The sequence below is a fragment of the Crenobacter caeni genome (genome assembly GCF_010435965.1).
GTDB lineage: Bacteria > Pseudomonadota > Gammaproteobacteria > Burkholderiales > Chromobacteriaceae > Craterilacuibacter > Craterilacuibacter caeni.
Genome location: NZ_JAAGAA010000016.1, coordinates 1 through 50,154, shown reverse-complemented (window position 1 = coordinate 50,154; position 50,154 = coordinate 1). Strand labels below are relative to the sequence as shown.

Sequence of the window (50,154 nt, the reverse complement as noted above, 5' to 3'; positions counted from 1 at the left end):
TCAGGAGCGGCTCACATCATGGATCGGGCATAGCTGCCCATCAAGAATCCGGATAGATTAGAGCAAGCCTTCCCTGTCATTGTTCATCACGATTCTGTCCTTGCAAAGTTCAGGCTGACCATAGATTGCGGTTCCTTCGCTGCGCTCGGTTGCCGCTTACCTCAAACGTTAGCAGCAAGCCGTAACCCACCAGCTGCCAAGCTCCACCAAGCCGGCGGTGCGACAATTACGCCGCCAGCGGCTAACCCACCGCACTACCGCGCTTCAGTGGGTGGCGCGCAGCGCGCTCGGGGTGACGCCGAAGCGCTCGCGAAAGCGAACGGCGAAGCGCCCGGCCGACGAGTAGCCGCACGCCTCGGCGATCAGGCCGATCGGTTGGCGCCCGGTTTGCACCATCGCCAGTGCACGCTCGAACAACAGGCTTTCGCGTAACTGGCGCAGCCCCTGACCTTCCGCTGCGAGCCGCCTGCGTAGGGTCGCCTCGCTCATCGCCAGCCGGCGGGCAAGGTGACTGGCGCTTTGCGAGGCGTCAGCCGACAGTTCGGCCAACACCCGGCTGGCCAGCGGCTGCCCTGCCGCTTGCAAGGCGCTGGCGCCGCCCAGATGGCGGACCACCAACAGAAGCTCCTGCAGCCTGTGCTGGCAAACGGATTCGGGGTGGTCTGCCTCGACGCCGTCGCGCCAGTGCCGCCAGGCCTCGTCGATCAGCACATCCTGCCCCAGCAGCACCGGCTGCAAGGGTGCACGGGTGGGCGGGGCCTGCAGCCATGCGTCCGGCAGCGCCAGCACGTGCGCACGGTAGGCGCCGGCCACCGGCTCGTTAGCCACTTGCAGCAGGCTCAACGCAGGGACGACCAGCATCTGCCCCGCTTCGACCCGCCACTGGTGGGCCCCCATGCTGGCCAGCTTGCAGCCCTGTTCGACGCGCACCAGCGCGCACTGGCTGAACGGTACCGCCTTCAGTAGCTGGCACCGCTGGCTGCGAAAGGTCAGGAAGGTTGCGTCAGCGGGCATAGGTCGCCGTGATGGTGGCCTTGCCCAGCGCGTGCTGGTTCAACAGGAAGCCGGCCAGCGCAGCTTGGCTGTCCGCCTTCAGCGGCAGGCGGTCGGTATCGAGCGCCCAGACCGTGAACTGGTAGCGGTGCATGCCGTGTCCCGGCGGTGGGCAGGCGCCCCCGTAGCCCGGCTGGCCGAAATCGGTCGCGATCTCGAGCGTGCCTGCGGGCAGGCCGGCCTTGGGGCTCGCGCCTTCGGGCAGGGCGCGGGCGTTGGCGGGCAGGTTGACCACCAGCCAGTGCCACCAGCCGCTGCCGGTCGGCGCGTCAGGGTCGTAGACGGTCAGCGCGAAACTGCGGGTCCCCGCCGGCGGGTTGTCCCAGCGCAGCGCGGGCGAGCGGTTGCCGCCCTCGCAGCCCATGCCCTGGAAGACCTGGGCGCTGGACAGCGGTACGCCCTCGCCCAATTGCGGGCTGGCAAGCGTGAATGTTTTGCCGGCATGGGCAGGCAGAGTGAGGGCGCACAACAGGGCGGCACAGGCGAGCGGTTTCATGGTTTTCCCCTTGAGTGATGATGCGGCTATCGTCGCACGCCCATGTGCCGCCCGTTGTGCACAAACGCGCGCTTGCTGTGCGCAAACGCTCAAGCGTCAGCCGCTGTTGCGCAACCCGGCGGCGACGCCGTTCCGTTCAAGCCGGCATTAACCGGCTGGTTCGCCAAACCTACCCCCTGTCGTGCAGCGGCGCCTTGCCCTCGGCGGCGCGCTGCTCGTCTTCCAGGTTGTCCTCGGCGCGGTGGCCGGCCCAGTAGTCGGCATTCTTGATGCCGAGTTTCTCGGGGTGGAACACCGGGTCCAGGCCCTGTGCGCGCTGCGCCTCGTAGTCGCGCAGCACCGCGAAGGCGGGCTTTTGCAAGAGGATGATGGCGACGATGTTCAGCCACGCCATCAGGCCGACGCCGATGTCGCCCATCGCCCACGCGAGGTCCGCCGTCTTCACCGTGCCGTAGACGGTGGAGACCACCAGCGCGAGTTTCAGCACGAACATCAGCCACGGGCGGTGCACCTTGCGGTTGATGTAGGCGATATTGGTCTCGGCGATGTAGTAGTAGGCGACGATGGTAGTGAACGCGAAAAACAGCAGCGCGACGGCGACGAAGGCGGCGCCGAAGCCCGGCATGATCGACTCCATCGCGGTCTGCACGTAGCCCGGCCCCGCGGCGACGCCGGCGATGCCGGTGTAGATCGCCTCGCCGTCCGGCCCCTGCACGTTGTACTGGCCGGTGATCAGCAGCATGAAGGCGGTCGCAGAGCACACGAACAGGGTGTCGATATACACCGAGAACGCCTGCACCAGGCCCTGCTTGGCCGGGTGCGACACCGCGGCGGCGCTTGAGGCGTGCGGGCCGGTGCCCTGGCCGGCCTCGTTCGAGTAGATGCCGCGCTTGACGCCCCACTGGATGGCGAGGCCGAGGATGGCGCCGAAGCCCGCCTCCAGGCCGAACGCGCTCTTCACGATCAGCATGAACACCGCCGGCACCTGGTGGATGTTGAGCAGCAGGATCACGCAGGCGACGGTGATGTAGCCCAGCGCCATGAAGGGCACCACGGCGCCGGCGAAGGTGGCGATGCGCTTGATGCCGCCAAAGATGATGAAACCGAGCGCCATCGCCAGCACGGCAGCGGTGACGGTCGGCGCGACGCCGAACGCCTGCTCGAGGCCCGCGCCGATCGAGTTGGCCTGCACGCCCGGCAGCAGCACGCCGCAGGCGAACACGGTGACCACCGCGAACAGCCACGCGTACCACTTGATGCCCAGCCCCTTCTCGATATAGAAGGCCGGCCCGCCGCGGAACTGGCCGTCGAGCTTTTCCTTGTAGACCTGGCCGAGAGTCGACTCGACAAACGCCGAACTCGCGCCCAAAAAGGCGACCACCCACATCCAGAACACCGCGCCCGGGCCGCCGAAGGTGATCGCGGTGGCGACGCCGGCGATGTTGCCGGTGCCGACGCGGCCAGCCAGCGTCATCGACAGCGCCTGGAACGAAGACACGCCAGCGTCCGTCCCCTTGCCGTCGAAGATCAGGCGGATCATTTCGCCGAAGTGGCGCACCTGCAGGAAGCGGCCGCGCACGCTGAAGTAAAGCCCGACGCCGAGGCACAGGTAGACCAGCGCCGGGCTCCATATGATGCCGTTGACGGCGTTGACGAGTTGTTCCATGTCAGTTCTCTCTCTTGTCTGTTTTGGGTACGACCAGCCGCCCGGATGGGGAACGGACGGCGTGTGCCACGCCTTTGCACATGGCATCACGACAAAAAGATAACCTGCACTCTATCTATTTTGCAAAGAAAAATCGCGCTTACTACTCGTTTAGGATGAAAAACAGGGGGTGCGCGGAGTGTGGTGGGCTGTGGTGGGTGACGGCCTGACGGCCTAACCCACCCTACCGCCTAACCCACCCTACACCGGGCCAATTCCATGCGTGCGCATCTTGGATTGCGCGCCGCAAGGCGGATTCGGCCGCAGGCCGTATACAACAAACCGCCCCGCAAACAAAGCCTGCGGGGCGGTTCGGGGATGGCGCGCGGGGGAGCGTCAGGCCTTGAGCAGGCGGGCGGCGTCCAGCGCGAAGTAGGTGAGGATGCCGTCGGCGCCGGCGCGCTTGAACGCGAGCAGGCTCTCCATCATGCACTTGTCGCCGTCCAGCCAGCCGTTGGCGGCGGCGGCCTTGAGCATCGCGTACTCGCCCGACACCTGGTAGGCGAAGGTCGGCACGCCGAAGGTATCCTTCACGCGGCGGATCACGTCCAGGTAAGGCATGCCCGGCTTGATCATCACCAGGTCCGCGCCCTCTTCCAGGTCCATCGCCACTTCCTGCACCGCCTCGTCGACATTGGCCGGGTCCATCTGGTAGGTCTTCTTGTCGGCCTTGCCGAGGTTACCTGCACTGCCCACCGCGTCGCGGAACGGGCCGTAGAAGCTCGACGCGTATTTGGCCGAGTAGGCGAAGATCTTGGTGTGGATGAAGCCCTCTTCTTCCAGCGCCTGGCGGATCGCGCCGATGCGCCCGTCCATCATGTCGGACGGGCCGATCATGTCGGCGCCGGCGTCGGCGTGACACAGCGCCTGCCTGACCAGCACCGCGGTGGTCTCGTCGTTGAGCACGTAGCCGGCGTCGTCGATCAGGCCATCCTGGCCGTGGATGGTGTACGGGTCGAGCGCGACGTCGGTCATCAGCCCGAGTTCAGGGAAACGTGCCTTGAGCGCGCGCACCACGGTCGGCACCAGCCCGTCCGGGTTGTACGCCTCGGTCGCTTCGTTGTTCTTGCCGTTTTCGATCACCGGGAAGATCGACAGCATCGGCACGCCCAGCCGCACCGCTTCTTCCGCCGTATAGAGCAGGCGGTCGAGGCTCTGCCGCTTGACGCCCGGCATCGAGGCGACGTCCTGTTCGCGGTTGTCGCCTTCCAGCACGAACACCGGGTAGATCAGGTCGTCGACGGTCAGCGTGTGCTCGCGCATCAGCCGGCGCGAGAAGTCGTCGCGGCGCATGCGGCGCAATCGGGTGGCGGGGAAATAGCGGTTGGCAAAAATCATGGGCGCTTACCTTTCTTCTGTTGGGCCGGCAGGCGGCTCGGTTCTCTCGTCGGGCGCTACCTCGTCGCTGTAGCGGCGGTAGCTGCCCGGGCTGACACCGGGTGGCAAGTCTAGGGGCGGCTCGCGCCGGGCGAGGCGCGCCAGCGTGCCGACCGCCATCACGAAAGGTGCCGCCGCCACCACGCACCAGAACCAGGTCGAATGCAGATAATCCATGATCGCCCCCGGGAAAAGAAAAAACCGGGGCAAGGCCCCGGTCAGGACAGGGCAATTGTATGCCCATGCCAAGTTGGCGGCCAGCGCCGCCAGGATTGACGCTTACTGCTGGTGCAGCGGCTGCTGGCCGGCAGCCTGGCGCTGCTCGTCTTCCAGGTTGTCTTCGGCGCGGTGGCCAGCCCAGTAGTCGGCGTTCTTGATGCCGAGCTTTTCCGGGTGGAACACCGGGTCGAGGCCCTGCGCGCGCTGCGCCTCGTAGTCGCGCAGCGCGACGAACGCCGGCTTTTGCAGGAGCAGGATGGCGGCGATGTTCAGCCACGCCATCAGGCCGACGCCGATGTCGCCCAGGCCCCAGGCCAGGTCTGCCGTCTTCACGGTGCCGTACACGGTGGACGCCAGGATCGCCAGCTTCAGCACGAACATCAGCCACGGGCGGTGCACCTTGCGGTTGATGTAGGCGATGTTGGTCTCGGCGATGTAGTAGTACGCGACGATGGTGGTGAACGCGAAGAAGAACAGCGCGGTGGCGACGAACAGCGAACCGAAGCCCGGCATGATGTGTTCCATCGCGGTCTGCACGTAGCCCGGGCCTGCGGCGACACCGGCGATGCCGGTGTACAGCGCCTGGCCGTCCGGGCCCTGCACGTTGTACTGGCCGGTGATCAGCAGCATGAAGGCGGTGGCCGAGCACACGAACAGGGTGTCGATATACACCGAGAACGCCTGCACCAGGCCCTGCTTGGCCGGGTGCGACACGGCGGCGGCGCTCGATGCGTGCGGGCCGGTGCCCTGGCCGGCTTCGTTCGAGTACACGCCGCGCTTCACGCCCCACTGGATGGCGAGGCCCAGGATGGCGCCGAAGCCCGCTTCCATGCCGAAGGCGCTCTTGAAGATCAGCGCGAGCACGTCAGGCAGCATGTGGACGTTCAGCGCGATGATCACGCAGGCGACGATGATGTAACCCAGCGCCATGAACGGCACCACCAGTTCGGCGAACTTCGCGATGCGCTTGAGGCCGCCGAAGATGATGAAGGCGAGCAGCACGGCGAGCAGCGCGGCGGTGACGTTGGCGTCGATGCCCAGCGCGCCTTGCAGGCCGGCGGCGATCGAGTTCGCCTGCACGCCCGGCAGCAGCACTCCGCAGGCAAAGATGGTGACCACGGCGAACACCCACGCGTACCACTTCACGCCCAGGCCCTTCTCGATGTAGAAGGCCGGGCCGCCGCGATATTCGCCGTCGAGCTTTTCCTTGTAGATCTGGCCGAGGGTCGACTCGACGAACGCCGAGCTCGCGCCGAGGAAGGCGACCATCCACATCCAGAACACGGCGCCCGGGCCGCCGAAGGTGATCGCGGTGGCGACGCCGGCGATGTTGCCGGTGCCGACGCGGCCAGCCAGCGTCATCGCCAGCGCCTGGAACGAAGACACGCCGGCGTCCGAGCTTTTTCCGTCGAACATCAGGCGGATCATCTCGCCAAAGTGGCGCACCTGCAGGAAGCGGCCGCGCAGGCTGAAGTACAGCCCCACGCCCAGGCACAGGTAGATCAGCGCCGGGCTCCAGATCACGCCGTTGATGGCATTCACGATTTCATTCATCTGCTGTTTCTCTCTCAGTTTCCCGATCGCCCACGCCTGGGGTGGCGGCTCATGGCCGCGCCTGCCGGTGTGGGACCTCGCCCCGCCGGTTGTCGAATGGATATAGTCGACAAATCCGAATCGGTTTCAGGGCAGAAGATAGCGGTTTTTTAGCGTGAAATGCAAAGAAAATTTCATAGAGCAATGCATTTAACATCTTTCACGTCAAGGCAAAAAGAGAGCATACAAAAGCAAAGCGGCAGCCCGCAGGCTGCCGCTTGAAGGGGAACACCCCGTATATCAGCCGAAGAAGTCCTTCAGCTTGTCCATGAACGACTTGGTGCGCGGGCTGTGCGTCGCGACGTCGCCCTGGCTGATCGCGTCGAACTCGCGCAGCAACTCCTTCTGGCGTTCGGTCAGCTTGACCGGCGTCTCGACGACCACGTGGCACATCAGGTCGCCGACCTGGCTGCCGCGCACGGCCTTGATGCCCTTGCCGCGCAGGCGGTACACGCGGCCGGACTGCGTCTCCGGCGCGATCTTGACCTTGGCCATGCCGTCGAGCGTCGGGATCTCGATTTCGCCGCCGAGCGCCGCCGTCGCGAACGAGATCGGCATCTCGCAGTGTAGGTCGCTGCCGTCACGCTGGAACACCGGGTGCTGCTTGATGTGGGTGACCACGTACAGATCGCCGGACGGGCCGCCATTCTGGCCCGGCTCGCCCTCGCCGGAGAGGCGGATGCGGTCGCCGTCGTCGACGCCGGCTGGAATCTTCACGTTCAGCGTCTTGTGCGTCTTCACCTGCCCCGCGCCGTGGCACTTCGGACACGGGTCCTTGATTTCCTTGCCGGTGCCGTGGCAGGTCGGGCAGGTCTGCTGCACCGAGAAGAAACCCTGGCTCATCCGTACCTGGCCGTGGCCGCCGCAGGTCGAGCAGGTCTTCGCCTCGGTCCCCGGCTTGGCGCCGCTGCCGTGGCAGGTGCCGCACTCTTCGTGGGTCGGGATGCGGATCTGCTTTTCGCAGCCGCGCGCCGCCTCTTCCAGCGTCAGCTCCATGTTGTAGCGCAGGTCGGCGCCGCGGTAGACGTTGGAGCGGCCGCCACCGCCGGCACGGCCGCCGCCGAAGATGTCGCTGAAGATGTCGGCAAAGTCGCCGAAGCCGCCGAAGCCGGCCCCGCCGCCGCCGCCCATCCCCGCTTGCGGGTCGACCCCGGCGTGACCGAACTGATCGTACGCGGAACGCTTCTGGCCGTCGGACAGGATCTCGTAAGCCTCCTTGGCTTCCTTGAACTTGTCTTCGGCTTCCTTGCTGTCCGGGTTGCGGTCCGGGTGGTACTTCATCGCCAGCTTGCGATAGGCCTTCTTGATATCGTCATCGGACGCGTCGCGGTTCACGCCGAGCACGTCGTACAAATCGCGTTTGGACATTCTCACACCATTGGGCCGGCTGTCGCCGGCGCGCTTGTTAAGCCAATACGGTCGAAGGCACAGCCACCGGTCAAAACACGACCGGCACTGTGCCTTCTTACTTCAGACGAAGCGGTTTACTGCTTCTTGTCCTTCACTTCCTCGAACTCGGCGTCGACCACGTTGCCGTCGTCGGCCTTGGCCGCTTCCGGCTGTGCGCCCGGCTGGGCGTCGCCCTGGGTCTGCGCGTACATCATCTCGGCCAGCTTGTGCGACGCGGTCATCAGCGCCTCGGTCTTGGCTTCGATCGCCTCCTTGTCGTCGCCCTTGAGCGCCTCTTCGGCTTCTTTCAGGGCTTCCTCGATCTTGGCCTTCTCGTCGGCCGGCAGCTTGTCGCCGTGCTCGGAGAGTGACTTCTTCACGCTGTGGATCATGGTGTCGGCGTGGTTGCGCGCCTGCACCAGCTCGTGCAGCTTCTTGTCTTCCTCGGCGTTCGCCTCGGCGTCCTTCACCATGCGCTGGATCTCGTCCTCGGACAGGCCCGACGACGCCTGGATGGTGATCTTCGCTTCCTTGCCGGTGCCCTTGTCCTTGGCGGACACGTGCAGGATGCCGTTGGCGTCGATGTCGAAGGCGACTTCGATCTGCGGCATGCCGCGCGGTGCCGGCGGGATGTCCGACAGGTTGAACTGGCCGAGCGACTTGTTAGCGGATGCCTTCTCGCGCTCGCCCTGCAGCACGTGGATGGTCACCGCGGTCTGGTTGTCGTCGGCGGTCGAGAACACCTGCTGCGCCTTGGTCGGGATGGTGGTGTTCTTCTGGATCAGCTTGGTCATCACGCCGCCCATGGTCTCGATACCCAGCGACAGCGGGGTGACGTCGAGCAGCAGCACGTCCTTGCGGTCGCCGGAGAGTACCGAGCCCTGCAGCGCGGCGCCGACGGCGACGGCTTCGTCCGGGTTCACGTCACGGCGCGCTTCCTTGCCGAAGAACTCCTTCACCTTCTCCTGCACCTTGGGCATGCGGCTCTGGCCGCCGACCAGGATCACGTCGGCGATGTCGGCGATCGACACGCCGGCGTCCTTCAGTGCGGTGCGGCACGGCTCAATGGTGCGCTCGACCAGGTCGTCGACCAGGGCTTCGAACTTGGCGCGGGTGATCTTCATCGCCAGGTGTTTCGGGCCGGTCGCGTCCATGGTGATGTACGGCAGGTTGACTTCGGTCTGCTGCGCGGACGACAGTTCGATCTTGGCCTTCTCGGCTGCTTCTTTCAGACGCTGCAGCGCCATCACGTCGTTCTTCAGGTCGACGCCCTGTTCCTTCTTGAACTCGGTGACGATGTAGTCGATCAGGCGCTGGTCGAAGTCTTCACCGCCCAGGAAGGTGTCACCGTTGGTCGACAGCACTTCGAACTGGTGCTCGCCGTCGACGTCCGCGATCTCGATGATCGAGATGTCGAAGGTACCGCCGCCCAGGTCGTACACGGCGATCTTGCGATCACCTTCCTGCTTGGCCAGACCGAAGGCCAGTGCGGCCGCAGTCGGCTCGTTGATGATGCGCTTGACGTCGAGGCCTGCGATGCGGCCGGCGTCCTTGGTCGCCTGGCGCTGGCTGTCGTTGAAGTAAGCCGGCACGGTGATCACCGCCTCGGTCACTTCTTCGCCCAGATAGTCTTCGGCGGCCTTCTTCATCTTGCGCAGCACTTCGGCGGAAATCTGCGGCGGCGCCAGCTCCTCGTCGCGCACCTTGACCCATGCGTCGCCGTTCTTGGCCTTGACGATATCGAACGGCATCAGCTCGATATCCTTCTGCACTTCCTTGTCTTCGAAGCGGTGGCCGATCAGGCGCTTGATCGCGTACAGGGTGTTCTTCGGGTTGGTGACTGCCTGGCGCTTGGCCGGTGCGCCGACCAGAATCTCGCCGTCTTCGACGTAAGCGATGATCGACGGCGTGGTGCGCGCGCCTTCGGCGTTCTCGATCACTTTCGGGTTGCCGCCTTCGACGACCGCCACGCAGGAGTTGGTGGTGCCAAGGTCAATACCGATAATCTTTCCCATGTTCTTCGTCCTTTCTTGTCCTGTTATCCGGCCGCGGAGCAGTTCCTGACCGGTTCATGCGTTTCAAGGTATTGGCTGAAAACCAGATTTCAAGCCCGTCTTAAAAACTCAGCCGCGCGCCTTGGCGACAACGACCATCGCCGGGCGCAGCACGCGGTCGGCGACCAGGTAGCCTTTCTGCATCACGCGCACCACGGTGCCCGGCTCGGCGTCGGACTCTTCCATGCTCATCGCCTGGTGATGGTGCGGGTCGAGCTTCTCGCCCAGCGGGTTCAATTCGCGCACCTGCGCCTTTTCCAGGGCGCTGGCGAGCTGCTTGAGGGTCAGGTCGACGCCGAACTTCAGGTTGTCGAACTGGCCGCTCTGGTCCATCAGCGCCATCTCCAGGCTGTCTTTCACCGGCAGCACCTCCTGCAGGAACTTGCTGATCGCGTACTTGTGCGCGGCGGCGACGTCCTCCTGCGCACGGCGGCGCAGGTTCTCCTGCTCGGCGACGGCGCGCAGGTACTGGTCCTTGAGCGCGGCCAGTTCCTGCTCGAGCGCGTCGATGCGGGCGACGGCCTCGTCCGACAGGTTGGGCAGGCCCAGTTCCTCTTCCTGCACCTGCTGCGCGGGTGCGGCCGCTGCGGCCGTCTCCTGCTGTTCCGGATCGAGGTGGGTGGCGTTCGGGTTTTCTTGCATTTTTCTGGAACTCCTGCGGCGGAATCGCGAATGACTGAATGACCTGACGCAAGGTAGGGGTGGTCGGCTTGAATTCAACCCCCTGCCGGGCAGTTCGCGATTTGACCGGATTACTTTCGGTTTCGCTCACCGCGAGCATCAGTTTTTGCCAGCTGCGTGACCACCTTGTTAGTAACTGAAAATCATGAACTTTTTATTTGTTGCAGTGCACACCCCCTTTGGAAATTATGTTTTAATCATGCAACAGAGGCATCCGCTACCCCGCTGCGCAGACCCAAGCGTAGAACCCGGGCAGCAGGAAAACAAAAGGCGCTCACCACGCGCCCGCCCTTCGGCCACCGCCGAAAACCATTACAAAGGTTGGCCGGCTGCAACCGGCTTTTAAATCGCATCGAGCAGAGGAACCAGAGATATGAGCACTCGCGAACAACAAATCGCCGCCCTGGAAAAAGACTGGGCAGAGAATCCGCGCTGGCAAGGCGTCAAGCGCGGCTACACCGCAGCCGACGTGGTCCGTCTGCGCGGCAGCCTGCAGCCTGAGTACACCCTGGCCCAACGCGGCGCCAAGGTGCTGTGGGACAAGGTGAACGGCGGTGCCAAGAAGGGCTACGTGAACGCGTTCGGCGCGATCACCGCAGGCCAGGCGATGCAGCAGGCCAAGGCCGGCCTGGAAGCCGTCTACCTGTCCGGCTGGCAAGTCGCCGCCGACGGCAACACCTCCGAAACCATGTACCCGGACCAGTCGCTGTACGCGTACGACTCCGTGCCGACCATGGTTCGCCGCATCAACAACACCTTCAAGCGCGCCGACGAGATCCAGTGGTCGCGCGGCATCAACCCGGGCGACGAAGGCTTCATCGACTACTTCCTGCCGATCGTCGCTGACGCAGAAGCCGGTTTCGGCGGCGTGCTGAACGCCTTCGAACTGATGAAGAACATGATCGCCGCAGGTGCTGCAGGCGTTCACTTCGAAGACCAGCTCGCTGCCGCCAAGAAGTGCGGCCACATGGGTGGCAAGGTGCTGGTGCCGACCCGTGAAGCCGTCGAGAAGCTGATCTCCGCCCGCTTCGCCGCCGACGTGATGGGCGTGCCGACCCTGATCCTGGCCCGTACCGACGCGGAAGCCGCCAACCTGATCACCTCCGACTACGACGAGAACGATAAGCCGTTCCTGACCGGCGAGCGCACCCAGGAAGGCTTCTTCCGCGTGAAGAACGGCCTGGAGCAGTCGATCAGCCGTGGCGTGGCCTACGCGCCGTACGCTGATCTGGTGTGGTGTGAAACCGGCGTGCCGGATATCGGCTTCGCCCGCGAATTCGCGCAGGCCGTACACGCTGCCTGCCCGGGCAAGCTGCTCTCCTACAACTGCTCGCCTTCCTTCAACTGGAAGAAGAACCTGAACGACAGCCAGATCGCTTCGTTCCAGGAAGAGCTGTCCGCACTGGGCTACAAGTACCAGTTCATCACCCTGGCCGGCATCCACGTCAACTGGTACAACACCTTCAAGTTCGCGCACGCTTACGCCCGCGGCGAAGGCATGAAGCACTACGTTGAAATGGTGCAGGAGCCGGAATTCGCAGCACGCGAACAGGGCTACACCTTCGTGTCGCACCAGCAGGAAGTCGGCACCGGCTACTTCGACGACGTGACCACCGTGATCCAGGGTGGCTCCTCGTCGGTGAAGGCCCTGACCGGCTCGACCGAAGAAGAGCAGTTCCACTGAGACCGTGCGGGCTGACGGCCCGCACGCTCTTCCCGAACCCCCGTCCGGCTCCCGGCGGGGGTTTTCGCTTGGGTAGGTTACCGGGCCACCTGCACGCACAAAAAAAGGCGGCGCCCGCAGGCGCCGCCTTCTGTCTTGGCTGACGGGATCAGGCCGGCTGCGTGGCCTTGGACGGCGTCTCGTCAAACTGCAGCGCGACCTTGCCGTCGTCGCCGACGTCGACCGTCACCTCGCCGCCCTGGCTGAGCCTGCCGAACAACAGTTCGTCGGCCAGCGCCTTGCGGATGCAGTCCTGGATCAGGCGGGCCATCGGCCGCGCGCCCATCTGCGGGTCGAAGCCGTTCTTCGCCAGGTGGCGGCGCAGCGCGTCGGTGAAGTGGATGTCGACCTTCTTCTCGTGCAGTTGCTGCTCAAGCTGCAGCAGGAACTTGTCGACCACGCGCAGGATGATTTCCTCGTTCAGCTGGCCAAACGGCACGATCGCGTCCAGACGGTTGCGGAACTCCGGGCTGAACAGGCGCTTGATGTCGGCCATCTCGTCGCCGGCCGCCTTGTTCGCCGTGAAGCCCAGGCTGGGCTTGGACAGCGATTCGGCGCCCGCATTGGTCGTCATGATCAGCACCACGTTGCGGAAGTCCGCCTTGCGGCCGTTGTTGTCGGTCAGCGTGCCGTGGTCCATCACCTGCAAAAGCACGTTGAAGATGTCCGGATGCGCCTTCTCGATCTCGTCGAGCAGCAACACCGCGTACGGGTGCTTGTTGATCGCCTCGGTCAGCTGGCCGCCCTGCTCGAAACCGACGTAGCCGGGCGGTGCACCGATCAGGCGGCTGACCGCGTGGCGCTCCATATACTCGGACATGTCGAAGCGGATCAGCTCGACGCCGAGCACGAAGGCGAGCTGGCGCGCGACCTCGGTCTTGCCGACCCCGGTCGGCCCGGAGAACAGGAAGGAGCCGATCGGCTTTTGCGGGTTACCCAGGCCCGAGCGGGTCATCTTGATCGCGTCGGCCAGGTTTTCGATCGCCTTGTCCTGCCCGAACACCACGTTCTTCAGGTCGCGATCGAGGTTCTTCAGCACGTTGCGGTCGTCGCTCGACACCGTCTTGGGCGGGATACGCGCGATCTTGGCGACGATCTCCTCGATCTCGCCCTTGTTGATCACCTTCTTCTGGCGCGACTTGGGCAGGATGCGCTGCGCGGCGCCCGCCTCGTCGATCACGTCGATCGCCTTGTCCGGCAAGTGGCGGTCGTTGATGTAGCGCGCCGACAGCTCGGCCGCCGTCTGCAGCGCAGACTGCGTGTACTTGACGCCGTGGTGCTCCTCGAAACGGCTCTTCAGCCCCTTGAGGATGTCGACGGTCTGTCCGACCGAAGGCTCGTTCACGTCGATCTTCTGGAAACGGCGCGACAGCGCGTTGTCCTTCTCGAAGATGCCGCGGTACTCGTTGTAGGTCGTCGCGCCGATGCAGCGCAGGCGCCCGCCAGACAGGGCCGGCTTGAGCAGGTTGGACGCGTCGAGCGTGCCGCCGGACGCCGCACCGGCGCCGATCAGCGTGTGGATCTCGTCGATGAACAGGATCGCGGTCGGATCGTCGGTCAGCTGCTTGATCACCGCCTTCAGCCGCTGCTCGAAGTCGCCCCGGTACTTGGTGCCGGCGAGCAAGGCACCCATATCGAGCGAATAGACGGTCGCCGACGCGAGCACGTCGGGCACCTCGTTGTTGACGATGCGCCGCGCCAGCCCCTCGGCGATCGCGGTCTTGCCGACCCCGGCCTCGCCGACCAACAGCGGATTGTTCTTGCGGCGGCGGCACAGGATCTGGATGGTGCGCTCGAGCTCGTGCTCGCGCCCGATCAGCGGGTCGATCTTGTTCTCGCGGGCGAGCTGGTTAAGGTTCTGCGTGTAGTTCTCCAGCGCGCCGCCGCTGCCGGCGGCATCCTCGTTCTCGGCTTCGCCGTTGTTCTCGCGCGGCGTCTCGCTGCTCGGCTGCGAGCGCTGCTTGGTGATGCCGTGCGAGATGTAGTTGACGACATCCAGCCGCGAGATGCCCTGCTGGTGCAGGTAGTACACCGCGTGCGAGTCCTTCTCGCCGAAGATGGCGACCAGGATGTTGGCGCCGGTCACCTCCTTCTTGCCGGACGACTGTACGTGCAGGATCGCGCGCTGGATCACGCGCTGGAAACCGAGCGTGGGCTGGGTTTCCACTTCCTTGTTGCCGGGAACGACCGGCGTGTGCTCGTCGACAAAGTCGGTGAGCTGCTTCTTCAGCTGGTCGAGGTTGGCGCCACACGCCTTGAGCACCTCGGTCGCCGACGGGTTGTCGATCATGGCCAATAGCAGGTGCTCGACACTGATGAACTCGTGCCGCTTTTGCCTTGCGTCCATGAAGGCCATGTGCAAGCTGACTTCCAGTTCCTGGGCGATCATCAGTTTTCCTCCATTACGCACTGCAGCGGATGCTGGTGCGTGCGTGCAAATTGCATCACCTGCTCGACCTTGGTGGCCGCGATGTCCTGCGGGTAGACCCCGCAGATGCCGCGCCCGGCCTCATGGACCTGCAACATGACCTGGACGGCCTTATCGCGTTCCATATGAAAAAACGTCTCCAGCACTTCGACCACAAAATCCATCGGGGTGAAATCGTCGTTCAGCAAAACGACCTTGAACAAGGGGGGCGGCGCGGTGCGCACCCTGGACGCCTCGAGCAGGGCGTCGTCGTGGTACTGCGTTGACATGGCGGCCTTAGTATTCAGCAAGTCTTTAGTTGGATTGTGGTTCCGCAACAGTCTTTTTCAAGCCCTTGTCACCCGAAAAGAATCCTCTTGACGCCATGAGCATTATTGCGTAGAAATGGCCTTGGTGCTTGGCTTATGTATTGCATTGGAATGAAGCCGTTGCAGACATTCGCTTTTGTTGTTCGGCCTCACCAGCCCGTTACCGTAAGTTAAGGAAGTATAATGGCACTTGGCACCGTAAAGTGGTTCAATGATTCGAAGGGCTTCGGCTTCATCACCCCGGACGAAGGCGGCGAAGACCTGTTCGCGCACTTCTCCGCGATCAACATGCAAGGCTTCAAGACCCTGAAAGAAGGTCAGCGCGTCAGCTTCGACGTGGTGCAGGGTCCGAAGGGCAAGCAAGCTTCGAACATCCAAGCCGCTTGATTCGGCCTCGCTGAAGCGGCCAAGGCCACTTCGCCGGATGAAAAAAACCGCCTCCCTCAGGAGGCGGTTTTTTGTCGCCCTGCCACACGGCGCGCAATAAAAAACCGGCCGCCCGAAGGCGGCCGGTTGTCTCTTGGGCAAGCCAGGCTTACATGCGGGCGATCATCGCGTCGCCGAAGGCCGAACAGCTCACCTCGGTCGCACCGTCCATCAGGCGGGCGAAGTCGTAGGTCACCTGCTTGTCGGCGATCGCCGCTTCCATCGACTTGATCACCAGGTCGGCCGCTTCCTTCCAGCCCAGGTGACGCAGCATCATCTCGGCAGACAGGATCAGCGAGCCCGGGTTGACCTTGTCGAGGCCGGCGTACTTCGGCGCGGTGCCGTGGGTCGCCTCGAAGCACGCGTACTTGTCGGAGATGTTGGCACCCGGCGCGATGCCGATGCCGCCGACCTGCGCGGCCAGCGCGTCGGAGATGTAGTCGCCGTTCAGGTTGGTGGTGGCGATCACGTCGTACTCGGCCGGACGCAGCAGGATCTGCTGCAGGAAGGCGTCGGCGATCGCGTCCTTGACGACGATCTCGCGGCCGGTCTTCGGGTTGGTGAACTTGCACCACGGGCCGCCGTCGATCAGTTCGGCGCCGAACTCTTCACGCGCGACCTGGTACGCGGTATCGCGGAACAGGCCCTCGGTGAACTTCATGATGTTGCCCTTGTGCACGATGGTCAGCGACTTGCGGTCGTTATCGATCGCGTACTGGATCGCGGCGCGCACCAGGCGGGTGGTACCCTCGACGGAGATCGGCTTGATGCCGATGCCGGAGGTTTCCGGGAAGCGGATCTTCTTGACGCCCATCTCTTCTTGCAGGAAGGCGATCACCTTCTTGGCCGCTTCGGACTCGGCCGACCATTCGATGCCGGCGTAGATGTCTTCGGTGTTCTCGCGGAAGATGACCATATTGGTCAGTTCCGGGTTCTTCAGCGGGCTGGGCACGCCCTTGAAGTACTGGACCGGACGCACGCACTGGTAGAGGTCGAGCTCCTGGCGCAGCGCGACGTTCAGCGAGCGGATGCCGCCGCCGACCGGCGTGGTCATCGGGCCCTTGATCGAGACGGAGTACTCTTTCAGCGCGTCGAAGGTTTCCTTCGGCAACCACTCGTCCGGGCCGTACAGGCGGGTCGACTTCTCGCCGGCGTACACTTCCATCCAGTGGATTTTTTTCTGGCCTGCGTAGGCCTTCTCGACTGCTGCGTCGATGACCTTGATCATCACCGGCGTGATGTCGACGCCGATGCCGTCACCCTCGATGAACGGGATGATCGGGTTGTTCGGGGTAGCCTGTCCGGGAACGATTTTCTGACCTGCAGCGGGAACCTTGATCAGGGATTGGGCGCTCATGCCTACTCCATCATGGGTTGGTTGCAAAATGACTCTGCCGCCGCCCGGCGGCACGGGCAAGAATGGGCCCGTCGCGGACGGCCACGAGTGGTGAACTCGGGTAGAGCGGGATGCCGTCCCCTCTTCGTAGAGGGTCTTATTCTCAGCCTGATGCATCCCGGCTTGCTATTATGCTGAATTCCCGGCCGCACCGCTATACCAAATGCCTGAACTCGTCCTGCTGAATAAACCCTATGGCGTGATCTGCCAGTTTTCCGAACACGACAAGCACCCGACGCTGAAAAGCTGCGTACCCTTGCCCGATGTTTACCCGGCCGGCCGGCTGGATACCGACAGCGAAGGGCTCCTCTTACTCACCGGCGACGGCGCGCTGCAGCACGCGATCGCCGACCCGCGCTTCAAGCTGCCCAAGACCTACTGGGTACAGGTCGAGGGTGAGCCGCAGGACGCGCAACTGGAGGCGCTCCGCCAGGGGGTGGATCTTGGCGACTTCGTCACCCGCCAGGCGAAAGTGCGGCGCATCGCCCCACCCGAACTGTGGCCGCGCAACCCGCCGGTACGCTTTCGCAAGACGGTGCCCGACGCTTGGCTCGAGATCGTCATCCACGAAGGCAAGAACCGCCAGGTGCGCCGGATGACCGCCAAGGTCGGCCTGCCGACGCTGCGCCTGGTGCGTGTCGCGATCGGCCCGTGGCGCGTTGACGGCCTCGCGCCGGGTGAATGGCGGCAGGAGACGCTGACGCTTGAACAATTGAAGCAAGTGCAGCATGCTAAGGGCATTAACAAGAGGACAGGCCAGCCGGGACTGCCGCCAAAAGCGCCTCCCCGCCCGGGCAGAGCCTTGCGGCACCGCACACCACGCTGACCTTCCGCATGGCACCGCCTGTCCGCCCCACCGCCGAGGCGTGCCATGCAGATACCCGACTACTACAACCCCGTCGCCCGCGAGATCGCCGAGGCGCTGATCGAAGGCTTCAACAAGCACTACCGGCTGTTCCGCGCAGTCAGCCAGGGCGCCAAGGCACTATTCGAGGCCGGCGACTGGCAGGGCGTGCAGCAAGCGATCCGCGGCCGCATCCAGTTGTACGACGAACGCGTCGGCGAGACCGTCGAGCGCCTGCACCGTGAACTGCATGCCGAACTGCTCGACGACGAGATCTGGCAGCAGGCCAAGCTCTACTACATCGGCCTGTTGACCAACCACAAGCAGCCCGAGCTTGCCGAGACCTTCTTCAACTCGGTGTTCTGCCGCATCCTGCACCGCGACTACTTCAACAACGACTTCATCTTCGTGCGCCCGGCGGTATCGACCGAGTACATCGAGTCCGAGCCGCCGACCTGGCGCAGCTATTACCCGAAGTCGGTCGGCCTGCGCCGGGTGATCCGCCGCATCGTGCAGGACTTCGGCTGGACGCAGCCGTTCGCCCACCTCGCGCGCGACCTCGCCTGCGTGCTGCGCACCGCGCACGAATACCTGGGCGGCGAGTGGCCGGCGGCCGAGGCGAGCTACCAGATCCAGGTGCTGGGCTCGGCGTTCTACCGCAACAAGACGGCGTACATCTTCGGCAAGGTGATCAACGGCGGACAGGCCTACCCGTTCGCGGTGCCGGTGCTGCGCGACGAGGCGGGCCGGCTCTACCTGGACACCCTGCTGCTCGAGCCGTGGCGGATCAGCATCCTGTTCTCGTTCAGCCGCGCGCACTTCCTGGTCGACATGGACGTGCCGTCCGCCTACGTGCAGTTCCTGCGCTCGATGCTGCCGTCCAAGACCAAGGCCGAGCTTTACACCATGCTCGGCCTGCAAAAGCAGGGCAAGAACATCTTCTACCGCGACTTCATGCAGCACCTGTCGCACTCGAACGACCAGTTCGACATCGCGCCGGGCATCCGCGGCCTGGTGATGCTGGTCTTCACGCTGCCCTCCTACCCCTACGTGTTCAAGCTGATCAAGGACGTGTTTGGCAGCAGCAAGGAAGTCGACCACAGCACGGTCAAGGAAAAGTACCTGCTGGTGAAGAAGCACGACCGGGTCGGCCGCATGGCCGATACGCTGGAATTCTCCAACGTCGCCTTCCCCAAGGCGCGCTTCACCGAACAGCTGCTCAACGAGCTGCGCACGCTGGCACCGTCGCTGGTCGAGGAGGACGACGAGCGCGTGGTGATCCGCCACCTGTATATCGAGCGGAGGATGAAGCCGCTCAACCTCTACCTGATGAACTGCAACGCCGAGGAGAAGGAGCACGCGATACGCGAGTACGGCAACGCGATCAAGGAGCTCGCGATGGCCAACATCTTCCCGGGCGACATGCTGTTCAAGAACTTCGGCGTCACCCGTTACAACCGCGTGATCTTCTACGACTACGACGAAATCGAGTACATGACCGACTGCAACTTCCGGCGCATCCCGCCGGCGCCGACGCCGGAAATGGAGCTCTCCGGCGAGGTGTGGTACCCGGTCAAACGCAACGACGTGTTCCCCGAGGAGTTCGCGACCTTCCTGTTGGGCGACCCGGAAGTGCGGCGGCTGTTCCTCAAGTACCACCGCGACCTGCTCGACGTGCCGTTCTGGCAACAGCGCAAGGACATGATCGCCGAGGGCCATATCGAGGATTTCTTCCCCTACCCGAGCGAGATGCGCTTCTGTAACCGTTACGGCGTGCCGGTCGCCTGACCCCCGATTACTCACTAAAAACGCCACCCCGAAGGGTGGCGTTTTTCATCACGGCCAAGGCTCAGGCAGAGAGTTCGAGCATCAGGCGGTTGATGCGGTGCACGAAGGCGGCCGGGTCTTCTAGTTTGCCGCCCTCGGCGAGCAAGGCCTGGTCGAACAGCACGTGCGCAAGGTCCGCCGCGCGCGCGTCGTCGGCCTCGTCGGCGAGGCGCTTGACCAGCATGTGGCCGGGGTTGATCTCGAGCACCGGCTTGGCGTGCGGCACGTCCTGGCCGGCCTGCTTGAGCAGGCGCTCCAGGTGCGCGCTCATCTCGTGCTCGCCGACCACCAGGCAAGCCGGGCTGTCGGTCAGGCGCGCGGTCGGGCGCACTTCCTTGACCGCATCGCCCAGCAGCGCCGAGATGCGCTCGGCCAGCGGGCGGGCGGCCTCTTCGGCCTCCTTCTGCGCGGCCTTGTCGGACTCGTCCTCCAGCTCGCCCAGGTCGAGCGCGCCCTTGGCGACCGACACCAGCGGCTTGCCTTCGAACTCGGTCAGGCTGGCGGTCACCCACTCGTCGACGCGGTCGGTCAACAGCAGTACCTCGACGCCCTTCTTGCGGAACACCTCGAGGTGCGGGCTACCCAGCGCGGCGGCGCGGCTGTCGGCGGTGATGTAGTAGATCTTGTCCTGGCCCGCTTGCATGCGCGACACGTAGTCGGCGAGCGAGACCTTGGGCTCGGCGCCGTCCTCGTGGGTGGAGGCGAAGCGCAGCAGCTTGGCAATGCGCGCCTTGTTGGCGAAGTCTTCGCCGACGCCTTCTTTGAGCACCTGACCGAACTCGCGCCAGAAGGTCGCGTATTTGTCGGCGTCGTTGGCGGCCAAATCGTCCAGCAGGCCGAGCACCTTCTTCACGCAGCCGGCGCGGATCGCGTCGATGTCGCGGCTTTGCTGCAGGATCTCGCGCGACACGTTCAGCGGCAAATCGGCCGAATCGATCACGCCGCGCACGAAGCGCAGGTACATCGGCATCAGCTTGTTGGCGTCTTCCATGATGAACACGCGGCGCACGTACAGCTTGACGCCCTGCTTGCGCTCGCGGTCGTACAGGTCGAACGGCGCGCGCGACGGGATGTACAGGAGTTCGGTGTATTCCTGGCTGCCCTCGACGCGGGCGTGCGTCCACGCCAGCGGATCGCTGAAGTCGTGCGCGACATGCTTGTAGAACTCGCGGTACTGCTCGTCGCTGATCTCGCTCTTGCTGCGCGCCCACAGGGCGGACGCCTGGTTGACCGCCTCGTAGCCTTCGCCGGCGACTTCCTTGCCGTCCTCGTCGAAGCTCGCCGCCTTTTTCATCTCGATCGGCAAGGAGATATGGTCGGAGTAGGTGCGCACGATGCGACGCAGCGTCCAGTCGTCGAGGAACTCGTCCATGCCCTCTTTGAGGTGCAGCACGATCTCGGTGCCGCGCGCCGCACGCTCGACGGTCTCCAGCGTGTACTCGCCGTGCCCCTCGGACTCCCAGCGCACGCCCTCGCTCGCGGGCAGGCCGGCGCGGCGGGTAGTCAGCGTCACGCGGTCGGCGACGATGAACGCCGAGTAGAAGCCGACGCCGAACTGGCCGATCAGGTTGGCGTCCTTCTGCTCGTCACCGGTCAGCCGCTCGAAGAAGGCCTTGGTGCCGGACTTGGCGATGGTGCCGATATGCTCGATCACCTCGGCGCGGCTCATGCCGATGCCGTTGTCGGTGATGGTCAGCGTGCGCGCGGCCTTGTCCGCCTCGATGCGGATCGAAAGCGCCGGGTCGGACTCGAGCAGCGCCGGCTGCTCGATCGCCTCGAAGCGCAGCTTGTCGGCGGCGTCGGACGCGTTGGAGACCAGCTCGCGCAGGAAGATTTCCTTGTTCGAGTACAGCGAATGGATCATCAGCTGCAACAGCTGCTTGACTTCGGTCTGAAAGCCCAGTGTTTCCTTATTGCTCATATGCTCTGTTCGTCAGCGTTGGTCAAAAGATGCAAGCGAGATAGGGGCGGGTTCGGGCATTTCAATCCCCCCGCCGCACACAACAAGAAGGGCTGCCCGCGGGCAGCCCTTATTCCAGCCGGAACACGCGCCTAGCGCAGCGCGGCGGGCAGCGGGAAATGGACGGATTCCTCGACGCCGGCAAGCTCGCTCACCTCGGCCGCGCCGAAGCCGCGGATCGCGGCGATCACCTGCTCGACCAGCACCTCGGGGGCCGACGCGCCGGCGGTGACGCCGACCCGTGTCTTGCCCTCGAACCAGGCCGCGTCGAGCAAGGACGCGTTGTCGACCATGTACGCGTCAACGCCGCGCAGCGCGGCGACTTCGCGCAGGCGGTTGGAGTTGGAGCTGTTCGGCGAGCCGACCACCACCACCACGTCGCACTGCTGGGCGAGCACCTTCACCGCGTCCTGCCGGTTCTGCGTCGCGTAGCAGATGTCGTCCTTCTTCGGCGAGACGATGGCCGGGAAGCGCGCCTTGAGCGCGGCGATGATGTCGCGCGTCTCGTCGACCGACAGCGTAGTCTGGCTGACGAAGGCGAGCGCGTCCGGCCGTGCGACGACGAGCGTCGCCACGTCGGCAACCGACTCCACCAGGTGCACGCCGCCATCGACCTGCCCCATCGTCCCCTCGACCTCGGGGTGCCCCTTGTGGCCGATCATCACGATCTCCATCCCCGCCTCGTGCATGCGGCGCACCTCGACGTGCACCTTGGTCACCAGCGGACAGGTCGCGTCGAACACGGTCAGGCCGCGCGCCTCGGCCTCGTCGCGCACCGACTGCGGTACGCCGTGCGCCGAGTACACCAGCGTCGCGCCCGCTGGCACGTCGTCCAGCGACTCGATGAACACCGCGCCCTTGTCGCGCAGGCCGTCGACGACGAAGCGGTTGTGCACCACTTCGTGCCGCACGTAGATCGGTGCACCGTACTGTTCGAGCGCACGCTCGACGATGGCGATGGCGCGGTCGACGCCGGCGCAGAAGCCGCGCGGGTTCGCAAGCAGGATGGTCTTCGTCATCGGAGGGATTTCCGTCAAGAAAGGCCGGGGAATGCCCGGCCGTGGGTTCGTCAGTGCGGGTGCCTGAAACTGTCGATCACCATCAACGCGGCGCCGACGCAGATGAAGGAGTCGGCGAGGTTGAAGGCTGGGTAGTACCAGCTGTCGTAGTAATGGATCTGGATGAAGTCGATCACGTGCCCGTGCAGCATGCGGTCGATCACGTTGCCCAGCGCACCGCCGATGATGAAGGCGGCGGCGCAGTCCATCAGCGCCGAGAAGCGGCGCTGCAGGATCTGCCAGCCCAGGTAACCCGACACGCCGAAGGCGAGCAGCGTGAAGAACCACTTCTGCCAGCCGCCGGCATCGGCGAGGAAGCTGAACGCGGCGCCCGGGTTGTACAGCAGGGTGAAGTTGAAGTAGCCCGGGATCACCGGGCGCACCTCACCGTAGCTGTACGCGCCGTTGAACCACAGCTTGGTCAGCTGGTCGAGCACGATGATGGCGGCGGCAAGCGCGAACCAGACCCAACGCCGGTCCGCGCGGCCTTGCAGCGGGTGGGCCGCCTCAGGCATACCGCCTTACCTCGCCCTTGCCGTCCAGATTGTCGACGCAGCGGCCGCAGATATGGCCGTGGCCGGCGTGCTGGCCGACGTCGGCGCTGTAGTGCCAGCAGCGGTCGCACTTCTCGTGCGCGGACGCGCCGACCGTCAGCTTCGTCTCGTCACCGGCGGCGAGCGTCACGCGGGAGACGATGAACACGAACTTCAGGTCGTCCTCGATGCTGGCGAGCAGCGGATACAGCGTCTCGTCGGCGACGATGCTGAGCTCGGCCTGCAGCGACGAGCCGATCTGGTCGGCACCGCGCAAGGCTTCGATGTCCTTGTTCGCCTGCGCGCGCAGCGCGCGGATCGCCTCCCACTTGGCCGAAAGCGCCTCGGCCTCTTCGGCCGGCAGCTGCGGGAACTCGTGCCAGGTGTGGAACAGCGTCGACTCCTCGTCCGAGCCGGTGAGCACCGCCCACGCCTCGTCGGCGGTGAAGCACAGCACCGGCCCCAGCAGCAGCAGCAGGCTGCGCGTGATGTGATAGAGCGCGGTCTGCGCGCTGCGGCGGGCGCGGCTGTCGGCGCCGGTCGTGTACAGGCGGTCTTTCAGCACGTCGAGGTAGAACGCGCCCATCTCCTCGCCGCAGTAGCCGACGATTTCCTGCATCGCCTGGTGGAAGGCGTAGCGGGTGTAGCAGTCGCCGGCGACGCGCTCCTGCAGCTGGCTCGCCATCAGGATCGCGTAGCGGTCGAGTTCGAGCAGGTCGGCGAACGGCACCGCGTCGTTGATCGGGTCGAAGTCGGACAGGTTGGCCAGCAGGAAGCGCAGCGTGTTGCGCAGGCGGCGGTAGCTTTCGGTGACCCGCTTGAGGATCTCGTCGGAGATCGCCAGCTCGCCCGAGTAGTCGGTCGACGCGACCCACAGGCGCAGGATGTCGGCCCCCAAGCTGTCGTTGACCTTCTGCGGCGCGACCACGTTGCCCTTGGACTTGGACATCTTCATGCCCTTGCCGTCGACCACGAAGCCGTGCGTCAACAGCTGCTTGTACGGTGCGCGACCGATGGTCGCGCAGCCGGTCAGCAGCGAGCTCTGGAACCAGCCGCGATGCTGGTCGGAGCCCTCGAGGTAGAGGTCGGCCGGCCACGCGAGCTCCGGGCGCTGCTTGAGCACCGCGAAGTGGGTCGAACCCGAGTCGAACCACACGTCCAGCGTGTCGGTCAGCTTGCGGTAGTGCGCCGCCTCGTCGCCCAGCAGTTCCTTCGCGTCGAGGCTGAACCACGCCTCGATGCCCTGCTGCTCGATGCGCAGCGCGACTTCTTCCAAAAGCTGGCCCGAGCGCGGGTGCAGCTCGCCCGTCTCGCGGTGCACGAAGAAGGTCATCGGCACGCCCCAGTTGCGCTGGCGCGACACGCACCAGTCCGGGCGGCCGCCGATCATCGCCTCCAGGCGCGCGCGGCCCCAGGCTGGGAAGAACTCGGTCGCGTCGACCGCTTGGCGCGCGCGCTTACGCAGCGGCTCGCCATCCTTGCCCGGCTTGTCCATGCCGATGAACCACTGCGCGGTCGCGCGGAAGATGATCGGCGTCTTGTGGCGCCAGCAGTGCGGGTAGCTGTGGGTCAGCTTGACGTGCGCCAAGAGCACGCCCTTCTCTTCCAGCTTGGCAAGCACGGCCGGGTTGGCTTCCCACACGCTCATGCCGGCGAAGAACTCGGTGCCGGGCTTGTAGCGGCCATCGTCCATCACCGGGTTATCGATCGGCAGGTCGTACGCGCGGCCGACCTGGAAGTCCTCCAGGCCGTGTGCCGGCGCGGTATGCACGAGGCCGGTACCGGCGTCGGTGGTGACGTGGTCGCCGAGGATGAACCGCACTTCGCGTGCGTAGAACGGGTGGCTGAGGCGCAGCCCCTCCAGCGCCTCGCCGTTCGCCTCGCCGACGCACGGCGAGCCGTCGAAGCCGTAGCGCGCGAGCGCCGCCTCGGCGAGTTCCTTGGCCAGCACCAGCAGGCCGCGCGGCGTGCGGTACAGGCCGTAGACGAGCGTCGGGCTCAGCGCGACCGCCTGGTTGGCCGGCAGCGTCCACGGCGTAGTGGTCCAGATCACCGCCAGCGTGTTGTCGGCGTTGTCGATGCCGAACGCCTCGACAAGACGGGCCGCGTCAACGACCGGGAAGCCGACGTCGATCGCCGGAGACACCTTGTCCTCGTACTCGACTTCGGCCTCGGCCAGCGCCGAGCCGCACTCGATGCACCAGTGCACCGGCTTCTCACCCTTGAACAGGTAGCCGTTGTCGTTGATCTTGCCCAGCGTGCGGACGATGTCGGCTTCGGTCTTGAAGTCCATCGTCAGGTAGGGGTTGTCCCAGTCCCCCAGCACGCCCAGACGGATGAAGTCCTTCTTCTGGCGGGCGATCTGCTCTTTCGCGTACTCGCGGCACAGCTCGCGGAAACGCGCGGCGGGGATGTTCTTGCCGTGCAGCTTCTCGACCATCAGTTCGATCGGCAGGCCGTGGCAGTCCCAGCCCGGCACGTAGGGCGCGTCGAAGCCGGACAGCGTGCGCGAGCGAACGATGATGTCCTTGAGCACCTTGTTGACCGCGTGACCGATATGGATGTCGCCGTTGGCGTACGGCGGGCCGTCGTGCAGGATGAACTTCGGACGGCCAGCCGTCAGCTTGCGCAGCTTGTCGTAACGTTTCTCTTCCTGCCAGCGCTTGACCCAGCCGGGTTCGCGCTTGGCCAGATCGCCCCGCATCGGGAACGGGGTGTCCAGCAGGTTGACGGTCTTGCGGTAGTCGATGCTCATGCCTTCTCTCGCTGCAAACTGTTCAAATAGGTTCTGGCGCTGGCCGCGTCGCGTTCGATCTGGGCGACCAGCGCGGTGAGGTCATCATAGCGTGCTTCGTCACGCAGTTTCTTGAGGAAGCGCACGGTCAGGCGGCGTCCGTACAGGTCGCCGGAAAAGCCGAACAGGTGCGCTTCGAGCTTGTAGTCGGGGGTATCGCTGACGGTCGGGTTGCGCCCGAAACTGGCGACGCCGCCAAAACGGCCGAACGGGGTGTCGACTTCGACGACGAATACGCCCTCCAGCGCCGGACGGCGGTGCGGCAGGTGGATGTTGGCGGTCGGAAAGCCCAGCGTGCGCCCGAGCTTCTGCCCGTGCATCACGCGCCCGCTCAACTGGTACGGGTGGCCCAGCAGGTGGGCGGCCGCGTCTAGGTCGCCGGCGGCCAGGCATTCGCGTACCCGCGTGCTCGACGCGCGTTCGCCACGCGCGAGCACCGACGGCATCGCCTCGGTGACGAAATGCGGACAGGCCGACAGCAAGGCGAAGTCGCCGCCGCGGCGCGCGCCGAACTGGAAGTCGTCGCCGATCAGCAGGTAGCGCACCTTGAGTTCGCGCACCAGGATGTCGTCGATGAAGTCGGCCGCGCTCATCCGGGAGAACGCGTGGTTGAAACGGAAGACGAACACCCGGTCGACGAGGCCGCTCGCGCGCAAGGCGGCGAGCTTGTCGCGCAGGGTCGACAGACGCGCCGGCGGCTCGGTCCGGCTGAAGAATTCGCGCGGGTGCGGCTCGAAGGTCAGCACGGCCGTCGGCAGCGCACGCGCGTCGGCTTCGGCGCGCAGCCGCTCGAGCATGCTGCGGTGGCCGAGGTGGACACCGTCGAAGTTGCCGATGGTCAGCGCGCAGCCGTCCAGGCGGAATCGCCCCGGGTCGCCGAAGAAAACCTGCATTGCCGCCCTTTTATCAGAAAGTCTTCGATTGTAGCGGCGGCACGGCACGGGCGTCCACCCGCGAGGGAGCCGCCCTGAAACGGAAAAAGCCCTGCAATTGCAGGGCTTTCGCGTGAAGCAGGAACGGGCAGATTACTTCTGCTCGACCATCTGCTCCTTGACTGCGTTGATGGTGATGTCGACACGACGGTCGCCAGCCACGCACTCTTTCATTTCCTTCTGGGTCTTCAGCTTCTTGGCCTTGCACTCTTGGGTCAGGCCGTCGTCTGCCTTGCCCTTGCCCACGGCGGTCACTTTCTCAGCAGCCACGCCGTTGTCGACCAGGAAGGTCTTGACCGCGTCAGCACGCTCTTGCGACAGCTTCAGGTTGTACTTGTCGGAGCCGTAGAAGTCGGTGTAGCCGGCCAGCTCAACCGAGCGCAGCTTGTCGCCGTTGGCCTTCAGCTTCTCGACCAGCGGGCCCAGCTCTTCCTTGGCTTCCGGCTTCAGGGTTGCCTTGGCGAAGTTGAAGAACACGTCGGCGGACAGGGAGATCTTCTCCTGAACCAGCACCATCACCGGAGCGGCAACAGCCTTCACCGCTTCGCGGTCGCCGCACTGCACCACGCCGTCCTTCGCCTTGTCGAAGGACGAAGTACGCCAGCACTCGTTGTAGTTGTTGCGGACGATGGACTCGGAAGCCGGATCGTTCAGGTAGCCCGGGTAGGCCGCGAAAGCACTGGACGAAACCATCAGAGCAGCCAGCAGAGCGCTTACTTTCAGCTGTTTGATCATTATATTCCCTTTACTTATCAAATAAGACCGTGCGTCTGTGCCTGGGGTTGCCGAGCATTCTCGTCACGGCGCACCTGCAAAATAGCGCACATCATTCAATTTGCAAACGCTAGCCACTATATAAACACGTTTACATAGTGTCAACTCGCTTACAGGCCATACACCCGCCAGCATTGCTCAAAAGCAACACTAGTCTCCAATATTATCATTTTTGCATCACATGCAACGTCAAATAAGCCGAATGTCAAACATGAAGGCCGCGCCCCTGCCGGCGGCGCCAGCTCGTCTGGCAGCCCGCGCTGAAGTCGGCCAGTGCGCCGGCGGCGTCCGCCGCGCTTAGGTCCGCGCGGATCGCGAAGCTGTCGAAACCGACCTGGTGCAGGAAATGCAGCTGGTCGCGCTGCACGTCGCCGACGGCCCTGAGTTCGCCGGCAAAAGCGCGGCGTTCGCGCAACAGACGGCCGATGCTGTAGCCGCGCCCGTCGGTGAACGCCGGAAAATCGACCGCCAGCAAGGGCAGCGCCAGCACGTCTGCCGCCGCGGCCAGCGGGTCGTCGTCCGGCGCGAACCACACCGCGGTACGGCCTTGCGGCGCACGCTCGCCGGCCAGAAAACGCGCCAAGGGCAGGATCAGGTCGCCTGCCGGCAGCTCGCCCTCCCCTTCGCGCACCAGTTGCCACGCGTCTTCGACCGGGACGCCTTCCTTGACCAGGTTATGCATACGCAGCCTCCTTGAACGGGGTGATGCCGACGCGGCGGACGGTTTCAATGAAGCGCTCGCCCGCCAGGCGGTCGCGCACGTAGACGTCGAGGATGCGGCCGAACACCTCGGCGACCCGCTCCTGCGCGAACGAGGGACCGATCACCTTGCCCAGGCTTGCCTCGTTGCCCTGGCTGCCACCGAGCGTGATCTGGTACCACTCCTCGCCGTTCTTGTCGACGCCGAGCACGCCGATATGGCCGATATGGTGGTGGCCGCACGCGTTGATGCAGCCGGAGATGTTGCATTCGATCTCGCCCAGGTCGTGCAGGTAGTCCGCGTCTTCGAAGCGGCGCTGGATCGCCTCGGCCACCGGAATGGACTTGGCGTTGGCCAGCGCGCAGAAGTCGCCACCCGGGCAGCACACGATATCGGTCAACAGGCCGATGTTCGGCGTCGCAAAGCCCGCCTCGCGGGCCAGTTGCCACAATTCGAACAGGTCAGCCTCGCGCACGTCGGGCAGGATCAGGTTCTGCTCGTGCGACACGCGCAGCTCGCCGTAGCCGAAACGGTCGGCCCAGCTAGCGGCAGCGTCCATCTGCGCGGCGCTGATGTCGCCCGGCGGCACGCCGGTCTTCTTCAGCGACAGCGTGACCGAGCGGTAACCCGGCGCCTTGTGCGGCCGGGTGTTGCGGCCAACCCAGCGCGCGAACGCGGGCGACTCGGCCTGCGCGCGCACGAAGTCGGCCGGGTTCGGCTCGAGCGTATCGTACGCAGGGTCGACGAAGAACGACGCGTAGTGCGCGACGTCGGCGTCGGCGAGAGTGCCCGCGCCGTCCTTCAGGTGGCGCCACTCCTCGTCGACCTTGGCCGCGAAGCCCTCGACGGTCAGCGCCTTGACCAGGATCTTGATGCGCGCCTTGTACTTGTTGTCGCGCCGGCCGAAACGGTTGTAGACCCGCAACACCGCGTCCAGATAGGTCAGCAGGTGGCGCGCCGGCAGGAAGGCGCACACCTCCTCGCCGATGATGGGCGTGCGGCCGAGCCCGCCGCCGACTAGCACCCGGAAACCGGTCTCGCCCGCGTCGTTTTTCCTCAGCTGCAGGCCGATATCGTGCACCCAGGTCGCCGCGCGGTCTTCGGCGCTGCCCGACACCGCAATCTTGAACTTGCGCGGCAGGTAGGCGAACTCGGGGTGCAGCGTGCTCCACTGGCGGACGATCTCGCACCACGGGCGCGGGTCGGCCAGCTCGTCGGCGGCGACGCCGGCGAACGCGTCGGTGGTGGTATTGCGCACGCAGTTGCCCGAAGTCTGGATCGCGTGCATCTCGACTTCGGCAAGCTCGGCGAGAATGTCGGGCACCGTCTCCAGCGCCGGCCAGTTGAACTGGATGTTCTGCCGGGTGGTGAAATGCGCGTAGCCGCGGTCGTAGCGGCGGGCGATGTCGGCAAGCGTCCTCAGCTGGCCGCTCCTCAGGTGACCGTAGGGGATCGCGACGCGCAGCATCGGCGCGTGGCGCTGCACATACAGGCCGTTCATCAGGCGCAGCGGCCGGAACTCGTCTTCGCTGAGCTGCCCGGCCAGAAAGCGCTGCGTCTGGCCGCGGAATTGTTCGACGCGCTCGGCAACGACGCGGCGGTCGACTTCATCGTATCGGTACATGGTTTCTCCGTGTTTCCGGCTGGGTCAGCGCGGCGTGAGCGCCTTGACGTGCAGCCCGCACTCCCGCGACGCCGGGTTTTCCCACCACCAGCGCCCCGAGCGCACGTCCTCGCCCACCGAGATCGCGCGCGTGCAAGGCGCGCAGCCGATCGACGGGTAGTGGCGGTCGTGCAGCGCGTTGTAAGGCACCCCGTTTTCTTTCAGGTAGGCCCAGACTTCCGCCTCGCTCCAGTCGAACAACGGGTTGTACTTCATCAGCCCGTTGGTTTCGTCGAAGGCCGACTCGGGCAGCGCGTCGCGGGTGACCGACTGCGCGCGGCGCAGGCCGGTCAGCCACGCGGAATGTCCGGCTAGCGCGCGCTTGAGCGGCGCGAGCTTGCGCACCTCGCAGCAGCCCTTGCGCGCGTCGACGCTGTCGTAAAAGCCGTTGACCCCGCTGCGGGCGACCCACGCCTCGACGTCGGCGGCGTCCGGCGACAACACCCTGAGCGTGAAACCGGGGTAGTGCTCGCGCACGCGCTGCATCAGCGCGTAGGTCTCCTCCGGCAGGCGGCCGGTGTCGAGGCTGAACACGGCAAAGGGCAGCGCGTGGCGGGCGATCAGGTCGGTCAGCACCATGTCCTCGGCGCCGAGGCTGTTGGCGAAGGCGACCGACGCCTCTTCGCGCGCGATAGCCTTCAGGCGTGCGACGGTCTGTTCCAGCTTGTCCTGGGCGGGCATCGGGGTTCTCCTGGCGATGGTTGCCAGCATCCTACCCAATTGACTTATAATCCAGAAAGAATATCGTGTTAGATCTTAATTCCATCCGGTTTTATCTGGAGGCCGCATGAAACTGCAGCAACTGCGCTATTTGGTCGAGGTCGCCCGCCAGGGCCTCAACGTTTCGGAAGCCGCCGAGAAACTGCACACCTCGCAGCCGGGCATCTCCAAGCAGATCCGCCTGCTCGAGGACGAGCTGGGCATCCAGGTGTTCATCCGCAACGGCAAACGCGTGGTGTCGGTCTCGGAGCCGGGCAAGGAAGTGCTGAAGATCGCCGAGCGCATCCTGCGCGAGGCGCAGAACCTCAAGCGGGTCGGCGAAGAATTCTCGCGCGAATCCGAAGGCGCGCTGACCATCGCGACCACCCATACCCAGGCACGCTACGCGCTGCCGCAGGTGATCGCCGAATTCGTGCGCCGCCACCCCAAGGTCAGGCTGTCGCTCAAGCAGGGCAGCCCGACGCAGATCTGCGAGATGGTCGTCGCCGGCGAGGCCGACTTCGCGATCGCGACCGAGGGGATCGAGCTCTACAAGGAACTGGCGATGCTGCCCTGCTGCAAGTGGAACCGCAGCGTCGTCGTGCCGAACGGCCACCCGCTGTCGCTGCTGGACCGTCCGCTGACGCTCGCCGACATCGCCGCCTACCCGGTCATCACCTACGACTTCGCATTCGCCGGCCGCTCCAAGATCAACAAGGCGTTCGCCGAGGCCGGCCTCAGCCCCAACGTGGTGCTCACCGCGATCGACACCGACGTGATCAAGACCTACGTCGCGCTGGGTCTCGGCGTCGGCATCATCGCCAGCATGGCGTTCGAGCCCGAGCGCGACGACCAGCTGACCGCGATCGACGCCGCCCACCTGTTCCTGCCGTCGACCACCAAGATCGGCATCCGCAAGGACGCCTACCTGCGCGGCTTCGCGTACACCTTCATCGAGCTGTTCGCGCCGCACCTGCACCGGCGCGAGGTCGACGCCGCGCTGCTCGCGCACGACCCGCACGCCGACCACGACGACTGACGCGGCCGCCCCAACGACAAAGCCCCGCACTCGGCGGGGCTTGTTCATGGGCGGGACAGCTTACAGCGTCAGGCCGCCGGTCACCTCGATCGCGGCGCCGTTGATGTAGCTGGCTTCGTCGGACGCGAGGAAGGCGTAGACGTTGGCGATCTCTTCCGGAGCCGCCATGCGCTTCATCGGCACCTTCTCTTCCATCGCCTGGATCACCTTCTCCGGCATGGCCTTCAGGATGGGCGTGGCGACAAAACCCGGACACACCGCATTGGCGCGGATGCCCTTCTTGCCCAACTCCTTCGCCCAGGTCTTGACGAAGCCGATCACGCCGAACTTGGTCGCCGCGTAGTTGGTCTGGCCGAAGTTGCCATAGACGCCGACCACCGACGAGGCGTTCAGGATCACGCCGCCACCCTGCTCGATCATGGTGTCGACCACCGCCTTCGCGCAGTTGTAGACACCCTTCAGGTTGATGTCGATCACCTTGTCGAACTGGTCGTCGGTCATCTTGGAGAGCTGCGCGTCCATCACGATGCCCGCGTTGTTCACCAGCACGTCGATGCGGCCGTAGCGCGCCTTGAGGTCGGCGACCATGGCGGCGATCTGCGCCTTGTCGGTCACGTTGACCTGGTAGCCGACGGCTTCGGCACCCGACACCTTCAGCGACTCGACCACCGTGCTGACCGCCTCGATATTGAGGTCGCACACCGCGACGATCGCCCCTTCGCGGGCGAACTTCTCGGCGGTAGCCTTGCCGATGCCGCTGGCGGCGCCGGTGATGATCGATACTTTGCCTTTCAAACGCATGATTCTTCCTTTGTACACGGGTCCGGGAGGCCGGCGAAGCCGGCACCTTCCTGCCATCGCCCTTCGCGGCTTGCCGCGTGGTTTTTATCGTTATGGATACGCCTGGCTGCATTGCATTGCAGCATGAAATTGGCGCGTTGCAATATAGCTCATTGCATATTTACGGTAAAGCAAAGACTCCATACGCTTGGCGCGCATAAAAAAACCGCCGGCAAGCCGGCGGTTCCGATGAAACGGGTAAGGGCTTACTCGATGCCCTTGCTCTCGAGGTAGGCCTCGTAGTCGCCCATGTAATGGTCGAAGCCGCCCTTGCCGTCCAGCTCGATCACCTGGGTCGCCAGCGAGCTGACGAACTGGCGGTCATGCGATACGAAGATCAGGGTGCCCTTGTACTTCTCGAGCGCCATGTTCAAAGCCTCGATCGTTTCCATATCCATGTGGTTGGTCGGCTCGTCCATGATCATCACGTTCGGCTTGAGCAGGATCAGCTTGCCGTACAGCATGCGGCCCTTCTCGCCGCCGGAGAGCACGCGCACGGCCTTGTTCACGTCGTCGCTGCCGAACAGCAGGCGGCCCAGCGTACCGCGGATCACCTGCTCGTCGTCCCCCTCCTGGCCGCACTCGCGCATCCATTCGGTCAGCGTCTCGTCGGAATCGAAGTCCGCCTCATGGTCCTGCGCGAAGTAGCCGACCTTGGCCTTTTCCGCCCACTTGATGGTGCCCGAGTCGGCGCTCACGCCCTCGGCCCACGCCGGCTCGAACGCGCCGGCGAGCAGCTTGGCCAGCGTCGACTTGCCCGCGCCGTTGGGGCCGATGATCGCCAGGCGCTGGCCGGCTTCGAGGATGAAGCCCAGCTTCCTGAACAGCACCTTGTCGTCGTACGCCTTGCACAGGCCGTCGACCTCGACCGCCTGGCGGTGCAGCTTGAAGCGGTCGTCGGTCTCGAAGCGGATGAACGGGCTCTGCCGGCTGGACGGCTTGACGTCGACCATCTCGGCCTTGAGCTTGTCGACCTGCTTGAGGCGGCTGGTCGCCTGGCGTGCCTTCGACTTGTTCGCCGAGAAGCGGGCGACGAATTCCTGCAGGTCCTGGATGCGCTCCTTGGCCTTGGCATTGCTGGCCAACTGGCGTTCGCGCGCCTGGGTCGACGCGATCATGTAGTCGTCGTAGTTGCCCGGGTAGATGCGGATCGTGTTGTAGTCGAGGTCCGCCATGTGCGTACACACCTGGTTCAGGAAGTGGCGGTCGTGCGAGATGATGATCATCGTCGAGTTGCGCTCGTTCAGCACATTCTCGAGCCAGCGGATCGTGTTGATGTCCAGGTTGTTGGTCGGTTCGTCCAACAGCAGGATGTCCGGGTTGGAGAACAGCGCCTGCGCGAGCAGCACGCGCAGCTTCCAGCCGGGCGCGACCTCGCTCATCGGGCCGAAATGCTGCTCGAGCGGGATGCCGACCCCGAGCAGCAGCTCGCCCGCACGCGCTTCGGCGGTGTAGCCGTCGTACTCGGCGAACTTGGCCTCAAGCTCGGCCGCGTGCATGTAGTCGTCTTCGGTCGCTTCCGGGTTCGCGTAGATCGCGTCACGCTCGCTCATGGCCGCCCACATCTCGGCGTGGCCCATCAGCACGACGTCAATCACGCGCTGGTCTTCGTAGGCGAACTGGTCCTGACGCAGCTTGCCCAGACGCAGGCCGTTCTCGATCGCGACCTCGCCCGAGGTCTGTTCGAGATCGCCGCCAAGGATCTTCATGAAGGTCGACTTGCCAGAGCCGTTGGCACCGATCAGGCCGTAACGGTTGCCCTCGCCGAACTTGACCGAAACTTTCTCGAACAGCGGCTTCACGCCGAACTGCATGGTAATGTTGCTGGTAGTAATCACTTCAGGAATCCCCGGGCCGGTCGGCCGTAAGTCTTCGGAAAAACGGGAGATTCTACCATAGACGCGCGCGCTGCTGCAGTGTGGCAACACCGCTGTGCCGCTCTTTTGCCCGCTTCGCGAATTCCGCTACAATCTGAAGCCTTTGCCAATAAAAACGTAGGCCCAACTATGCTCACCGGTAGCCTGGTAGCTCTGGTCACCCCGATGTTCGAGGATGGCCGGGTAGATTTCGAAGCACTGAATCGCCTCGTCGACTTTCATATCGAAAACGGCACCGACGGCATCGTCGCGGTCGGCACCACCGGCGAATCCGCCACGCTAAGCGTCGACGAGCACCTCGCCGTCGTGCAGGCCGTCATCAAGCACGCCGCAGGCCGCATCCCGGTGATCGCCGGCACCGGCGCCAACAGCACCGCCGAGGCGATCGAACTGTCGCGCCACGCGCAGGAACTTGGCGCCGACATGACGCTGTCGGTCGTCCCCTACTACAACAAGCCGACCCAAAGCGGCATCTACCGGCATTACCGCGCGATCGCCGAGGCGGTCGACATCCCGCTGATCATGTACAACGTGCCGGGCCGCACCGTCGCCGACATGTGCAACGACACCGCGCTCAAGCTCGCCGAAATCCCGAACATCGTCGGCCTGAAAGACGCAACCGGTGACCTCGGCCGCGCCTGCGACCTGTTCCGCCGCGCGCCCGAGGGCTTCGCGCTGTACTCGGGCGACGACCCGACCGGCATGGCGTTCATGCTGTGCGGCGGCCACGGCGTGATTTCGGTCACCGCCAACGTCGCGCCCGCCGCGATGAGCCGCCTGTGCAAGGCTGCCATCGGCGGCCAGGTGCGCGAGGCGCGCGCGATCAACGACCCGCTGCAGGGCCTGCACAAGCACTTGTTCGTCGAACCGAACCCGATCCCCGCCAAGTGGGCGTTACACCGGATGGGGCTGATCCCCGCCGGCATCCGCCTGCCGCTCGAACCCATCGGCGAGGGCACCAAGCCCGTCGTCGAAACCGCCATGCAACAGGCCGGAGTGATCTGACCGATGAAAACCACCCGCAACACCACCCTGGCGGCGCTCTTGGCCGGCACGCTCGCCGCGTGCGGCAGCAACGCGCCGCTGGAGAAACCGCTCGACTACCAGTCCGACACCAAGGTCGACAAGAAGACCAGCCTGGAGATGCCGCCAGACCTGACCGCGCCGCAAATCCAGAACCGCTACCAGCTGCCGGACAGCGGCACCGCGTCGCTCAACGCGTACAGCAACAACGCGCCGCAGCCGAACACCGCAACCGTGGCCGCCGCCGGCAACAGCGCGCTGCTGGCCACCCCGACCAACGCGCGCATCGAGCGCGGCGGCACGCAGCGCTGGCTCGTGATCGACGGCAAGCAACCCGAACAGGTCTGGCCGCTGCTCAAGGCGTTCTGGCAGGACAACGGCTTCGTGATCAAGAGCGAAGAGCCCGATATCGGCCTGATGGAAACCGACTGGGCCGAAAACCGCGCCAAGCTGGGCATGGATCCGGTACGTCGCCTGCTCGAAGGCGTGGGTCTGGGCGGCGTGATGTCGACCCCCGAGCGCGACAAGTTCCGCATCCGCCTCGAGCGCACCGCCAACGGCACCGAGGTCTACTTCACCCACCGCGGGATGTACGAGACCTACGTCAACGAGGGCAAGAGCGAGACCAAGTGGCAGCCGCGCCCGGCCGACCCCGAGCTCGAGACCGAGTTCCTCGCCCGCTTCATGGTCCTCCTGGGCAGCAGCGAGGCGCAGGCCCAGGCGTCGGCCAAGGCCGCGCAGACCCAGGCGCCCGCCGTGCAGCGCGCCCGCGTCGAGGGCAATCAGGTCGTGGTCGACGACGACTTTGACCGCGCCTGGCGCCGGGTCGGCCTCGCGCTCGACCGCGTGGGCCTCTTGGTCACCGACCGCGACCGCTCGCAGGGCATCTACTACGTCAAGCCCGCCAAGGCCGACGCGCAAAGCAAGGCCGACGACAGCGGCTTCTGGCAGAGCCTCGCCTTCTGGCGCGACGGCAAGTCGGCCGCCCCCCAGCAGGACGAACAATACCGCATCATGCTCAAGAGCGACGCCAAGCGCACCGACATCTCGTTCCTCGACAAGGCCGGCCAGCCGCTGCCCGCCAAGATGGCCGAGCAGTTCGCCCGCAAGCTCGAAGAGCAATTGCGTTAAGCTGTAGCCCCACAACGGACACCCCCCGCTTCAAGCGGGGGTTTTTGTTTGCACGCAACACCGGCAAGCCAGCCGCCGCACGCGATAGACGCAAAAAAACCCGCCGCAGCGGGTTTTTTCACTATCGCAAAAGCGATTACTGAGCAGCGGAAGCGTCAGCAGCCGGAGCGGAAGCGTCAGCAGCCGGAGCGGATGCGTCAACCACAGCAGCGGAAGCCTCAACGGCCGGAGCCGAAGCCTCGACGGCCGGGGCGGAAGCTTCAGCCGGAGCAGCTTCTTCTTTCTTGCCACAAGCGGACAGAGCTACGGCCAGCAGGGCAGCAACGAGGAGCGACTGTTTCATTTTTGTATACCTTTGCGATAAGTGTAAAAACAAGACGTTAACTTCAGCCAGACCCCACCCGGGACCTGATCAGAATGCTTGTGAAGACGATTCTAGCACGAAAAAATTTTCTGGGAAGTGGAACTCTCCGGAAATTTTTCACTCTGAAGCGCCGCTGATACTGCAACGCAACACCCAGCCAGACCCACCTTCAAACGAAGCAAAATGATAGCCATGACTGGCCGCCACATCAAGCATCCGTTTGTATTATTGCGCCATCAATCTGCCCCCGGACGCCAGTAGCCGTCGAGGTAGCCCTGGTACAGGGCCTCCAGCATGTCATGCCCGGCCTGCACAGGCGCCAGACGACGCTGGTTGGCCAGTTGTTGCCACTCTACAACAGAGGGGTCGGCCCCCTCCAGCCGCTCGCCGTTGCAATACAGCACACCCCCGCCGTAAAGCAGCTGGGTCTTCGCATCCAGCACCACGCCGTGCGCCTCGACTGCCACGGCGAACGCGTCCTCGTCCAGTTCCTCGTCGGGCCCCTCATAAAACACGTGCGGCTTGGGCTCGGTCAGATAATGGCCGAGAAAATCGGCGACCGTCGAACGATCCCAGCGCACCTGCGAGAGCAGTTCGGCCACTTGGTCGACCATCGCGTCGGGAATGCGCGCCGGCTCCCGCTGCGGCATGAGTCCCGGGTCGGCGTAGCGCCCTTCAAGGCAGACCCTGTCCTGCAGGTAGACCAGGAACTCGGTCGCCAACTGCTGGGAGGTCGGTGCCCTGAAGCCGATCGAGTAGGTCATCCCCGGCTCAAGCGCGACGCCGTAGTGCGCGTAGCGCGGCGGCAGGTACAGCATGTCGCCGTGCTCAAGCACCCATTCCTCTTCGCAACGGAAGTCCTGCAGCACCTTGATCGGCTCGCCTTCGACAAAGCGCTCGTCGTCCTGCGCCGACACCTGCCAGCGCTTGCGCCCGCCCACCTGCAACAGGAACACGTCGTAGGAGTCGAAATGCGGGCCGACCGTGCCGCCCGGTGGCGCGTAGCTGATCATCAGGTCGTCCAGCCGCGCGTAGGGGATGAAGTTGAAACGCCACAGGATCTCGTCGACATGCGGCAGCAGCTGGTTAACCCCCTGCACCAAGAGCGTCCAGTCGGTATCGCCCAGCCGCTTGAAACGCCCGGCGCGGAAGGGGCCGCGCTCGAGGTGCCAGTGTCCGCCCTTCCATTCGATCAGCCGCGATTCGGCGTCCTCACGCCTGGCCAGTTCGCTGAGCATGGCGAAGTCGACCGGTGCGCCGACCTCGGTCAACGCGCCGCGGATCAGCAGCGGTTTCTTGTGCCAGTACTCGCACAGAAAGGTTTCGGCCGACATGCCGCCCAGCACGCCGATCCCGTTTGCCTCAAGGGTCATCACTCCTCCAATGGTTTACAATACCGGCTGGCGCCGTCAGAATCCGCGCCTCGCCAGGCAGTCCGCCCCGCGCGGCCCGCTGTCCCGACCACACCAGCACGAAAGCCAATTTCAATGCAAATCGCCAAAAACTCCGTCGTGACGCTCGAGTACGAGATGTTCGACACCGACAACAACCTGCTCGACAAGTCCGAAGAAGCGATCGCCTACCTGCATGGCGGGTACGACGGCATCTTCCCGCTGGTCGAAGAAGCGCTGCACGGCAAGTCGGTCGGCGACACCATCGACGTGCTGATGACCTCGGACGACGCGTTCGGCGACCCGGAAGAAGAACTGGTCCGCATCGAGCCGCTCGACGTGTTCCCGACCGACATCGAAGTCGGCATGATGTTCGAAGCCGACGATCCGGAAACCGGCGACGTGCTGCTGTTCCGCGTCACCGACATTGCCGACGGCAAGGCAGTGGTCGACGCCAACCACCCGCTGGCCGGCATGGCCATCCGCTTCAAGGCCAAGATCACCGACGTGCGCGCGGCGACCGCCGACGAAGTCGCCCACGGCCACGCCCACGGCGAACACGGCCACCATCACTGAGCGCGTCTTCCGACCGCAAAAAAGGCAGCCAGAGGGCTGCCTTTTTTCATGCGCGCTGGCCGACGGTCACCCGGTCGAGCCCGGCCAGATCCTGCAGCGTCTCGACCGCGGACAGCCCGGCCGCGGCAAACAGCGCGCGGCAGTCGTGTCCCTGGTCGAAACCGTGCTCGACCATCAGCCAGCCCCCCGCTGCCAGCCGCGCCGGCGCGCCGGCGGCGATCTCGCGCAGGCAGGCGAGCCCGTCGGCCCCGTCGGTCAGTGCGAGCGACGGCTCGAAGCGCACGTCGCCCTGCCCGAGATGCTGGTCGTCCGCCCGGATATACGGCGGGTTGGAAGCGATCAACGCGAAGCCAGTCTCCCCGCCCAAGGGCGCGTACCAGCTGCCTTGCAGGAAACCGACCGTTGCGCCCAGACGCTCGGCGTTGCCACGGGCGACAAAGAGCGCGTCGGCCGACAGGTCGACCGCGCCCACCTGCCACGCCGGCGCCTCCAGTGCCAGCGTCACCGCGATCGCGCCGCTGCCGGTACCGAGGTCGACCACCCGGCACGGCCGGCCCCGGTCGACGCGCGCCAGCGCGGTGTCGACCAATAGTTCGGTCTCCGGGCGCGGGATCAGTACCGCAGGCGACACTGCGAACACGCGGCCGTAGAACTCGCGCTCGCCCAACAGGTAGGCGATAGGCTCGCCCGCGCGCCTGCGCGCGGCAAGCGCCTCGAAGGCGGCCTGCGCGTGCCCGGGCAGGGTCTCGTCGTCGTGCGCGATCAGGCGCACCCGGTCGAAACCGGACGCGGCCATCATCAGCAGCCTCGCCTCCAACCTGGGCAGGCCGCAGCCGGCCATCAATTCGCGTATCGTCGGCATCACATCAGGAACAGGGTGGCGAGCCCGAGGAAAATGAAGAAACCGCCGGAGTCGGTAAACGCGGTAATCAGCACGCTGGAGCCGACCGCCGGGTCGCGCCCCGCGCGCTGCATCAGCACCGGAATCAGCACGCCGAGCGTCGCCGCCAGCACCAGGTTCAGCGTCATCGCCGCGGTCATCACCAGCCCCAGCGGGAAGCTGCCGTACAGCCACCAGGCGACCGAGCCGATCACCCCGCCCCACACCACGCCGTTGATCACGCTAACGCCCAGCTCCTTGCGCCACAGCCGCCACGCCTGCGCGACTTGCAGCTGCCCCATCGCCAGCGCGCGCACGATCATGGTGATGGTCTGGTTGCCCGAATTGCCGCCGATCCCGGCGACAATCGGCATCAGCGCAGCCAGCGCGACCAGGTGCTGGATCGCCCCCTCGAACACGCCGATCACCCGGCTGGCGAGAAAGGCGGTGCACAGGTTGATCGCCAGCCACGCCCAGCGGTTCTTCACCGAGTCGATCACCGGCGCGAACAGGTCTTCCTCTTCCTTCAGGCCGGCCAGGTTCAGCACTTCGCTGTCCGACTCCTCGCGGATCACGTCGACCATCTCGTCGACGGTCAGGCGGCCGATCAGCTTGCCGGCGTCGTCAACCACCGGCGCGGTGACAAGGTCGTAGCGCTCGAAGGCGAGTGCCGCTTTCTCCGCGTCGTCCTCCGGGTGGAAGGTCACCACGTCGGTCGCCATCACCTCGGACACTTCGGCGTCCGGGTCGGAGACAAGCAACTTCCTGATCGACAACACGCCTTTGAGCACTTCGTCGTCGTCGATCACGAAGATCTTGTCGGTATGGTGCGGCAGCTCGTCGAAGCGGCGCAGGTAACGCAGCACCACTTCGCAGGACACGTCGGCGCGGATGTTCACCAGCTCGAAGTCCATCAGCGCGCCGACCGTGCCCTCTTCGTAGGACAGCGCGGACTGCAGTTGCTCGCGTTCCTCGTCGTCCAGCGCGCCCATCACCTCGTAGACGACCTGGCGCGGCAGATCGGGCGCGAGGTCGGCCAGTTCGTCGGCGTCGAGCGTCTCGGCGGCGGCGACCAGCTCGTGCGCGTCCATCGACTCGATCAGCGTCTCGCGGACCGCGTCGGATACTTCGAGCAAGATCTCGCCGTCGTTTTCGCTCTTGACGAGCTCCCACACCAGCAGGCGTTCGTTGAGCGGCAGCGCCTCGAGGATGTAGGCGATATCGGCGGGGTGCAGCTGTTCGAGCTTCTGCTTGAGCTCGACGAGGTTCTGCTTGTGGACAAGGTCCTCGACCAGCGCATGCCTCGGCATGTCCTGGCGATGGACCAGCTCCTCGACCAGATGGTGGCGCTCGATCAGGCGCTGCACCTGGACAAGACTATCCTGCAGACGATCGGTGGTTTTCTTTTCGAGAACCGTCATGCACGTCTCCTGCCGCCGCGGCCGGCGGCGGATACGCGCACGGGTGTTTAGCGGCGGGTGGCTTGGGTCGGTTCGACCCGGGTCGTTGTCGTTATCGGATAACTGGGTAAGTCCATACGATTACCGCGCCCGTTTGCGCGGCAGGAACGAAGGAAAGCGGGGATTGTAGCATGGCCGGCGACGCGCCTTCCAGCGCGTGCCATGTCAGGGTATTTCCGCATAGCGCATCCTGCGCAGGATGATGTTGCTCTTGCGCTTGAGGCCGGACGCGTTGCGGTGCGCGTCGTAATAGCGCGGGTTGGGCACCATCGCGGCGAGCCTCGCCGCCTGCGGTGCGGACAGGCGTGCTGCGCTGCTCCTGAAGTAGTAACGGCTGGCCGCCTCGGCGCCGAACACGCCGTCGCCCCATTCGATCACGTTCAGGTAGATCTCGAAGATGCGCCGCTTGTCCATCACCGCCTCGAGCATCACCGTGATCACCGCCTCGTCGAGCTTGCGCCACGGCGTCTTCTTGCCCGACAGGAACAGGTTCTTCGCCAGTTGCTGGCTGATGGTCGAACCGCCGGCGACGATGCGCCCCTGCTTGAGGTTCTTCTCGAACGCAGCCTCGATGCCGTCCCAGTCGAAGCCCTCGTGGTCGACGAACTTGGCGTCCTCCGCGGCGACGATCGCGCGCTTGAGGTTGGGCGAGATCCGCTCGTACGGCACCCAGCGGTGCCTGAGTTCGGCATCGGGGTTTTCTTCCTGCAATCGGGCCAGTTGTGCGTCCATGAACGCGCTGGCGGTCGGATTGTTGCCGCGCCAGTACACCAGATGGCCGAAGATCCACAGGTAGTAGACAAGGATCAGCGCAAACAGCGCTGCCAGAAGCTTGAAAGCAAGGCGCATCAGAAGCAGACAGGTTGCGGCGTGAAAAAACCGGGCACGCCGCGGGCGCACCCGGCACGGGAGGTCAGGCCAGCACTTCCCTGAGCAGGTTGGTCACGGTGCGGGTCGGCGGCTGCACGCCGCGCCAGATGCGGAACGACTCGGCAGCCTGCTCGACCAGCATGCCCAGCCCGTCGGCCAGCATGCCTGCGTTCTCGGCTTGCGCACGCTGCAGGAAGGGGGTCAGCCCCTTGCTGTACACCATGTCGTAGGCCAGCGTGCGCGCGGAAAAGAGGCCGTGCGGGATAGGCGGCAACTCGCCGGACAGGCTGGTCGACGTGCCGTTGATCACGATGTCGAAGTGGCGGCCGGCCAGTTCGTCGTAGCCGACCGCCTCGACCTCGCCCTGGGCGGCAAAGTGGTGGGCGATCGCTTCGGCCTTGATCAGCGTGCGGTTGGCGATGGTCACCTGGGCCGGCCCTTCGGCAAGCAAAGGTCCCAGCACGCCTCTCACCGCGCCGCCGGCGCCGAGCACCAGCACGCGCTTGCCGCTAACCGGGATGTCCAGGTTGTCGACGATGTCGCGCACCAGGCCGACACCGTCGGTGTTGTCGCCGTACAGGCGGCCGTCCGGCAACAGCGCCAGCGTGTTGACTGCGTCGGCCATCCTTGCGCGCTCGCTCAGTTCGTCGGCCAGGCGGCGGGCATCGCCCTTGAACGGCAGGGTGACGTTCAGCCCCTTGCCGCCTTCGGCAAAGAAGGCACGCGCGGCCTCGGCAAACTGGCCAAGCCCGGCGAACAGCTTTTCGTAACGGATATCCTGCGCGCATTCGCGTGCGAACTCGGCGTGGATGAACGGGGACTGGCTATGGGCAACCGGGTTGCCCACGACGGCGTAGCGATCGGTCATGTCGGGGTCGTCTTGGGCGGCCAGAGCCGCCGGGTGGATGGGAATCGCGGACACTTTAGCGTCGCCGGGGGGCTCTCAGCAACCCATCGGCATGAGAACGCGCGTCAGGCCTGCTGCCAGGGCAGGCCGTGCGCCTGCCAGCCGTTCACGCCGCCGCGGTGGCCGGCACTATCGCGCTCGCCCTCGAAACCTTCGGCGATGTTGTACACACTGGCGTAACCGTTGGCCGCCAGCAGCCGGGCCGCGTCGTCCGAACGCGCGCCGGTCCGGCACAGCAGCAGTACCACCGCCTCGGGGTCGACCTGACGCTGCAACTGGGTGAGGAAGTCCGGATTGGGCAGCATGCCCGGCCAGGTCTTCCACTCGACACACACCGCGCCCGGCACGCCGCCGACAAATTGCCATTCGGCCGCCGAGCGCACGTCGACGAGGCGCGCCTCGGGCAAGGCCTGCAGCAAGGTCCACGCCTCCTGCGGCAACACGACGCCGGAATACGGCAGCGCAAATTCCTGCGCACGCTGGTGCGCCTTTTCAAGGATGGTGCCCACTTCGCTCATCGCCGGCTCCTCGCTCAGGGATCAAGATCAGACAGGATCGAGCATAGCGCGTCGGGCAGGCATGGCCAAGCCACACCAATGCACCACATTAGTGCACGTGCACCACAAAATTCACCATCAAGGTGCATGACTACCACATCAACAAGCCGTTTTACTTATGGCAGAATGGTGTCGGCACCAAAATGCAGCTGGCACGGTTCATGCTTTTTGTCAGGCATCGCAGTCCCCTCACCCGAATACGCTACGCTCTCAAGGAGACCATTATGGCGGTTGCAGACGTTTTGAAACTGATCGAAGAAAACGACGTCAAGTTCGTCGACCTGCGTTTCACCGACACCCTCGGTAAAGAGCAGCACGTGACCATCCCCGCGCACGTGCTGACCGAAGACGCCGAAGAGTGGTTCGAGCGTGGCCACGCGTTCGACGGCTCGTCGATCGCCGGCTGGAAGGGCATCCAGGCGTCCGACATGCTGCTGATCGCCGACCCGGCCTCCGCCAAGATCGACCCGTTCTTCGACGAGCCGACCGTATTCATGAGCTGCGACGTGATCGACCCGGCCGACGGCAAGGGCTACGACCGTTGCCCGCGCTCGATCGCCAAGCGCGCGGAAGCCTACCTGAAGGCCTCCGGCGTGGGTGACACCGCCTACTTCGGCCCGGAGCCGGAATTCTTCGTGTTCGACAGCGTGACCTGGGGCACCGACATGTCGGGCACCTTCGTCAAGATCAAGTCCGAAGAAGCAGCCTGGGCGTCCGCGCAGGAATTCGAAGGCGGCAACACCGGCCACCGCCCGGGCGTCAAGGGCGGCTACTTCCCGGTCCCGCCGGTCGACTCCGGCCAGGACCTGCGTTCGGCCATGGTGCTGCTGCTCGAAGAACTCGGCGTGCCGGTCGAAGTGCACCACCACGAAGTGGCCACCGCCGGCCAGATGGAAATCGGCACCAAGTTCAGCACGCTGACCCAGCGCGCCGACTGGACCCAGATCATGAAGTACGTGATCCAAAACGTCGCGCACAGCTACGGCAAGACCGCGACCTTCATGCCCAAGCCGATCGTCGGCGACAACGGCTCCGGCATGCACGTGCACCAGTCGATCTGGAAGGACGGCAAGAACCTGTTCGCCGGCGACGGCTACGCGGGCCTGTCTGACACCGCGCTCTACTACATCGGCGGCATCATCAAGCACGCCAAGGCCCTGAACGCGATCACCAACCCGGGCACCAACTCGTACAAGCGTCTGGTGCCGCACTACGAGGCACCGGTCAAGCTCGCGTACTCGGCGAAGAACCGTTCCGCTTCGATCCGCATCCCGCACGTGGCGAACCCGAAAGGCCGCCGCATCGAGGCGCGCTTCCCGGATCCGCTGTCCAACCCGTACCTGTGCTTCGCCGCGCTCCTGATGGCCGGCCTTGACGGCATCCAGAACAAGATCCACCCGGGCGACGCGGCCGACAAGAACCTGTACGACCTGCCGCCGGAAGAGGACAAGCTGATCCCGACCGTGTGCGCGTCGCTGGACGAGGCGCTGGCGGCACTGGACAAGGACCGCGAGTTCCTGACCCGTGGCGGCGTATTCTCCAACGAGTGGATCGACGCATTCATCGAGTTGAAGATGAAGGAAGTAAACCTGACCCGCATGACCACCCACCCGGTCGAGTTCGCGATGTACTACAGCCTGTAAGCACCCGCGCTAACGGCAACAACGGCAGCCTCGGCTGCCGTTTTTTCATGACGGGCGCCTCCGATTTCCTTATCATTTCGCCATGAACCGGCCACGCGTCATCTTCCAGTCTCTCACTGCCCTGCTGCTCGGCGTCGCCTGCGCCCACGCGGCGGCGACGACCATTTACAAGTTCGTCGACCAGGACGGGCATGTCACCTACAGCAACATCCCGGTGCGCGGCGCGCAGAAGATCGACGTGCGCGTGACGGGTACCCAGGGCGGTCAAGCCGCTCGCACGCCCCGCGCAAGCAGCCGCCCCCCCGTCCCGGCGCCGGGCAACTTCCCCAGCGTCTCGGCGAGCACCCAGCAACAGCGCGACAGCGGTCGCCGCCAGATCCTGCAGACCGAGCTTGCCAACGAACAGCAGGCGCTCGATGCGGCACGCCGCGCCCTGCTCGACGCGGAAGCCAAACGGCAGCCCGACCAGGGCAAGCTGCGTGCGCAGGTGCAGGACCGCGAGCGCAATGTGGCGGCGCTGCAAAAGGAGCTGGGCCAGTAGGGGCCATTGCTTGCACCAGATTGGTGCGTCGTGCATGCTGGCCTCTGCCCCGGGCAGGAGCGTTTCTTGCTAGCCAGGGCTGCAATACCCCCAGGGAGAGCCCATGCACGCGCCAAGCTACGAAGGACTCGAGCTTCTCGACACGCCGGTCCTCATCATCGAGGCCGACGGTCGCGTGGCCTACGCCAATCCGGCCAGCGAAAGCCTGTTCGGCGCCGGCCGCCGCGAGCTGAACCGGCACCGCCTGTACGACCTGTTCACCGACGCCCGCGCGCTCGAGCACGCGGTCGGCAACGCCTTCTCGCAGCAGGCGAGCTTCATCGAACACGACCTCGAGCTCACGCTGCGCAACGAGCAGACGCTGCCGATCGGGCTGACCGTCACCCCCATCCACGGCGCGCAGCGTGCGCTGATCGAGCTCAGGCTGATCGACCAGCAAAAGCGCATCGCCAACGAGGAGCGGCTGCTCTTGCAGCAGCACGCCAACCGCGAGCTGATCCGCAACCTCGCACACGAGATCAAGAACCCGCTGGGCGGCATCCGCGGCGCGGCGCAACTACTCGAGCACGAGCTCGCCGGCCGCGAAGAGCTGCTCGAATACACGCAGGTGATCCGCGAGGAGGCGTTGCGCCTGCAGTCGCTGGTCGACCGCATGCTCGCGCCGCAGCAGCGGCAGGTCTCGAGTGAAACCAATATCCACGAAATCCTCGAACGCGTACGCAGCGTCGTGCTCGCCGAGTTCCGCAGCGGCCTGTGCGTACGCCGCGACTACGACGTCAGCTTGCCGCAACTGGTCGCCGACAAGGAGCAGCTGATCCAGGTGGTGCTCAACCTGGTGCGCAATGCGGCGCAGGCGATGCACGGCCGCGGCAACATTCTCCTGAAGACGCGGATCTGCCGCCAGGTCACCCTCGCCCGCAGGCGCTACCCGCTGGCACTGAAATTGCAAGTGATCGACGACGGCCCCGGCATCCCCGAGGCGATCCGCGACCATGTGTTCTACCCCCTGGTCACCGGGCGCGCCGAAGGTACCGGGCTTGGCCTGACCCTCGCACAGGCCTTCGTGCACCAGCACGGGGGCGCCATCGAGTTCGACAGCCGGCCGGGCCACACCTGCTTCACCGTCACCCTGCCGTTCAGGCCGGACGACGGCGTGCAGCAGGCGACCAGACCATAAGAAACGAGGAGAGACCATGCTCAATCCGGTGTGGATCGTCGACGACGACAAGGCCATCCGCTGGGTGCTGGAAAAGGCGCTGACCCGCGCCGGCATCCGCTACACGAGCTTCAGTACCGCCGACGACGCGCTCAACGCGCTGTACGACCACACGCCGCAGACGGTGATCAGCGATATCCGCATGCCGGGTACCGACGGGCTGAAGTTCCTCGCCAAACTCAAGGCCGAGCACCCGGCGCTGCCAGTGATCGTGATGACGGCGCACGCCGACCTCGACTCGGCCGTCTCGGCGTTCCAGGGCGGTGCGTTCGAGTACCTGCCCAAGCCGTTTGACGTTGACCAGGCCGTCCAACTGATCGAGCGCGCGCTCGCCGAGTACGGGGACGCCGGCGACGACGCGCACGGCGAGGAGGCGCTGCCCGCGCTGCTGGGGCAGGCGCCGGCGATGCAGGACGTGTTCCGCGCCATCGGCCGCCTGTCGCAATCGAACGTGACGGTGCTGATCACCGGCGAATCGGGCACCGGCAAGGAGCGAGTCGCCGAGGCACTACACCGCCATTCGGTACGCGCGAGCCGGCCGTTCATCGCGATCAACACCGCCGCCATCCCGCGCGACCTGCTCGAATCCGAGCTGTTCGGCCACGAAAAGGGCGCGTTCACCGGCGCGGCGGCGACTCGGCGCGGTCGCTTCGAGGAGGCCGAAGGGGGCACGCTATTCCTCGACGAGATCGGCGACATGCCGACCGAACTGCAGACCCGCTTGCTGCGCGTGCTCTCCGACGGGCACTTCTACCGGGTCGGCGGGCATACCCCGATCCGCGCCAACGTGCGGGTGATCGCCGCGACGCACCAGAACCTCGAGGACCGCGTGCGGCAAGGCCAGTTCCGCGAAGACCTGTACCACCGCCTCAACGTCATCCGCTTGCGCCTGCCGCCGCTACGCGAGCGGCGCGAAGACATTCCCCTGCTGCTGCGCCACTTTCTCGCGCGCAGCGCCCTGCAACTGGGCGTCGACAGCAAGCGCCTGACCGATGGCGCGATGGCAGCCGTCTGCGACGCGCCCTTCCCCGGCAACGTGCGCGAACTGGAAAACCTGTGCCAGTGGCTGACCGTGATGGCGCCCGGGCAGACGGTCGACGTGAGCGACTTGCCGCCCGAGTTCCGCCAGGTCCAGGGCAGTAGCACCGCGCCGGTTGCCGCCGGCAGCGACTGGTGCGCACAGCTGTCTGCCGAGGTCGAGCAGAGGCTCGCCGCCGGCGAGACAGGCATCATCGACGAGCTGGTGCAGCGCTTCGAGCTGACCTGCATCCGCGCGGGTCTCGCGCACACCGGCGGGCGCCGCGTCGAGGCCGCCCAGTTGCTCGGCTGGGGACGCAACACCCTGACCCGCAAGATCCAGGAGCTCGGCCTCGAGCAGGGGAACGAGTAAGTACCGCCTTCACAGCCGCGCAGGCCGCACAAACAAAAAGCGCCCCAGTTTGGGGCGCTTTGGCTTGGGAGGCTTGCTTTACTTCTTGGCGGCCAGGCCGTTGTTGGCGATGTCGTCCAGCAGCAGGATCATGCCGACGGTGCGCGGTGCGAAGGTCTTGAGGTCCGCCGTCTCCTTGTTCAGGTCGTGCTCGTAGTCGGTTTCCACGCCCAGGCCGTCGATGGTCGGGATATGCTTGGACGTGAAGTTGCCGATGGTCACGCCGCCGCCGGACCACTCGACCACCTTGGCGCCGTACTGCTGCTTGATGATGTTCTTGTACGACTCGACCATGCGGGCCGCCTGCGGCGTCTTGGCCATTGCCGGCAGCGTCGAGAACGGGCCCTTCAGCTCGATGCGGGTGCCGCCGACGCTCGGGGTCGCGGCGATCTTCTTGATCGCGGAATCGATCTTCTGCATCAGCGCCGGGTCGTACGCGCGCACCTCGAACTTGGCCAGCGCGTCAGCCGGCACGCTGTTGCGCTTCTTGTTGCCGGTCTCGATCACGCCGAAGTTGATCGACACTTCGGGAATGAACTGGCCGTGGTCGCTCAGGCCGCGCTTTTTCAGCCCTTCGGCGGAGAACTGCGCCGGGTCTTTCGGCAGCGGCGAAGCGAGCTTCATGATGCGGGTAATCTGGTTGGCCAGTTCGACTGTCGCGCTGGCCGACGACTGCGGCGCGTTACCCGCGTGGCCGGTCACCCCGTGCACCTTGAGGTCGTAGTTGGCCGACCACTTGCGCTGGGTGGTCAGGCCCCAGTCCGGACGCGAGGTGTCGACGGACAGCGTCAGGTCGGCCTGCTTGGAGAGTTCCTCGAGCAGTTGCTCCTCGAGGTCGGAGCCGACTTCCTCTTCGCCGTCGAAGTAGAAGATCATCTCGCCGTAGTTCTTGTAACCCAGTTTTTCCAGGCTCTCAGCGAAATGCAGCAACTGGGCGACGGACGCCTTGCTGTCGCCGACGCCCGGACCCTTGGCGATGCCGGTCTTGGCATCGAAGCTGTACGGCTGCTTGGCCAGGCTGCCGACCGGCTGCACGGTGTCGGTGTGGCCGAGGATCAGGACGCGCTGTTTGCCCTCGCCCTTCTTGCGGGCGATCACGTGGGTGCTGCTGTCGTTCTCGCGGAAGCTCACGGTGTAGCCCAGCGGCTCGAACTTGGCCTTCAGCCACTCGGCCATCTTGCGGCTGCCCGCCTTGTCGCCGGTCGGCGACTCGATCTCGGTGATCGTCTTGTGGTCCTGGACAAATGCCGGGAACTGGCCTTCGACCGTCGCCTTGACCTTGGCTGCGTCGAGCGGCGCGGCAAAGGCGGACATGGAAAGGGCAGCCAGGCAGGCTGCCGTCAGCGGTGCGACACGAAGGTAAGACATGGAATGCCTCCAGTTTGCTTGGAAATCGGGTGCGGCAAGCTTAGCCTTCCCTAGCAAATACATTCCATTATTATTTTATGATTATTTGATTTTCGACAAAAACCGTGTGGCTATGCCGGAAAATATCGTCTCGCGGTAGTCCGCTGAATGAGCCGAAGGATTTTTTCGCGCGCACACAAAGCAAAACCCCCGACTGATTGATTCAGTCGGGGGTCTGCGGATGGGGCGTCTGGCGGTGTCCTACTTTCACATGGCGAATGCCACACTATCATCGGCGCTAAGATGTTTCACGGTCCTGTTCGGGATGGGAAGGCGTGGGACCACCTCGCTATGGCCACCAGACATTAACTTGTCAAATTACAGAAGCCGAATCGTGGAACCTCCACGACGGTAGAATCTTGTATCGCGTA

At 65.1% G+C, this 50,154-nt stretch carries 42 protein-coding genes and 1 rRNA gene; 12 read left to right on the top strand and 31 right to left on the bottom strand.

Annotated features, from left to right (window positions below):
* Window positions 1-264 precede the first annotated feature (264 nt).
* The 9 genes from GZH52_RS15360 to grpE form a co-directional block, all read right to left on the bottom strand.
* The gene (locus GZH52_RS15360; RefSeq protein ID WP_163317815.1) at window positions 265-1,014 is read right to left on the bottom strand and encodes a helix-turn-helix domain-containing protein; all 750 of its coding nucleotides are present in this window, start codon (window positions 1,012-1,014) and stop codon (window positions 265-267) included.
* Window positions 1,004-1,549 (bottom strand): YbhB/YbcL family Raf kinase inhibitor-like protein, encoded by a 546-nt coding sequence (locus tag GZH52_RS15355; protein ID WP_163317813.1) that lies wholly within the window; start codon window positions 1,547-1,549, stop codon window positions 1,004-1,006. The genes GZH52_RS15360 and GZH52_RS15355 overlap by 11 nt, the downstream gene beginning before the upstream one ends.
* A gap of 169 nt (window positions 1,550-1,718) precedes the next feature.
* Window positions 1,719-3,215 (bottom strand): alanine/glycine:cation symporter family protein, encoded by a 1,497-nt coding sequence (locus tag GZH52_RS15350; protein WP_163317811.1) that lies wholly within the window; start codon window positions 3,213-3,215, stop codon window positions 1,719-1,721.
* A gap of 375 nt (window positions 3,216-3,590) precedes the next feature.
* Window positions 3,591-4,592: a porphobilinogen synthase gene (gene hemB, locus GZH52_RS15345; protein WP_163317809.1), complete on the bottom strand. Its 1,002-nt coding sequence runs from the start codon at window positions 4,590-4,592 to the stop codon at window positions 3,591-3,593.
* A 6-nt stretch (window positions 4,593-4,598) separates the two neighbouring features.
* On the bottom strand, window positions 4,599-4,808 hold the full coding sequence (locus tag GZH52_RS15340; protein ID WP_163317807.1) for a hypothetical protein: 210 nt from the start codon (window positions 4,806-4,808) through the stop codon (window positions 4,599-4,601).
* Between the two features lie 102 nt (window positions 4,809-4,910).
* Window positions 4,911-6,404: an alanine/glycine:cation symporter family protein gene (locus GZH52_RS15335; protein WP_163317805.1), complete on the bottom strand. Its 1,494-nt coding sequence runs from the start codon at window positions 6,402-6,404 to the stop codon at window positions 4,911-4,913.
* A 279-nt stretch (window positions 6,405-6,683) separates the two neighbouring features.
* Complete coding sequence (gene dnaJ, locus GZH52_RS15330; protein ID WP_136554897.1) at window positions 6,684-7,811, bottom strand: molecular chaperone DnaJ; 1,128 nt, start codon at window positions 7,809-7,811, stop codon at window positions 6,684-6,686.
* 116 nt (window positions 7,812-7,927) lie between these two features.
* Complete coding sequence (gene dnaK / locus GZH52_RS15325; RefSeq protein ID WP_163317803.1) at window positions 7,928-9,847, bottom strand: molecular chaperone DnaK; 1,920 nt, start codon at window positions 9,845-9,847, stop codon at window positions 7,928-7,930.
* A gap of 108 nt (window positions 9,848-9,955) precedes the next feature.
* The gene (gene grpE / locus GZH52_RS15320) at window positions 9,956-10,528 is read right to left on the bottom strand and encodes a nucleotide exchange factor GrpE (protein ID WP_163317794.1); all 573 of its coding nucleotides are present in this window, start codon (window positions 10,526-10,528) and stop codon (window positions 9,956-9,958) included.
* A gap of 412 nt (window positions 10,529-10,940) precedes the next feature.
* Between grpE and aceA the strand changes: the two genes are divergently transcribed.
* Window positions 10,941-12,251 carry an isocitrate lyase gene (gene aceA, locus GZH52_RS15315; protein WP_136554903.1) on the top strand — a complete coding sequence of 437 codons (1,311 nt, stop codon included), beginning with the start codon at window positions 10,941-10,943 and terminating at the stop codon, window positions 12,249-12,251.
* 148 nt (window positions 12,252-12,399) lie between these two features.
* Here aceA and clpA read toward each other — a convergent pair whose 3' ends face one another.
* Window positions 12,400-14,679, bottom strand: a complete 2,280-nt coding sequence (gene clpA / locus GZH52_RS15310; RefSeq protein ID WP_163317792.1) for an ATP-dependent Clp protease ATP-binding subunit ClpA — start codon at window positions 14,677-14,679, stop codon at window positions 12,400-12,402.
* A complete protein-coding gene (gene clpS, locus GZH52_RS15305) occupies window positions 14,679-14,987 on the bottom strand; it encodes an ATP-dependent Clp protease adapter ClpS (RefSeq protein WP_136554906.1) in 309 nt (102 codons plus the stop codon). Before clpS ends, clpA begins: the two co-directional genes overlap by 1 nt.
* Before the next feature lie 222 nt (window positions 14,988-15,209).
* Here clpS and GZH52_RS15300 point away from each other — a divergent pair, with 222 nt between their 5' ends.
* Window positions 15,210-15,413, top strand: a complete 204-nt coding sequence (locus tag GZH52_RS15300; RefSeq protein WP_136554908.1) for a cold-shock protein — start codon at window positions 15,210-15,212, stop codon at window positions 15,411-15,413.
* A 148-nt stretch (window positions 15,414-15,561) separates the two neighbouring features.
* On the opposite strand, the gene icd is transcribed toward GZH52_RS15300, so the two are convergent.
* Window positions 15,562-16,809 (bottom strand): NADP-dependent isocitrate dehydrogenase, encoded by a 1,248-nt coding sequence (gene icd, locus GZH52_RS15295; RefSeq protein ID WP_163317790.1) that lies wholly within the window; start codon window positions 16,807-16,809, stop codon window positions 15,562-15,564.
* A 202-nt stretch (window positions 16,810-17,011) separates the two neighbouring features.
* Here icd and GZH52_RS15290 point away from each other — a divergent pair, with 202 nt between their 5' ends.
* Window positions 17,012-17,674 carry a pseudouridine synthase gene (locus GZH52_RS15290; protein WP_163317788.1) on the top strand — a complete coding sequence of 221 codons (663 nt, stop codon included), beginning with the start codon at window positions 17,012-17,014 and terminating at the stop codon, window positions 17,672-17,674.
* Window positions 17,675-17,719: 45 nt separating this feature from the next.
* Window positions 17,720-19,480 (top strand): bifunctional isocitrate dehydrogenase kinase/phosphatase, encoded by a 1,761-nt coding sequence (gene aceK / locus GZH52_RS15285; protein WP_163317786.1) that lies wholly within the window; start codon window positions 17,720-17,722, stop codon window positions 19,478-19,480.
* A 61-nt stretch (window positions 19,481-19,541) separates the two neighbouring features.
* Here the strand turns inward: aceK and htpG are convergent, their stop codons facing one another.
* The 9 genes from htpG to GZH52_RS15240 form a co-directional block, all read right to left on the bottom strand.
* Window positions 19,542-21,440, bottom strand: coding sequence for a molecular chaperone HtpG (gene htpG / locus GZH52_RS15280; RefSeq protein WP_163317784.1), 1,899 nt, complete (start codon window positions 21,438-21,440; stop codon window positions 19,542-19,544).
* Between the two features lie 131 nt (window positions 21,441-21,571).
* Window positions 21,572-22,498 carry a 4-hydroxy-3-methylbut-2-enyl diphosphate reductase gene (gene ispH / locus GZH52_RS15275; protein ID WP_163317782.1) on the bottom strand — a complete coding sequence of 309 codons (927 nt, stop codon included), beginning with the start codon at window positions 22,496-22,498 and terminating at the stop codon, window positions 21,572-21,574.
* 50 nt (window positions 22,499-22,548) lie between these two features.
* On the bottom strand, window positions 22,549-23,052 hold the full coding sequence (gene lspA, locus GZH52_RS15270; RefSeq protein WP_163317780.1) for a signal peptidase II: 504 nt from the start codon (window positions 23,050-23,052) through the stop codon (window positions 22,549-22,551).
* Window positions 23,045-25,825, bottom strand: coding sequence for an isoleucine--tRNA ligase (ileS, locus tag GZH52_RS15265; RefSeq protein WP_163317778.1), 2,781 nt, complete (start codon window positions 25,823-25,825; stop codon window positions 23,045-23,047). The genes lspA and ileS overlap by 8 nt, the downstream gene beginning before the upstream one ends.
* Window positions 25,822-26,757, bottom strand: a complete 936-nt coding sequence (locus GZH52_RS15260) for a bifunctional riboflavin kinase/FAD synthetase (RefSeq protein ID WP_163317776.1) — start codon at window positions 26,755-26,757, stop codon at window positions 25,822-25,824. Before GZH52_RS15260 ends, ileS begins: the two co-directional genes overlap by 4 nt.
* Before the next feature lie 132 nt (window positions 26,758-26,889).
* On the bottom strand, window positions 26,890-27,531 hold the full coding sequence (locus GZH52_RS15255; RefSeq protein WP_163317774.1) for an OmpA family protein: 642 nt from the start codon (window positions 27,529-27,531) through the stop codon (window positions 26,890-26,892).
* A 244-nt stretch (window positions 27,532-27,775) separates the two neighbouring features.
* Window positions 27,776-28,252, bottom strand: coding sequence for a DUF934 domain-containing protein (locus GZH52_RS15250; protein WP_163317772.1), 477 nt, complete (start codon window positions 28,250-28,252; stop codon window positions 27,776-27,778).
* Window positions 28,245-29,894, bottom strand: coding sequence for a nitrite/sulfite reductase (locus tag GZH52_RS15245; protein ID WP_163317769.1), 1,650 nt, complete (start codon window positions 29,892-29,894; stop codon window positions 28,245-28,247). The genes GZH52_RS15250 and GZH52_RS15245 overlap by 8 nt, the downstream gene beginning before the upstream one ends.
* A gap of 24 nt (window positions 29,895-29,918) precedes the next feature.
* Window positions 29,919-30,614, bottom strand: coding sequence for a phosphoadenylyl-sulfate reductase (locus tag GZH52_RS15240; RefSeq protein ID WP_163317767.1), 696 nt, complete (start codon window positions 30,612-30,614; stop codon window positions 29,919-29,921).
* A 106-nt stretch (window positions 30,615-30,720) separates the two neighbouring features.
* On the opposite strand from GZH52_RS15240, the gene cysB reads away from it, so the two are divergent.
* The gene (cysB, locus tag GZH52_RS15235; protein WP_163317765.1) at window positions 30,721-31,671 is read left to right on the top strand and encodes an HTH-type transcriptional regulator CysB; all 951 of its coding nucleotides are present in this window, start codon (window positions 30,721-30,723) and stop codon (window positions 31,669-31,671) included.
* A gap of 60 nt (window positions 31,672-31,731) precedes the next feature.
* Here cysB and fabG read toward each other — a convergent pair whose 3' ends face one another.
* Both fabG and GZH52_RS15225 read right to left on the bottom strand, forming a co-directional pair.
* Window positions 31,732-32,472: a 3-oxoacyl-ACP reductase FabG gene (gene fabG / locus GZH52_RS15230; RefSeq protein ID WP_163317756.1), complete on the bottom strand. Its 741-nt coding sequence runs from the start codon at window positions 32,470-32,472 to the stop codon at window positions 31,732-31,734.
* Window positions 32,473-32,717: 245 nt separating this feature from the next.
* Complete coding sequence (locus tag GZH52_RS15225; protein ID WP_163317754.1) at window positions 32,718-34,349, bottom strand: ABC-F family ATPase; 1,632 nt, start codon at window positions 34,347-34,349, stop codon at window positions 32,718-32,720.
* A 168-nt stretch (window positions 34,350-34,517) separates the two neighbouring features.
* Between GZH52_RS15225 and dapA the strand changes: the two genes are divergently transcribed.
* Both dapA and bamC read left to right on the top strand, forming a co-directional pair.
* Complete coding sequence (gene dapA / locus GZH52_RS15220) at window positions 34,518-35,393, top strand: 4-hydroxy-tetrahydrodipicolinate synthase (RefSeq protein ID WP_163317752.1); 876 nt, start codon at window positions 34,518-34,520, stop codon at window positions 35,391-35,393.
* A gap of 3 nt (window positions 35,394-35,396) precedes the next feature.
* Window positions 35,397-36,542: an NlpB/DapX family lipoprotein gene (gene bamC, locus GZH52_RS15215; RefSeq protein WP_163317750.1), complete on the top strand. Its 1,146-nt coding sequence runs from the start codon at window positions 35,397-35,399 to the stop codon at window positions 36,540-36,542.
* A gap of 600 nt (window positions 36,543-37,142) precedes the next feature.
* Here bamC and GZH52_RS15210 read toward each other — a convergent pair.
* On the bottom strand, window positions 37,143-38,279 hold the full coding sequence (locus tag GZH52_RS15210; protein WP_203525801.1) for a ribosomal protein uL16 3-hydroxylase: 1,137 nt from the start codon (window positions 38,277-38,279) through the stop codon (window positions 37,143-37,145).
* A 114-nt stretch (window positions 38,280-38,393) separates the two neighbouring features.
* On the opposite strand from GZH52_RS15210, the gene GZH52_RS15205 reads away from it, so the two are divergent.
* Window positions 38,394-38,873, top strand: coding sequence for an FKBP-type peptidyl-prolyl cis-trans isomerase (locus tag GZH52_RS15205; RefSeq protein WP_163317748.1), 480 nt, complete (start codon window positions 38,394-38,396; stop codon window positions 38,871-38,873).
* Window positions 38,874-38,919: 46 nt separating this feature from the next.
* Here the strand turns inward: GZH52_RS15205 and prmC are convergent, their stop codons facing one another.
* The 5 genes from prmC to GZH52_RS15180 all read right to left on the bottom strand — a co-directional run bounded on the left by prmC (window position 38,920) and on the right by GZH52_RS15180 (window position 43,508).
* A complete protein-coding gene (gene prmC, locus GZH52_RS15200; protein ID WP_163317746.1) occupies window positions 38,920-39,735 on the bottom strand; it encodes a peptide chain release factor N(5)-glutamine methyltransferase in 816 nt (271 codons plus the stop codon).
* A complete protein-coding gene (gene mgtE, locus GZH52_RS15195) occupies window positions 39,735-41,174 on the bottom strand; it encodes a magnesium transporter (protein ID WP_163317744.1) in 1,440 nt (479 codons plus the stop codon). The genes prmC and mgtE overlap by 1 nt, the downstream gene beginning before the upstream one ends.
* A gap of 204 nt (window positions 41,175-41,378) precedes the next feature.
* On the bottom strand, window positions 41,379-42,062 hold the full coding sequence (gene mtgA / locus GZH52_RS15190; protein WP_163317742.1) for a monofunctional biosynthetic peptidoglycan transglycosylase: 684 nt from the start codon (window positions 42,060-42,062) through the stop codon (window positions 41,379-41,381).
* A gap of 64 nt (window positions 42,063-42,126) precedes the next feature.
* The gene (aroE, locus tag GZH52_RS15185; RefSeq protein ID WP_163317817.1) at window positions 42,127-42,951 is read right to left on the bottom strand and encodes a shikimate dehydrogenase; all 825 of its coding nucleotides are present in this window, start codon (window positions 42,949-42,951) and stop codon (window positions 42,127-42,129) included.
* Between the two features lie 104 nt (window positions 42,952-43,055).
* The gene (locus GZH52_RS15180; RefSeq protein WP_163317740.1) at window positions 43,056-43,508 is read right to left on the bottom strand and encodes a rhodanese-like domain-containing protein; all 453 of its coding nucleotides are present in this window, start codon (window positions 43,506-43,508) and stop codon (window positions 43,056-43,058) included.
* A gap of 263 nt (window positions 43,509-43,771) precedes the next feature.
* Here GZH52_RS15180 and glnA point away from each other — a divergent pair, with 263 nt between their 5' ends.
* The 4 genes from glnA to ntrC all read left to right on the top strand — a co-directional run bounded on the left by glnA (window position 43,772) and on the right by ntrC (window position 48,337).
* Window positions 43,772-45,190 (top strand): type I glutamate--ammonia ligase, encoded by a 1,419-nt coding sequence (gene glnA / locus GZH52_RS15175; RefSeq protein ID WP_163317738.1) that lies wholly within the window; start codon window positions 43,772-43,774, stop codon window positions 45,188-45,190.
* A gap of 82 nt (window positions 45,191-45,272) precedes the next feature.
* On the top strand, window positions 45,273-45,731 hold the full coding sequence (locus tag GZH52_RS15170) for a DUF4124 domain-containing protein (RefSeq protein WP_163317736.1): 459 nt from the start codon (window positions 45,273-45,275) through the stop codon (window positions 45,729-45,731).
* A 103-nt stretch (window positions 45,732-45,834) separates the two neighbouring features.
* Window positions 45,835-46,908, top strand: a complete 1,074-nt coding sequence (gene glnL / locus GZH52_RS15165) for a nitrogen regulation protein NR(II) (protein WP_163317735.1) — start codon at window positions 45,835-45,837, stop codon at window positions 46,906-46,908.
* A 16-nt stretch (window positions 46,909-46,924) separates the two neighbouring features.
* Entirely contained in the window at window positions 46,925-48,337 is a 1,413-nt protein-coding gene (ntrC, locus tag GZH52_RS15160) for a nitrogen regulation protein NR(I) (RefSeq protein WP_163317726.1), read from the top strand.
* 78 nt (window positions 48,338-48,415) lie between these two features.
* Here the strand turns inward: ntrC and GZH52_RS15155 are convergent, their stop codons facing one another.
* Window positions 48,416-49,744, bottom strand: coding sequence for a M20/M25/M40 family metallo-hydrolase (locus GZH52_RS15155; RefSeq protein WP_163317724.1), 1,329 nt, complete (start codon window positions 49,742-49,744; stop codon window positions 48,416-48,418).
* A 227-nt stretch (window positions 49,745-49,971) separates the two neighbouring features.
* A 5S ribosomal RNA gene (gene rrf, locus GZH52_RS15150) occupies window positions 49,972-50,086 on the bottom strand.
* Window positions 50,087-50,154 lie beyond the last annotated feature (68 nt).

What these genes read in the sequence shown, in the direction of transcription:
- GZH52_RS15360 (WP_163317815.1), bottom strand. Translation starts at nt 1,014, where the DNA reads ATGCCCGCTGACGCAACCTTCCTGACCTTTCGCAGCCAGCGGTGCCAG.
- GZH52_RS15355 (WP_163317813.1), bottom strand. Translation starts at nt 1,549, where the DNA reads ATGAAACCGCTCGCCTGTGCCGCCCTGTTGTGCGCCCTCACTCTGCCT.
- GZH52_RS15350 (WP_163317811.1), bottom strand. Translation starts at nt 3,215, where the DNA reads ATGGAACAACTCGTCAACGCCGTCAACGGCATCATATGGAGCCCGGCG.
- hemB (WP_163317809.1), bottom strand. Translation starts at nt 4,592, where the DNA reads ATGATTTTTGCCAACCGCTATTTCCCCGCCACCCGATTGCGCCGCATG.
- GZH52_RS15340 (WP_163317807.1), bottom strand. Translation starts at nt 4,808, where the DNA reads ATGGATTATCTGCATTCGACCTGGTTCTGGTGCGTGGTGGCGGCGGCA.
- GZH52_RS15335 (WP_163317805.1), bottom strand. Translation starts at nt 6,404, where the DNA reads ATGAATGAAATCGTGAATGCCATCAACGGCGTGATCTGGAGCCCGGCG.
- dnaJ (WP_136554897.1), bottom strand. Translation starts at nt 7,811, where the DNA reads ATGTCCAAACGCGATTTGTACGACGTGCTCGGCGTGAACCGCGACGCG.
- dnaK (WP_163317803.1), bottom strand. Translation starts at nt 9,847, where the DNA reads ATGGGAAAGATTATCGGTATTGACCTTGGCACCACCAACTCCTGCGTG.
- grpE (WP_163317794.1), bottom strand. Translation starts at nt 10,528, where the DNA reads ATGCAAGAAAACCCGAACGCCACCCACCTCGATCCGGAACAGCAGGAG.
- aceA (WP_136554903.1), top strand. Translation starts at nt 10,941, where the DNA reads ATGAGCACTCGCGAACAACAAATCGCCGCCCTGGAAAAAGACTGGGCA.
- clpA (WP_163317792.1), bottom strand. Translation starts at nt 14,679, where the DNA reads ATGATCGCCCAGGAACTGGAAGTCAGCTTGCACATGGCCTTCATGGAC.
- clpS (WP_136554906.1), bottom strand. Translation starts at nt 14,987, where the DNA reads ATGTCAACGCAGTACCACGACGACGCCCTGCTCGAGGCGTCCAGGGTG.
- GZH52_RS15300 (WP_136554908.1), top strand. Translation starts at nt 15,210, where the DNA reads ATGGCACTTGGCACCGTAAAGTGGTTCAATGATTCGAAGGGCTTCGGC.
- icd (WP_163317790.1), bottom strand. Translation starts at nt 16,809, where the DNA reads ATGAGCGCCCAATCCCTGATCAAGGTTCCCGCTGCAGGTCAGAAAATC.
- GZH52_RS15290 (WP_163317788.1), top strand. Translation starts at nt 17,012, where the DNA reads ATGCCTGAACTCGTCCTGCTGAATAAACCCTATGGCGTGATCTGCCAG.
- aceK (WP_163317786.1), top strand. Translation starts at nt 17,720, where the DNA reads ATGCAGATACCCGACTACTACAACCCCGTCGCCCGCGAGATCGCCGAG.
- htpG (WP_163317784.1), bottom strand. Translation starts at nt 21,440, where the DNA reads ATGAGCAATAAGGAAACACTGGGCTTTCAGACCGAAGTCAAGCAGCTG.
- ispH (WP_163317782.1), bottom strand. Translation starts at nt 22,498, where the DNA reads ATGACGAAGACCATCCTGCTTGCGAACCCGCGCGGCTTCTGCGCCGGC.
- lspA (WP_163317780.1), bottom strand. Translation starts at nt 23,052, where the DNA reads ATGCCTGAGGCGGCCCACCCGCTGCAAGGCCGCGCGGACCGGCGTTGG.
- ileS (WP_163317778.1), bottom strand. Translation starts at nt 25,825, where the DNA reads ATGAGCATCGACTACCGCAAGACCGTCAACCTGCTGGACACCCCGTTC.
- GZH52_RS15260 (WP_163317776.1), bottom strand. Translation starts at nt 26,757, where the DNA reads ATGCAGGTTTTCTTCGGCGACCCGGGGCGATTCCGCCTGGACGGCTGC.
- GZH52_RS15255 (WP_163317774.1), bottom strand. Translation starts at nt 27,531, where the DNA reads ATGATCAAACAGCTGAAAGTAAGCGCTCTGCTGGCTGCTCTGATGGTT.
- GZH52_RS15250 (WP_163317772.1), bottom strand. Translation starts at nt 28,252, where the DNA reads ATGCATAACCTGGTCAAGGAAGGCGTCCCGGTCGAAGACGCGTGGCAA.
- GZH52_RS15245 (WP_163317769.1), bottom strand. Translation starts at nt 29,894, where the DNA reads ATGTACCGATACGATGAAGTCGACCGCCGCGTCGTTGCCGAGCGCGTC.
- GZH52_RS15240 (WP_163317767.1), bottom strand. Translation starts at nt 30,614, where the DNA reads ATGCCCGCCCAGGACAAGCTGGAACAGACCGTCGCACGCCTGAAGGCT.
- cysB (WP_163317765.1), top strand. Translation starts at nt 30,721, where the DNA reads ATGAAACTGCAGCAACTGCGCTATTTGGTCGAGGTCGCCCGCCAGGGC.
- fabG (WP_163317756.1), bottom strand. Translation starts at nt 32,472, where the DNA reads ATGCGTTTGAAAGGCAAAGTATCGATCATCACCGGCGCCGCCAGCGGC.
- dapA (WP_163317752.1), top strand. Translation starts at nt 34,518, where the DNA reads ATGCTCACCGGTAGCCTGGTAGCTCTGGTCACCCCGATGTTCGAGGAT.
- bamC (WP_163317750.1), top strand. Translation starts at nt 35,397, where the DNA reads ATGAAAACCACCCGCAACACCACCCTGGCGGCGCTCTTGGCCGGCACG.
- GZH52_RS15210 (WP_203525801.1), bottom strand. Translation starts at nt 38,279, where the DNA reads ATGACCCTTGAGGCAAACGGGATCGGCGTGCTGGGCGGCATGTCGGCC.
- GZH52_RS15205 (WP_163317748.1), top strand. Translation starts at nt 38,394, where the DNA reads ATGCAAATCGCCAAAAACTCCGTCGTGACGCTCGAGTACGAGATGTTC.
- prmC (WP_163317746.1), bottom strand. Translation starts at nt 39,735, where the DNA reads ATGCCGACGATACGCGAATTGATGGCCGGCTGCGGCCTGCCCAGGTTG.
- mgtE (WP_163317744.1), bottom strand. Translation starts at nt 41,174, where the DNA reads ATGACGGTTCTCGAAAAGAAAACCACCGATCGTCTGCAGGATAGTCTT.
- mtgA (WP_163317742.1), bottom strand. Translation starts at nt 42,062, where the DNA reads ATGCGCCTTGCTTTCAAGCTTCTGGCAGCGCTGTTTGCGCTGATCCTT.
- aroE (WP_163317817.1), bottom strand. Translation starts at nt 42,951, where the DNA reads ATGACCGATCGCTACGCCGTCGTGGGCAACCCGGTTGCCCATAGCCAG.
- GZH52_RS15180 (WP_163317740.1), bottom strand. Translation starts at nt 43,508, where the DNA reads ATGAGCGAAGTGGGCACCATCCTTGAAAAGGCGCACCAGCGTGCGCAG.
- glnA (WP_163317738.1), top strand. Translation starts at nt 43,772, where the DNA reads ATGGCGGTTGCAGACGTTTTGAAACTGATCGAAGAAAACGACGTCAAG.
- GZH52_RS15170 (WP_163317736.1), top strand. Translation starts at nt 45,273, where the DNA reads ATGAACCGGCCACGCGTCATCTTCCAGTCTCTCACTGCCCTGCTGCTC.
- glnL (WP_163317735.1), top strand. Translation starts at nt 45,835, where the DNA reads ATGCACGCGCCAAGCTACGAAGGACTCGAGCTTCTCGACACGCCGGTC.
- ntrC (WP_163317726.1), top strand. Translation starts at nt 46,925, where the DNA reads ATGCTCAATCCGGTGTGGATCGTCGACGACGACAAGGCCATCCGCTGG.
- GZH52_RS15155 (WP_163317724.1), bottom strand. Translation starts at nt 49,744, where the DNA reads ATGTCTTACCTTCGTGTCGCACCGCTGACGGCAGCCTGCCTGGCTGCC.